The 57,671-nt window shown below is 58.9% G+C and carries 53 protein-coding genes and 1 riboswitch (1 of these 54 running past the window's edge); of the genes, 29 read left to right on the top strand and 24 right to left on the bottom strand.

Annotation, left to right across the window (positions count from 1 at the left end; translation table 11 throughout):
• Positions 1-350, top strand: partial view of a type II CAAX endopeptidase family protein gene (locus tag VEG30_10695; GenBank protein ID HXZ80388.1) — the final stretch only. 673 nt of this gene lie to the left of the window's left edge; only the last 350 of its 1,023 coding nucleotides appear in the window; the start codon falls outside the window, past its left edge; the stop codon is at positions 348-350.
• 8 nt (positions 351-358) lie between these two features.
• On the opposite strand, the gene VEG30_10690 is transcribed toward VEG30_10695, so the two are convergent.
• Positions 359-1,222: an amidohydrolase family protein gene (locus VEG30_10690; GenBank protein ID HXZ80387.1), complete on the bottom strand. Its 864-nt coding sequence runs from the start codon at positions 1,220-1,222 to the stop codon at positions 359-361.
• Positions 1,223-1,342: 120 nt separating this feature from the next.
• Positions 1,343-1,407: riboswitch (Fluoride riboswitch) on the top strand.
• An 18-nt stretch (positions 1,408-1,425) separates the two neighbouring features.
• Here VEG30_10690 and crcB point away from each other — a divergent pair.
• The 6 genes from crcB (at position 1,426) to VEG30_10660 (ending at position 10,440) form a co-directional block, all read left to right on the top strand.
• A complete protein-coding gene (gene crcB, locus VEG30_10685; protein ID HXZ80386.1) occupies positions 1,426-1,800 on the top strand; it encodes a fluoride efflux transporter CrcB in 375 nt (124 codons plus the stop codon).
• A 1-nt stretch (position 1,801) separates the two neighbouring features.
• Positions 1,802-2,128 carry a DUF190 domain-containing protein gene (locus VEG30_10680; GenBank protein HXZ80385.1) on the top strand — a complete coding sequence of 109 codons (327 nt, stop codon included), beginning with the start codon at positions 1,802-1,804 and terminating at the stop codon, positions 2,126-2,128.
• A gap of 5 nt (positions 2,129-2,133) precedes the next feature.
• Positions 2,134-3,942, top strand: a complete 1,809-nt coding sequence (locus VEG30_10675; protein HXZ80384.1) for a glycosyltransferase family 39 protein — start codon at positions 2,134-2,136, stop codon at positions 3,940-3,942.
• Between the two features lie 86 nt (positions 3,943-4,028).
• Positions 4,029-4,820, top strand: a complete 792-nt coding sequence (locus VEG30_10670) for a DUF1175 family protein (GenBank protein HXZ80383.1) — start codon at positions 4,029-4,031, stop codon at positions 4,818-4,820.
• A gap of 1 nt (position 4,821) precedes the next feature.
• Entirely contained in the window at positions 4,822-9,480 is a 4,659-nt protein-coding gene (locus tag VEG30_10665; protein HXZ80382.1) for an alpha-2-macroglobulin family protein, read from the top strand.
• 69 nt (positions 9,481-9,549) lie between these two features.
• Positions 9,550-10,440, top strand: coding sequence for a hypothetical protein (locus VEG30_10660; GenBank protein HXZ80381.1), 891 nt, complete (start codon positions 9,550-9,552; stop codon positions 10,438-10,440).
• A gap of 24 nt (positions 10,441-10,464) precedes the next feature.
• Here VEG30_10660 and VEG30_10655 read toward each other — a convergent pair whose 3' ends face one another.
• The 3 genes from VEG30_10655 to VEG30_10645 form a co-directional block, all read right to left on the bottom strand.
• The gene (locus VEG30_10655; GenBank protein HXZ80380.1) at positions 10,465-12,195 is read right to left on the bottom strand and encodes a SpoIID/LytB domain-containing protein; all 1,731 of its coding nucleotides are present in this window, start codon (positions 12,193-12,195) and stop codon (positions 10,465-10,467) included.
• Between the two features lie 16 nt (positions 12,196-12,211).
• Positions 12,212-13,168: a penicillin-binding transpeptidase domain-containing protein gene (locus VEG30_10650; GenBank protein ID HXZ80379.1), complete on the bottom strand. Its 957-nt coding sequence runs from the start codon at positions 13,166-13,168 to the stop codon at positions 12,212-12,214.
• A gap of 97 nt (positions 13,169-13,265) precedes the next feature.
• The gene (locus tag VEG30_10645; GenBank protein ID HXZ80378.1) at positions 13,266-14,429 is read right to left on the bottom strand and encodes an aminotransferase class I/II-fold pyridoxal phosphate-dependent enzyme; all 1,164 of its coding nucleotides are present in this window, start codon (positions 14,427-14,429) and stop codon (positions 13,266-13,268) included.
• A 244-nt stretch (positions 14,430-14,673) separates the two neighbouring features.
• Here VEG30_10645 and hisI point away from each other — a divergent pair, with 244 nt between their 5' ends.
• The 11 genes from hisI to VEG30_10590 all read left to right on the top strand — a co-directional run bounded on the left by hisI (position 14,674) and on the right by VEG30_10590 (position 26,126).
• Positions 14,674-15,024: a phosphoribosyl-AMP cyclohydrolase gene (hisI, locus tag VEG30_10640; GenBank protein HXZ80377.1), complete on the top strand. Its 351-nt coding sequence runs from the start codon at positions 14,674-14,676 to the stop codon at positions 15,022-15,024.
• The gene (gene hisG, locus VEG30_10635; protein HXZ80376.1) at positions 15,021-15,905 is read left to right on the top strand and encodes an ATP phosphoribosyltransferase; all 885 of its coding nucleotides are present in this window, start codon (positions 15,021-15,023) and stop codon (positions 15,903-15,905) included. The genes hisI and hisG overlap by 4 nt, the downstream gene beginning before the upstream one ends.
• A 34-nt stretch (positions 15,906-15,939) precedes the next feature.
• Positions 15,940-17,187, top strand: a complete 1,248-nt coding sequence (gene hisD, locus VEG30_10630; GenBank protein HXZ80375.1) for a histidinol dehydrogenase — start codon at positions 15,940-15,942, stop codon at positions 17,185-17,187.
• Complete coding sequence (gene hisC, locus VEG30_10625; GenBank protein ID HXZ80374.1) at positions 17,180-18,256, top strand: histidinol-phosphate transaminase; 1,077 nt, start codon at positions 17,180-17,182, stop codon at positions 18,254-18,256. Before hisD ends, hisC begins: the two co-directional genes overlap by 8 nt.
• Positions 18,253-18,840, top strand: a complete 588-nt coding sequence (gene hisB / locus VEG30_10620; GenBank protein HXZ80373.1) for an imidazoleglycerol-phosphate dehydratase HisB — start codon at positions 18,253-18,255, stop codon at positions 18,838-18,840. Before hisC ends, hisB begins: the two co-directional genes overlap by 4 nt.
• Positions 18,837-19,445, top strand: a complete 609-nt coding sequence (gene hisH / locus VEG30_10615; protein ID HXZ80372.1) for an imidazole glycerol phosphate synthase subunit HisH — start codon at positions 18,837-18,839, stop codon at positions 19,443-19,445. Before hisB ends, hisH begins: the two co-directional genes overlap by 4 nt.
• Before the next feature lie 46 nt (positions 19,446-19,491).
• Entirely contained in the window at positions 19,492-20,343 is an 852-nt protein-coding gene (gene hisF, locus VEG30_10610) for an imidazole glycerol phosphate synthase subunit HisF (protein HXZ80371.1), read from the top strand.
• 115 nt (positions 20,344-20,458) lie between these two features.
• Complete coding sequence (locus VEG30_10605) at positions 20,459-21,133, top strand: HisA/HisF-related TIM barrel protein (protein ID HXZ80370.1); 675 nt, start codon at positions 20,459-20,461, stop codon at positions 21,131-21,133.
• Positions 21,087-21,977, top strand: a complete 891-nt coding sequence (locus VEG30_10600) for a 2OG-Fe(II) oxygenase (GenBank protein ID HXZ80369.1) — start codon at positions 21,087-21,089, stop codon at positions 21,975-21,977. The genes VEG30_10605 and VEG30_10600 overlap by 47 nt, the downstream gene beginning before the upstream one ends.
• Positions 21,978-22,530: 553 nt before the next feature.
• A complete protein-coding gene (locus tag VEG30_10595) occupies positions 22,531-25,623 on the top strand; it encodes a vitamin B12-dependent ribonucleotide reductase (protein ID HXZ80368.1) in 3,093 nt (1,030 codons plus the stop codon).
• 206 nt (positions 25,624-25,829) lie between these two features.
• Complete coding sequence (locus VEG30_10590; GenBank protein HXZ80367.1) at positions 25,830-26,126, top strand: hypothetical protein; 297 nt, start codon at positions 25,830-25,832, stop codon at positions 26,124-26,126.
• Between the two features lie 128 nt (positions 26,127-26,254).
• On the opposite strand, the gene fabG is transcribed toward VEG30_10590, so the two are convergent.
• The 3 genes from fabG to VEG30_10575 form a co-directional block, all read right to left on the bottom strand.
• A complete protein-coding gene (fabG, locus tag VEG30_10585; GenBank protein HXZ80366.1) occupies positions 26,255-27,001 on the bottom strand; it encodes a 3-oxoacyl-[acyl-carrier-protein] reductase in 747 nt (248 codons plus the stop codon).
• Positions 27,002-27,245: 244 nt separating this feature from the next.
• Positions 27,246-27,989 (bottom strand): DUF2071 domain-containing protein, encoded by a 744-nt coding sequence (locus VEG30_10580; protein HXZ80365.1) that lies wholly within the window; start codon positions 27,987-27,989, stop codon positions 27,246-27,248.
• 118 nt (positions 27,990-28,107) lie between these two features.
• Positions 28,108-28,938, bottom strand: a complete 831-nt coding sequence (locus tag VEG30_10575; GenBank protein ID HXZ80364.1) for a hypothetical protein — start codon at positions 28,936-28,938, stop codon at positions 28,108-28,110.
• Between the two features lie 202 nt (positions 28,939-29,140).
• On the opposite strand from VEG30_10575, the gene VEG30_10570 reads away from it, so the two are divergent.
• Entirely contained in the window at positions 29,141-30,697 is a 1,557-nt protein-coding gene (locus tag VEG30_10570) for an FAD-dependent thymidylate synthase (protein ID HXZ80363.1), read from the top strand.
• A 257-nt stretch (positions 30,698-30,954) separates the two neighbouring features.
• Positions 30,955-32,028: a recombinase RecA gene (recA, locus tag VEG30_10565; protein ID HXZ80362.1), complete on the top strand. Its 1,074-nt coding sequence runs from the start codon at positions 30,955-30,957 to the stop codon at positions 32,026-32,028.
• Between the two features lie 181 nt (positions 32,029-32,209).
• Here the strand turns inward: recA and VEG30_10560 are convergent, their stop codons facing one another.
• Together VEG30_10560 and VEG30_10555 are read right to left on the bottom strand one after the other, a co-directional pair.
• Positions 32,210-33,769: an amidase gene (locus VEG30_10560; protein ID HXZ80361.1), complete on the bottom strand. Its 1,560-nt coding sequence runs from the start codon at positions 33,767-33,769 to the stop codon at positions 32,210-32,212.
• 75 nt (positions 33,770-33,844) lie between these two features.
• Entirely contained in the window at positions 33,845-35,683 is a 1,839-nt protein-coding gene (locus VEG30_10555) for an alpha-glucosidase (protein ID HXZ80360.1), read from the bottom strand.
• Between the two features lie 72 nt (positions 35,684-35,755).
• Between VEG30_10555 and coaD the strand changes: the two genes are divergently transcribed.
• Together coaD and VEG30_10545 are read left to right on the top strand one after the other, a co-directional pair.
• Positions 35,756-36,244: a pantetheine-phosphate adenylyltransferase gene (coaD, locus tag VEG30_10550; protein HXZ80359.1), complete on the top strand. Its 489-nt coding sequence runs from the start codon at positions 35,756-35,758 to the stop codon at positions 36,242-36,244.
• A gap of 25 nt (positions 36,245-36,269) precedes the next feature.
• Positions 36,270-37,460: a pyridoxal phosphate-dependent aminotransferase gene (locus VEG30_10545; GenBank protein ID HXZ80358.1), complete on the top strand. Its 1,191-nt coding sequence runs from the start codon at positions 36,270-36,272 to the stop codon at positions 37,458-37,460.
• Positions 37,461-37,463: 3 nt separating this feature from the next.
• On the opposite strand, the gene VEG30_10540 is transcribed toward VEG30_10545, so the two are convergent.
• Positions 37,464-38,792: an amidohydrolase family protein gene (locus VEG30_10540; protein ID HXZ80357.1), complete on the bottom strand. Its 1,329-nt coding sequence runs from the start codon at positions 38,790-38,792 to the stop codon at positions 37,464-37,466.
• Between the two features lie 174 nt (positions 38,793-38,966).
• Between VEG30_10540 and VEG30_10535 the strand changes: the two genes are divergently transcribed.
• The 6 genes from VEG30_10535 to VEG30_10510 all read left to right on the top strand — a co-directional run bounded on the left by VEG30_10535 (position 38,967) and on the right by VEG30_10510 (position 43,013).
• Positions 38,967-39,338 (top strand): cupin domain-containing protein, encoded by a 372-nt coding sequence (locus tag VEG30_10535; GenBank protein ID HXZ80356.1) that lies wholly within the window; start codon positions 38,967-38,969, stop codon positions 39,336-39,338.
• Between the two features lie 45 nt (positions 39,339-39,383).
• Entirely contained in the window at positions 39,384-40,205 is an 822-nt protein-coding gene (locus tag VEG30_10530) for a lysophospholipid acyltransferase family protein (GenBank protein ID HXZ80355.1), read from the top strand.
• A 9-nt stretch (positions 40,206-40,214) separates the two neighbouring features.
• Entirely contained in the window at positions 40,215-41,003 is a 789-nt protein-coding gene (locus tag VEG30_10525; GenBank protein HXZ80354.1) for a gamma-glutamyl-gamma-aminobutyrate hydrolase family protein, read from the top strand.
• A 47-nt stretch (positions 41,004-41,050) separates the two neighbouring features.
• Positions 41,051-41,233 (top strand): hypothetical protein, encoded by a 183-nt coding sequence (locus VEG30_10520; protein HXZ80353.1) that lies wholly within the window; start codon positions 41,051-41,053, stop codon positions 41,231-41,233.
• 136 nt (positions 41,234-41,369) lie between these two features.
• Positions 41,370-42,107: an SDR family oxidoreductase gene (locus tag VEG30_10515; protein ID HXZ80352.1), complete on the top strand. Its 738-nt coding sequence runs from the start codon at positions 41,370-41,372 to the stop codon at positions 42,105-42,107.
• Positions 42,108-42,182: 75 nt separating this feature from the next.
• Positions 42,183-43,013 carry a hypothetical protein gene (locus VEG30_10510; GenBank protein HXZ80351.1) on the top strand — a complete coding sequence of 277 codons (831 nt, stop codon included), beginning with the start codon at positions 42,183-42,185 and terminating at the stop codon, positions 43,011-43,013.
• Positions 43,014-43,063: 50 nt separating this feature from the next.
• Here the strand turns inward: VEG30_10510 and VEG30_10505 are convergent, their stop codons facing one another.
• The 6 genes from VEG30_10505 to VEG30_10480 form a co-directional block, all read right to left on the bottom strand.
• The gene (locus tag VEG30_10505; GenBank protein HXZ80350.1) at positions 43,064-43,384 is read right to left on the bottom strand and encodes a HigA family addiction module antitoxin; all 321 of its coding nucleotides are present in this window, start codon (positions 43,382-43,384) and stop codon (positions 43,064-43,066) included.
• An 11-nt stretch (positions 43,385-43,395) separates the two neighbouring features.
• Positions 43,396-43,674, bottom strand: a complete 279-nt coding sequence (locus tag VEG30_10500) for a type II toxin-antitoxin system RelE/ParE family toxin (GenBank protein ID HXZ80349.1) — start codon at positions 43,672-43,674, stop codon at positions 43,396-43,398.
• Between the two features lie 60 nt (positions 43,675-43,734).
• Positions 43,735-45,909, bottom strand: a complete 2,175-nt coding sequence (locus VEG30_10495) for a molybdopterin-dependent oxidoreductase (GenBank protein ID HXZ80348.1) — start codon at positions 45,907-45,909, stop codon at positions 43,735-43,737.
• Positions 45,910-46,112: 203 nt separating this feature from the next.
• Entirely contained in the window at positions 46,113-47,525 is a 1,413-nt protein-coding gene (locus VEG30_10490; GenBank protein ID HXZ80347.1) for a DUF4382 domain-containing protein, read from the bottom strand.
• A gap of 427 nt (positions 47,526-47,952) precedes the next feature.
• Positions 47,953-48,138 carry a hypothetical protein gene (locus VEG30_10485; protein ID HXZ80346.1) on the bottom strand — a complete coding sequence of 62 codons (186 nt, stop codon included), beginning with the start codon at positions 48,136-48,138 and terminating at the stop codon, positions 47,953-47,955.
• 152 nt (positions 48,139-48,290) lie between these two features.
• Positions 48,291-48,773: a hypothetical protein gene (locus tag VEG30_10480; GenBank protein HXZ80345.1), complete on the bottom strand. Its 483-nt coding sequence runs from the start codon at positions 48,771-48,773 to the stop codon at positions 48,291-48,293.
• A gap of 189 nt (positions 48,774-48,962) precedes the next feature.
• Here VEG30_10480 and VEG30_10475 point away from each other — a divergent pair, with 189 nt between their 5' ends.
• Positions 48,963-50,411 (top strand): pyridoxal-dependent decarboxylase, encoded by a 1,449-nt coding sequence (locus VEG30_10475; protein ID HXZ80344.1) that lies wholly within the window; start codon positions 48,963-48,965, stop codon positions 50,409-50,411.
• A gap of 25 nt (positions 50,412-50,436) precedes the next feature.
• On the opposite strand, the gene VEG30_10470 is transcribed toward VEG30_10475, so the two are convergent.
• From VEG30_10470 to rplM, 8 genes are all read right to left on the bottom strand, one after another.
• Complete coding sequence (locus tag VEG30_10470; protein HXZ80343.1) at positions 50,437-52,005, bottom strand: MFS transporter; 1,569 nt, start codon at positions 52,003-52,005, stop codon at positions 50,437-50,439.
• Between the two features lie 168 nt (positions 52,006-52,173).
• Positions 52,174-52,620 (bottom strand): ester cyclase, encoded by a 447-nt coding sequence (locus VEG30_10465; GenBank protein HXZ80342.1) that lies wholly within the window; start codon positions 52,618-52,620, stop codon positions 52,174-52,176.
• Positions 52,621-52,651: 31 nt separating this feature from the next.
• A complete protein-coding gene (gene frr, locus VEG30_10460) occupies positions 52,652-53,236 on the bottom strand; it encodes a ribosome recycling factor (protein ID HXZ80341.1) in 585 nt (194 codons plus the stop codon).
• Positions 53,237-53,352: 116 nt separating this feature from the next.
• Positions 53,353-54,069 carry a UMP kinase gene (pyrH, locus tag VEG30_10455; protein HXZ80340.1) on the bottom strand — a complete coding sequence of 239 codons (717 nt, stop codon included), beginning with the start codon at positions 54,067-54,069 and terminating at the stop codon, positions 53,353-53,355.
• A gap of 209 nt (positions 54,070-54,278) precedes the next feature.
• Complete coding sequence (locus tag VEG30_10450; GenBank protein HXZ80339.1) at positions 54,279-54,965, bottom strand: translation elongation factor Ts; 687 nt, start codon at positions 54,963-54,965, stop codon at positions 54,279-54,281.
• A 156-nt stretch (positions 54,966-55,121) separates the two neighbouring features.
• On the bottom strand, positions 55,122-56,042 hold the full coding sequence (gene rpsB, locus VEG30_10445; GenBank protein ID HXZ80338.1) for a 30S ribosomal protein S2: 921 nt from the start codon (positions 56,040-56,042) through the stop codon (positions 55,122-55,124).
• A 187-nt stretch (positions 56,043-56,229) separates the two neighbouring features.
• Positions 56,230-56,625, bottom strand: coding sequence for a 30S ribosomal protein S9 (rpsI, locus tag VEG30_10440; GenBank protein ID HXZ80337.1), 396 nt, complete (start codon positions 56,623-56,625; stop codon positions 56,230-56,232).
• 135 nt (positions 56,626-56,760) lie between these two features.
• Positions 56,761-57,195, bottom strand: a complete 435-nt coding sequence (gene rplM, locus VEG30_10435) for a 50S ribosomal protein L13 (GenBank protein HXZ80336.1) — start codon at positions 57,193-57,195, stop codon at positions 56,761-56,763.
• Between the last annotated feature and the right edge of the window lie 476 nt (positions 57,196-57,671).

Raw genomic sequence — 57,671 nt, 5'->3', positions numbered from 1 at the left:
CTCTCGGCTTCATCCGGTTTCATGCCGGCTGGCCGCCTCTCTCGAAGGCTTTGTCCGCCCTCCTGATCACATTCTTCTTTGTCGCCATCCCCGAGGAACTCTTCTTCCGCGGCTTGCTGCAAAATCTGCTGGAAGCGCGGATTGGACGCGCAAATGCCTGGGTGACCGCCTCGGTAATCTTCGGATTGTCACACTTCAACAAGCCCTTACCGTTCAACTGGCGCTATGTCCTGCTGGCGACGATTGCGGGGTTGTTCTACGGTCGAGCCTGGCGCGACCGCAGGCGCCTGCTGACGTCAGGCACCACCCATACCCTGGTCGATGTGGTTTGGTCTTTGTGGTTTCGTTAACGGCAAGATCAGCGTTCCGCCACAATCGGTTTGCCCGCTGCAGCAGGCTGCCAGGCGCGCGGCATCACAAACTCCAGCCTTTCCAGACCGAAGATCCGCCTGGCATTTTCACGTAGAAGCTTTTCCCGGACTTCGCTCGGGAACGGCATGGTCTGAACCACAGGCAAACAAACTTCCCACGGATAGCCGTTGCTGCCCCAGAGACAGCGCCCATCTAGCAGCGGCAAGCTGGCGAGCTCGCGAAGATCCTCTCTCCTCAGCGCGTGGGAATCAAACGCGAAGCACACATTCTCGCAGCGCTCTGCCAGCCGCTCCATATCCGCTGCCAGCCAGCCGCTCTGGGCCACTACGAACGTCGCCGTCTCGAAATCCCACAATACCCGCGCCATGGCCGCTGGCGTCAGCCCATCGCTGAAGTCGCGCAGGTGCCGCATATCGAGGATGACTGGAACATGCCACTCCGCCGCTTTGGCATATAACGGGTACATGCGGCGGTCATTAACCGAGAGTCCAAAGCTTCCCGGATGCACGTGCACTCCGCGGAACCCATACAGCTTCACTGCAGTCTCCGCTTCCTGCAGGCTCTGCGAAATGTTGTGCGGGCTGTAGCCGGCAATGCCGACAAATTTTTGAGGATAGGGCAGCGTATACCGCAGGACGTCGTCGAGAGCGGCATCTTCGCACATCCAGCGCCGCTCGCAGGACCAGCGCTTGCATTGGGAGATCAGGACTTTCTCCAGGCCAGCGCGGTTCAGCAATTCCAGTGCCCGCTCTACCGGTTCGTGACATCGCGGCTCCCCTGCACCGGCTTCCACCAGGCCTTGGCGGGCAGGCGGGAAGTACATCACGTCAATCGCTGAATTATTCGCCATGCGCCCACCTCCCGACCCTCTAACGCTAGCTCCGGCAGTCCGCACTCACTGTGCGGATCGTCACTGGCCCCAGTGACGCGACTCACGGGTTGGAAGACCGGGGTCCGGCTGTTACACTGGCTCGCGGACGGCGATGGAGTTCGCCATAACCGCTCCGCACACGAGCTGATAACTCCTACCAAACTCGTTTTGGAGAACTCCATTTGGCCGCGATCGTCTGGATTTCCTTAGGCGCAATTCTGGGCGCCAATGCCCGTTACTTTCTCAGCCGTTGGGTGGCACTTGTCTGGTCGCCGGCATTTGCCTGGGGCACGCTGATCATCAACATCAGCGGCAGCTTCGTCCTGGCATTTTTCCTGGTGTGGACCACGGAACGCGTTCTCGCCGATCCTCGGTGGCGGCTGATGATTGCCGTAGGCTTTTGCGGCGCGTACACGACCTTCTCCAGCTTTGCCTTCGAGACCATGGCCTATTTCGAGCAGGGCCAGTGGACGCTGTTCGCGCTGAACATTCTGGCCAGCAACCTTCTCTGCCTGGCGGCTGTCCTCGCCGGTGCGGCGCTGGCGCGGGTGCTATAAAATGCCGCTCCTCATGGGTGTGCAGGTTACCATGTATCTCAACGAAGCCGACAAGTGGCACCACAAGCCGTTGCATGTAGAGATCCTGAATTATCTGCGGCGGGAGAATGTAGCGGGCGCCACTGTCCTGCACGCAGTTGCAGGCTTTACTGGCAGGCAGCAGGTCCACACCAGCCACCTGGTGGATGCGGGTGGAAATCTTCCCATCCTGCTTACCTTCATTGATACCGAAGAGCACATACAACGCGTGCTGCCTACTCTTCGCGAAATGGCGCCCCACCGGCTCATCGTCCGGGAAAACGTGGAGATCGAACAGGGTCTGGGCTGACCAGCGTGCTCGCACAGACCCCTCAGCCGCGCCCCCGGACTTATCTCCTCGCCCTGGTTCTGCTCTGGCTGGTGATTTATGTACCTGGACTGTTTGCCCCCGCGCTCTTTGACGATGCGGATTCGGTGCACGCGGAAGCCGCGCGAGAGATCCTGGTCCGCCACGATTGGGTCACGCTGCACGCCGACGGCATTCGCTATCTCGAAAAAGCGCCGTTGCTCTACTGGACCATCGCAGCCAGCTTTCGGGGGTTCGGCGTTCACGAATGGTCGGCGCGTCTGCCGCTGGTTCTGGGCATGCTGGCAACTATGCTGGCCGTGTTCGCGCTCGGCCGCCGGGCTTATGGAGAGAAGGCCGGCTTTTACAGCTCGCTGGTGCTGGCTACCAGCCTCGGGGCCTACATCTTCACTCGCATCCTGATTCCAGATCTCCTGCTGGGCCTGTGGCTCACGCTGAGCTTCTACTTCTTCTTTCACATCCTCGAACAGGAATCGCCTTCTCGGGCGGCGTGCTGGGGATTGGCAGCAGCGACCGCGCTGAACGTTTTAACCAAGGGCCTGATTGGTCTGGTGTTTCCCGCAGCCATCATCTTCTTGTATTTGCTGCTGACGCATGATCTGCGGCGGCTGCTGCGCATGCGTCTGCTTTCGAGCCTTGTTGTGTTTCTGCTGATCGCCGCGCCCTGGCACATTCTGGCGGGAATTCGCAATCCTGCTGCCGGCGAGGCTCGCGGATTCTTCTGGTTCTATTTCGTCAATGAGCACTTCCTGCGCTATCTCAATAAACGCGTGCCGCGCGACTACGATACGGTTCCTCTTCTAGTTTTTTGGGGGTTGGTTTTGGTCTGGCTGCTGCCCTGGTGCGCATTTGTTCCCCAGTCGCTGGCGCAGGTGCCGCATCGCCTGCGAGATTTCGTCTCCAGGCTCGATCGCCCTCACAAAGCCAGTCTCTTGTTTGCCATCTGGGCGTTGGTAATTCTTGTCTTCTTCAGCTTTTCCACCCGGCAGGAGTACTACACGATCCCGGCGATTCCGGCGCTGGCGCTGTTGATTGGCGCCTGGCTGGCACGGGAGAGCGACGCATCCGATGTGTCCGCTTCTTCTGCGCTACGCGCCGGCCGCATTTCAGCACTCGGCCTGTTGATTCTGGGAATAGTAGTATTCATCGCCGCTACCAGCCTGCTTCTGTTCTCTCGCCGTCCTGCCGCCGGCGCTGAACTCGCAGATTTGCTGAAGAAGAATCCTGAACAGTACGCTCTTTCCCTGGGACACGTCTTCGATCTCACGCCTGAGGCCCTGGGAATGTTTCGCCCTGAATTGTTGCTGGTTGGAATCGCGTTCCTGTTGGGTACTGGTCTGGCCTGGTGGATGCGCCACCGCCGCCAGCCCGCGAAGAGCAATGCCGTACTCGCTCTGATGATGGTGGCAGTTCTGTTCGCCGTTTGGCTCGCTTTGCGGAAATTCGCCCCTATCCTGGGCTCGAAGGACCTCGCCATTGCCGTTGAGAAGGCTTACCGCCCGGGAGACATCATCGTCATCAACGGCGAATATGAATCCGCCTCAACGCTTAACTTCTATACCAGAATTCCCGTGCACATACTTCACGAGCGCAGCGCCAATCTGTGGTATGGCTCCTGCTTCCCGGATGCCCCTCATGTGTTTGAGACCGACGGATCGTTCCTTCAGCTTTGGAACAGCCCTGCTCGCGTTTTTCTCTGGACCGACGTGCGCGAAGCACCTCAGCTGGCCGGAAATCCGACATTTGAGCTGGCTCACAGCGGCGGCAAATACATTCTCAGCAATCGTCCCGACTAAATCTCTATTGAAGCGAACCTCCGGAAGATTCATCCGAGATCGAAGTCCCCGCGCTATAATCACCCGCTCCGCTCGGGAAGAGAATCTTGCGCAAGCTGATCTCCAGCCGTCGCCTGTTCGCGGCAACCGCTTTCCTCGCTTTAACTGCGGCTTTTGGCATCGCAGGCTCCCCAAGCGCGAAAATCCCCGATTTCACGGATACATTTTCCGACGGTACTCCCGACCAGCTTCGTCTCCGCCAGCCCTCGGACCGCGACGCGTTTGTTCGCTGGTTCACTTTCCTCGCCGAGGCGGAATATGTGGCGCCGCCGCAGAATCGCGTTCCGGAAATTACCGACTGTGCCGCTTTGCTGCGGTTCGCCTATCGCGAGGCTCTACGCAAGCACGATGGACCCTGGGCCACAGAATTAAGATTGCCCGTGGTGCCGGCGCTTCCTTCGATCACGGAATACAACTATCCGCACACTGCGCTGGGGGCAGCCATTTTCCGCGTCGTCCCCGGTCCATTTCGCCCGGAAGACTTGAATTCCGGCGCATTCCGCCAGTTCGCAGATGCCGACAAGCTGCAGAAATTCAACACGCACTTCATTTCGCGGGAAATTCGTCGCGCTCGTCCCGGTGATCTGCTCTTCTTTCACCAGCCCGATCAGCGCTCTCCCTGGCACGCCATGATCTACCTGGGCCAGAGCCAGTTCTCGAGCGGGCCGCAGGAGTGGGTGGTCTATCACACCGGCCCCAGCGGCCACACGAGCGGCGAACTCCGCCGTTTCAGCGTGCAGGAGTTACTGAATTTCCCTTTTACCCGCTGGCGCCCGTTGCCCAACAATCCCGCCTTCTTGGGTGTGTTTCGCTGGAACATTCTGCGGGAGGCGGACTGACATGAGGCCCATTGCGGCTCTCACTCTGCTCTTGAGCCTTTTGCTGCCGTTGCCGGCAACCCCGCAGGAAGACCAAAACCGCGAATCGTTTTTCTCGGTCAACAGCAACCGCACCTGGGCGCCAGGCCAGAACCCCACCATCGATGTTTGGGCCCAGAACCAGAAAATGCTGGAGTTTCGGATTTACAAGGTCAAAGATCCGGTGAAGTTTTTCACCGAACTGCGCGACACTCACAGCTTCGGGGGGCGCGCCCCCAAGGTCCCGCACACCCAGACCCTGATTGAGCGCTTTCACAACTGGAAATATCGAATCTTCGCTGCCATTCGCGACTTCTTCCGCTTTCAATTCACCGCCAATAACCGCGAAATCATTCGCAAGTGGCGCGCCGGAGGTAAAGCTCCTCCACCGCCCGTTGCTGGCCACCCTGGCGCCGACATCTTTGCTCAAATTCCGCTGATCAATCGCGACCAACTGGTTGCCACTTTTCGCCAGAATTTCGGCGAATCCAAATATCGTTGGCAGTCGCAGCAGGTTTCGTTGCCCATCTCGGAGAAGGGCACGTACCTGATCGAAGTCACGGACGGCAAGCTTCGCGCCTACACCATCGTGATGATCAGCAACCTGGCGATCATCACCAAGACTGCACCCGGACACATCCTGGTGTTTGCTGCCGACCGCGGCAGCGGCGCCCCGGTCGCCGGAGCCGCTGTGCGCTTCTGGTCTAACGGAGCGCAGGTCGCGCAGCAGCAAACCGATGCCAGTGGTCTCGCCGAGACCGTCATCCAGCAGGATCGTCCTGAGCAAGTGCTGGTGATGGCTCGTACGCCTGACGATTTCGCAGTGAATGCCCCGTATTCCTGGTACCTGGGCAGCGATCCGGCGCGAACTGTCACCAGCTACGTCTATACCGATCGCCCTGTATATCGGCCCGGCGATACGATGCACTTCAAAGCCATCCTGCGCGCGCGGCCCGGTGTTCTCTACACCATGCCGCCCAATACCGAGTACCGGGTAGAAATTCTCGATCCTGAGGGGAAATCTGTCTTCGCCAAGGCGATGACTCTATCGCCGATGGGTACCTTCCACGGCGAGTTTGCTGTGCCCGCCGGTGCGGCTCTCGGTAACTACTTTATTCAGTTGCACGCCGCCGATGCCTACCTGCAAGGGGGCAGCTTCTACGTCGAGGAATACAAAAAGCCCGAATACGAAGTACGCGTCACCCCTGAGAAACCTCGCGTCCTCCAAGGTGAAGCCATCCACGCCACCATCGACGCCCGCTACTACTTCGGCGAACCAGTGGCGAATGCGAAGGTCACCTGGGTGGTGCACCAGGCGCGCTACTGGTCGTGGGGTTTTGGCGGGGATGAGGAAGAACAGCAGTATTCCTCAGACGAAGAAGGGGAGGGCGAAGAAGGCGGCTATTACGCCGGCGAGCAGACTGAGGAAGTCACCGCCCGCCTGGATCAGAATGGACGCCTCGACATCACCATTCCCACCAAGGTCAATCCCCATAAATACGACATCAACTACCGCATTGAAGCCCGCGTCATGGACGAGGCCAATCGCGAGATCGCCGGTCACGGTTACGTGCTGGCGACCTATGGCCGCTTCCGCATCAATGTCGAACCCAACTCCTATGTCTACCAGGCAGGCGACACCGCCAAACTCAAGGTGCAGGCTCGCGATTACGACAATAACCCGGTGCAAACGGCATTTCATCTGGCCGCCTGTCCCTACGTCTGGAATCGCAAGACCTGCCCGCAGTTCTATTCCACCGATGGACAGACCGACGCTAACGGCAACGCTGAAATCAGTCTTCCGCTAGGTAATCGCAGCGGTGAGATTCGCGTGACCGTGACTGCGATTACGCCCGAGCTGCGTGAACTCGAAACGCAAACCATGCTTTGGTTGCCCGACTATCAGGCTTCCTGGATGGGACCGCGAACCGAGCAACTCCAGATCATTCCCGATAAGAAGTCGTACCAGCCCGGCGACGTGGCCCACCTGCTGATCATGACCGGAAAGGGCGCGGCTCACGTGCTGGTAACCACGGAAGGCGCTACTATCCTTAGCCGCCAGGTCGTGCACACCAATGGTGGAACCGCCGCCGTCGATGTTCCGATCAAAGCCGAATACGCACCCAATGTTTTTGTGGTGGCCGCGTTTCTGCACGACAACAAACTGCATCAAGGCTCAAAGAGCCTCAACGTTCCGCCTGACCAGTTCCGTCTCAATGTGAAGCTGCAGCCTTCGAAGCCCCAGTTCCAGCCGGGAGAAGCGGCAACCTATACCCTCACTGCCGCCGACTCCAGCGGGAAACTGGTTTCCGGCGCCGAATTCAGTCTCGGCGTGGTAGATGAAGCCATCTATGCCATTCGTCCTGATGCTACTCAGGACATCATGAAGTTCTTCTATGGGCGCACGTTCAACCGCGTGGGCACTGACAGCTCTCTCGCCTATTATTTCTATGGCCAAGCCGGCAAGAAGCAGATGCAGCTTGCCGCCGTGGCGACCACCCGCGCTCTGGCGCAGCTCAAACCCGAGCGCCTGGTGCAGCCGCGTATCCGCAAGGCATTTCCCGATACTGCTTTCTGGGTGGCGGACGCACGCACCGATGCCAGCGGACGCCTTCAGGTGCGCTTCAATTTCCCCGACTCGCTGACTACGTGGCGAACCACTGCTCGTGGGATTACGCAGGATTCCAAGGTCGGCAGCGCCACCGACAAGGTTGTGGTTCGCAAGAACATCATGTTGCAACTGGCGCTGCCCCGCTTCTTCCGCCAGGGAGACGAAGTCACCGTCTCCGCCATCGTTCACAATTACCTCAAAGACGCGAAGACCGCCCGCGTATCGCTCGATGTCAAAGGACTCGATATTTTGGAAGGCTCGACCCGCGATGTGGACGTCCCCAGCCGCGGTGACGCCAAGGTTGACTGGCGCGTACGCGCGGCGAATGTTCGCCAGGCCGATCTGCTCGGCAAGGCTCTCACCACCGAAGAATCCGATGCCATGGAAATCACTCTGCCGGTAATCCCCTACGGCGTGAAGCTCAGCCTCGCCCGGTCAGGTTCCATTGCCGAGAACAGTGCCGACACCCCGGTGGACGTTGTGTTCCCCGAAAAAGCCGAACCTACCTCGCGCGCACTCACCATTACAGCCTCTCCTTCCCTCGCCGGCGCCGTGTTTGGTGCACTCGAGTACCTGGTCACCTATCCCTACGGGTGTACCGAGCAAACCATGTCCAGTTTCCTGCCCAATATCATTGTGGCCCAGGCGACGCGGGAACTGGGAATCAACACCAACATCAATCCCCAGGATCTGGCCAAGAAAATCGCCGCCGGGCTCGATCGCCTCTACCAGTTCCAGCATGAAGATGGAGGATGGGGCTGGTGGCAGACCGATGACAGCGGCGTCTTCATGACTGCGTACGTACTCGCCGGACTCAGCCAGGCGCAACAGGCAGGCTATGCCATCAAGCCGGGCGTGATTGATCGCGCTCGCACCTGGATGAAAAGCGAGTTCGACAAGGATCCCAAAATCATCGCCGATCTGCGTGCCTACATGCTTTACGCTCTGGTCGAGAGCGGACTCAATGACCGCGGCGCTCTCGATTCCGTGTGGAACCAGCGCTCCAACCTCACGCCCCACGGCCTGGCTTTTCTGGGCCTGGCCATGAGCAAGCTGGGCGACGCACGTACAGGCGAGTTGGCGACCAACCTGGAAAACCAGGCTAAGAGTGATGATCAGCAGGCCTGGTGGGAGAGCGATCGCGACTATCTCATGGACTTCTACGAAGACACTAGTCCCGAGACCACAGCCTACGCTTTGAAATTCCTGACCACGGTGAAGCCCGATAGCCCGCTGGTACCCAAGGCTGCCGTGTGGCTGGTGACGCACCGCAACGATGGCTACTACTGGTATTCCACCAAGCAAACCGCGATGGTCATCTATGGCCTGACCGGTTTCCTCAAGCGCAGCGGTGAACTGAAGCCGGATTTCACTGTCGAAGTCGTGGCGAACGGCAAAACCGTTCTTACCAGGAAGTTCACCGAAGCGGACGCGCTCTTGCCTGCTCCCGCGAGCCTGAGCCTGCCGCCGGAAGATGTGGGAGCAACCAACCATGTCCGCATTCGCAAAACCGGAACCGGGCGGCTGTATTGGTCCGTCAATGGCGATTACTACTCTGCAGAAAAGAAACTGACCAATGTAGGCAGCTTCTCACTGACTCTGGCGCGCGAGTACTTCAAACTGACGCCGACCCGCCAGGGCGAGCGCATCGTTTATCAGGCCGATAGCCTTTCCGGACCAGTGCAACCGGGAGATACCCTCGCCGTTCGCCTGACCGCCAGCGGCAGCAACTGGCGCTACATGATGATCGAAGACCCGATTCCCGCAGGCACCGAATTTATCCAGCGCGATGACCTGTATGAGGTCAAGGACAAACCGTCCTGGTGGGATTTCTGGTTTACGCGCCGCGAATTTCACGACGATCGCGCTGCCTTCTTCCAGACTGGGTTCTCCGCCGGCCAGCACGATTTCTATTACTTGCTGAAGGTAGTGAATCCAGGGAAATTCCGCGTCAGCCCGGCAAAGATCGAGCCCATGTATCAACCCCAGTATTGGGCCACCAGTGATCCGGTGGAGGTAGAAGTGAAGTGAACCGCGGGGATGGAATTTTGAGTGCATTTGTGGAGAGCATTCGTACCCCAATGTGAAGCGAAGCAAATAATGGATCGCGTTCAGATGGAACATTTCGAAGTAGATTCCGCGACTGCACTTGGTAATTCCAAGCGGCTCTGGCTGCTGCATTTTTTCCTGAATGCAGCCTTGTTCGCCGCATTTTTTGCATGGCTGCGCATTCCGGATCAGCGCGCCAGCCAGATTCTGCTCACCGTGGTTGCCGGGCTGCTGATCCTTTTCCTGACGCTCTGGCTGCACGCCAGCACACTCACATATTTTCAGAGTTATCACGAGCTTTCCGAGGCATCGCTGGCTTCGGCCTGGCGACGCTCATTGCGCCATCTGCCCGCGTTTCTGTTCTGCTTGATCGTCTTCGCGGTGGCACTATGGCTGGTGACCGTTGCGCGAACCTATAACGACCAGCTTGCGGGCTACGTCCGTCATCTATTGCCGGAATTTGTGCGCTCGTCAGTAAGCCCGCGGCAAGCCGCCAGGTTCGGAAGATGGCTATTCTTTTTCATTTTCTGGTTCCTGATTCCACTTCTCTTGCTGCCGATCGGCACACAAGTGGCGGCCCGTGGATTCCGCGGCTTTGTAGGACACAGCCTCGCTCGCGCTCTTCGGGTTTTCTTTAGCCTGCGATTCTGGATCTTGTATGCCGTCTGTTATCTGGCTGGCATATGGGTGCCATGGAAGCTGGCGAAGAGGTTTCCCCGCTGGAACGATTCCGGAACACTGCGCGAGCAGGCAACCAGCGCGGGCTGGCGCTTCTTCGTAGGATATCTGCTGTTGCTCACGGCGTGGCTGCTGCTTGCTTCTGCGCTGGGCAGGCTCACAGCGGAGAGAGCGGAGCCGCCGGAGGAGGTTGCGGTCTCCGAGCCTGTTGCCGAGCCGCCTGAAGAAAAAGGTTCACGCATCACCGGTGAACCTTATCCTTAGTTCGCAGCAACACCTGCTCTAAGCTCAGCGCATCCCGATAATCTGGCTGTCAGCAATCGACGGCGGAAGCCCTGTCGTCACCCAGTTCAACACCGAATCTTTGCCATATTGGGTTGCCAGTGAGCCTACCGCTCTTTGCGCCTGGGGATATGCAGCCCGCAGCTTCTCCTGCTCACCTGATCTCAGATCTCGTTCCACTTGAATCAAGTCAATTTGGCGTCGGCGTGTATTGGTTTGATTTTGCTCGAGCCACAAGACCAGTCCTTCGCGAAACCACAGGGGCAGATCGGGACGGGCCCGGCTCTCGACCAGCAGATGCAGAAATTCGTGGTGCAGTGTTGCTTCCAACTTTTCGCCGAGAACCGACGGCGGCTCAATTCTAACCACCCGGCCGCGTGTGCTCGCCGCCACCCATCCCGGCTGTCCTGTCGTGTCACGATAGATACTGACAGTCGGAAAGACTCTCACCTGGGGCCTCGTGCCTGGCGTCCACCCCGTCGCTTGTCGTGCTTTCTTCAGCGCCCTCTCGGAAGCGATTACCACCTCGCGGTCCGCGTTTGGCTGCGTAGTCACCACCTCCACTTCCTCGCCGCCTAATGCCTGCCAGCGCAACCCCTGTGCATTGATCCCCAGAAGCGTTCCCGGATAGTAGTACGCCAGAATCTCCTGATAATTTTTACCGGCTGCTCCCATCAATTCCGCGCCCGACTGGCACAAACCCACCCCGTGCCCCTGACCCCGGCCGTGGAAGATAATGCGGTCACCGTCATCCTGAAGCTCATACAAATCGCTGCGCAATTGATCCCAGCCAAGTGCGCGCCCTATAGCGAACCGCAGGCTTGCAGCCGGAATGCTGACCCCGTCGATGTTTAACGTTTCCACTCGACCGGAGGGGAGGCGTGTTTCGACAGCAACAGTGCGCAGCCGAGGCGGCACCTTCAATCCAGCGGAAGCGAGCGCCTGTCCCAGTTCCGATTTGCTGATTTCGCCGTGCCACTCGCCGCGATCGCTGCGCAGGCAGAACTGGTCTTCATGCTCACGCAGATAGGGTGCTTCCAAGGCAGCGTCGAGAACGCTCCCGCGCTCGATCATCCCGCCACAGCTTCGACTGTAGTAGGTGGCCGCGGGCCGCCCGTCGTACCAGAGTAATTCACCTTCGGTCGCGGACACTGCCGCACGCACCCGCGCGGGCTCCACTCCTAGCCGCAGGTCCTGGCAATGCGTCGTGTCGCAGAAATCGAATCCGTCAGCTGCATGCCGAGGCAGGAATCTCACCGCGTAAGTGCGAGCCGCAACCGCCATGGCTTTTAACGCTTCATCGGACTTGAATCCTCCCGCCTCACCGGCCAGCACCGCGGCCACGTAATCCTCCAGCGGCATTCTCGCGGTTAATCGCAAATGGCCGTGATACCCGGAGATCGTTAGAGGCCCCGAAACCTCGAATGGCGCGAAGCCTTCTCCCTCCACGCGAATTTTGCCGAAAAATTCTCCCCGCCGCCAAAGCCGGCCCGAAGCCCGCAGGCGGTCGCCGTCCGCCGAAAACGCGATGGCCTCCTTCCAGGTGCAAGCCTGAGCAGCGCTTTCTGGATGAACAACTACGCCTGCCCTCGCCTCCATGGGTATGACCTTTATCGCTGTCGGCGGATGCAGCCAGAACAGACGCACGCGGACACAGCGCGGCTCGGCGCGGGCGCTGCCCATCAAAAGCAACAGCAGAAGCGGAAAAACCGGCCACGGATTGGGACGGATTCTCACCAATGTGTTTTCGTCTTCAGTTGCTGTTCCTACTTGAACTCATTTTTTGGTGCCCAGCAAAATAGGCTGAAAATATTTGCCCTGCGATCGCCGCTGCGTCCGTGGGTCCGCGGCCTCGCTCGAGGAAAACCACCAGCGCAATTTCGGGCCGATCAGCCGGAGCGTATCCCGCAAACCAGCCGTGCGTCCACGATCCCTCATCGGCCAGTGCGGTCCCCGTCTTTCCGGCTAGGTCCATTCCCGCAACCCTCGCCTTTTGTGCCATGCCGTAGCGAATGGAAGCTTCGAGTCCCGCGGCCACTGTCTTCAGCGAACTATCCCGGTCTCCAGACTTGCTGGCCTGCGCCACCCCACGATAAGCCCACAGCAATTCCAGAGGCGTGACCTCAATTCCATACTCCCCAACCGACTGCAGCTCGCGTTGCTCCAGCGTGCCCGCCTCGTTCACGTTGCCGGTTGTTTCGTCCGGTACCGCTCGGGTTCGGGAAGTGAGTCCTGCTTGCACGAGTGCGTCGCGCAACTCTGCACTTGTCAGCCGCGCCGCATTTTGAATGAACCAGGAGTTGCAGGAGTATGCCAGTGCCTCGATCGAATTCAGCGGCACTCCCGTCTCGGGATGTGTGCAGTCGAGGTGATGCCCGCCGACCTCAACCGTCCTCCGGCACATCAGGCGCGTATCAGCGCCGGTTTTGCCGTTCCGTAACAACGCCAACAAGACGAACGGTTTTATTGCTGAACCCGGCCGGGCCAGGCGGCGAGCAGCCGCAGCAGGATGGTGCGCGGCGATGATCTTTCCCGAATCTACATCCACAACCACCGCGCTCCCGCTACGGCCGGCCATCGCCCGGGTGAGAGCGGATTGCAATTCAGCTGCGGGCGCAGACTGGAAGTCGCTGGTTGCAGCTCCCGTAGTGGCTCGTGCGCGTGACGGACTCTGTGCCAACGCTGCACAGGAAAGGCACGAGAGAATCAAAATCCAGCTTGAAACGGAATCACTGCGCCATCTGCGCCTGGCGTCCGCTCTCTCTCCCCCGCTCCTCAGAAAGAAAGAGAGTTGTCCCACCCCGAGTCTAGCTGCGCACCAGGACCCGTTGCAGGCGGCGGCAAGCCTCTTCCAGGTCGGCATCGGTCTTGGCATAGCAGAAGCGCAGCAGGTTTTCACCGGCTTTGTCATGATAAAACGCGCCGCCCGGAACCGCCGCCACACCCGCGGTTTCCAGCAAGTGCATCGCTCGATCTTTGCTGTTTTTGCCCGGCAGCCGGGATGCATCCGCCAAAAGGTAATAAGACCCAGCAGGCATACCGCAGGTGAATCCCGCTTCGGCCAATGCCCGGCAGAGCAGGTCGCGCTTCCTCTTGTAGTCACGGCGCAAACCTGCGTAAAAGCTTTCTGGCAGTACTTTGATTCCGGCTGCTACCGCGTGCTGTAGCGGCGCCGGCGCGCAGATGTATGCCAGGTCGCTGTAGTAGCCGATCGCACCCGCCCAGCAAGTCGAGCAGACCGCATAACCGATACGCCAGCCCGTGATGCTGAAGGTCTTCGAATAGCCAGAAATCGTAATCGTTCGCTCACCCATCCCCGGCAGCGTGGCGATGCTGATGTGGCCAGCATCGTCGTACACGAAATATTCGTAAATCTCATCTGTGAAGACGAAAAGATCGTGCTCCTGCGCGACCTCCGCGATCCATTGCAGTTCGGTGCGAGTGAATACTTTGCCCGATGGATTCGCGGGGGTGTTGACTACGATGGCGCGTGTACGTGGGCTAATGGCACGCTGCAGGTCTTCGCGCTCAAATTTCCAGTCGGGGGACCGCAGCGTGATGTAACGGGGCACGCCGCCGACAGCCTCCACCGTGTGCACGTGATAGCCATAGTACGGCTCGAACAGCAGCACCTCATCGCCCGGATTCAACATCGAGAGAGACGCACAATAGAATGCGCCGGTGGATCCCACCGTGACCACGATCTCGCGCTCCGGATCGGCTTCGATTCCGTTAAACGCACGCATCTTCTCGGCAATCGCCTGGCGGAGTGCGCCAACGCCGTCCAGTCGCGTGTACTGGTTCTGTCCGCTTTCGATAGCCCGCTCGGCCGCTGCCCGAACTTCGGGCGGCACCGGCGTGTCGCAGATACCCTGCGCCAGATTCACTCCCCGTACGCGCTCGCACTCCACGGACATAGTGCGGATATCGGACTGGCTTATGTGCGCGGCTCTTTGGCTTAGCTGTGGCATGATCGTTCCTGGACTGAGCTCTATATTACCCAATGCCCAGCCCGTAATGGCCGCAACTTTCCTTTGACATCGGGGTCAATAAACACATATGCTTGCCTTTCTTATGATCTCGCTGACCCATCGCCATCATCACCATTCGGCGCCCAAGTCAGCGGAGGTCTGCGGATAACGCAATAGCAAATCAGGATTCCGAGGCCCGCTGGCTTAAAATCAGCGGGCCTTTTGTTTTTCGGGTGACCATGCAATGAACACCGTGACCATCGACTTTGACAAAATGCAGGGCCTGGCCCCGGCCGTGGTACAGGACGCCTCCGATGGCGAAGTGCTTATGGTGGGTTTTCAGAACCGTGACGCTTTTGAACTGACCATGCGCACAGGTTACGTGACCTTCTTCAGCCGCACCCGTAATCAGCTCTGGACCAAAGGCGAGACCTCGGGCAATCGCCTGCGGGTTCTCTCCGCCAGCACCGACTGCGATTACGACACAGTGCTCTACCGCGTGACCGTAGAAGGCGACGGACTCGTATGCCACGAGGGGACTCGCTCATGCTTTACGCGCGACCTGACCCTCCCCCCTGGGGAGACGAAGCGATGAGCCGAAAACTCACTCTCGGCATTCCCAAAGGCTCGCTGCAGGACGCCACCGTGCAACTGTTCGAACGCGCGGGTTGGAAAATCTATGTCAGCGGTCGATCGTATTTTCCTGTCGCCGATGATCCCGAGATCGACTGCATGCTGATTCGTGCGCAGGAAATGGCGCGCTACGTCGAACAGGGAGTAATTGACGTCGGTCTCACCGGAAAAGACTGGCTGATCGAAAGCGGCCTGGAAGTCGAGGCGGTCGCTGATCTGATTTATGCCAAGCAGAGCCGCGGCAAGGTTCGCTGGGTGCTTGCAGTTCCCGAGGACTCGCGCTTCCACCGCGCCGAGGACCTGGATGGGTGCGTGGTCGCCACCGAACTGGTGAATGTCACTAAGAAATATTTCGCCGGCAAGCTCATTAATGTCAGAGTCGATTTTTCCTGGGGCGCGACCGAAGTCAAGCCGCCGACGCTGGCGGACGCGATTGTGGAAGTCACCGAAACAGGCTCTTCGCTGCGCGCCAACCGCTTACGGATCATCGACACCATCATGGAGTCCTATACCCAGGTGATCGCCAACAGGAAGTCTTTCGCCGATCCCTGGAAACAGGAGAAGATCCAGAACCTGGCGCTGATGCTGACCGGAGCGATCGCCGCTCAGGGTCGGGTCGGGCTGATGCTCAATGTGCGCAAGGATGACCTGGCAGGGGTTCTCGCAGTGCTTCCCGCTCTGAAGCGACCCACCATTTCTGAACTCGCCGCCGATGACGGCGAACAATGGGTAGCGGTGAACACCATCATCGAAGAAACCACCGCGCGCGACATCATCCCGAGATTGAAGGCAGCGAAAGCGCAGGGGATCGTGGAGTACCCTCTAAATAAGGTTGTGATGTGATTTTGCCAAGCCGGCTCGAAATCGGAACAGCGCAATGCGCATAATCAAAGGACGGGCGATTGCCGCACAACTAAAGAATCTGGAATCTCGCCGTCTGCTGTTCGCCGCGCAAACCGAGCGCGTGGTGGCGCGAATTGTCCGCGATGTCAGAAGCCAGGGTGACGTCGCGCTTCGCCGCTATGCCGAACGGCTCGACGGCCTCTCGCGGCAGCAGCCGTTTCGGGTTACGCAGACAGAACTGCAGCGCGCGCTGACTTCGGTGAACCCCGAATTCCGCCGGGCTCTCGAAAGCGCCTCTCGCAATATCCGCCAATTCGCGGACTGGCAGAAGCCGCAGGAATTCCTGCGCGAGGTTCAGCCTGGCATCTCAGTAGGACAGGTCATTCGGCCACTGGAATCGGTAGGATGTTACGTCCCCGGTGGCCGTTATCCCTTGCCCTCGTCGCTGTTGATGACAGTCATCCCAGCCCAAGTGGCCGGTGTCGGGCGGATCGCGGTGGCATCTCCGCGACCTGCGCTCGAGACGCTCGCTGCGGCAGCCCTGCTCGGAGTGAACGAGTTCTATGCGATTGGCGGCGCTCAGGCCATTGCGGCTCTGGCCTATGGAACCCGGAGCATTCCTGCCGTGCGGAAGATCGTAGGTCCAGGAAATCGCTTCGTGACCACCGCCAAGAAACTCGTCGCATTCGATTGCGCCATCGATTTTCTCGCCGGACCTACGGAGACTGTCCTGGTAAGCGACACCGGAACCCCCGCATTTATTGCCGCTGATATGCTGGCGCAGTCGGAGCATGACCCCGATGCCCGCGCTGTCTTCATCACATCTCGGCCTGATCTCGCGAAAGCCCTGGCCGTCGAACTGAAGAAGGGAGCGCAGACCAATTCCGCGGCTGCGCAATCGCTCGCCAGGAACGGACTGATTTTTCTGACCGGGTCGCCGGCAGCATCGATGGAAGTTGCCAATGCGATCGCCTCCGAGCACCTCACCGTGGCCGAGGCGCAACTCGGAGATGTTCGCAATGCGGGATCGATATTTATCGGTGACTACACTGCGCAGGCCTTGGGCGACTACGCATCCGGCCCCAATCATGTTCTGCCCACCGCCGGGGCGGCGCGCTTTCGTGGCGGTCTGAGCGTGTTGGATTTTCTGAAGATCGTCACCGTGCAGCAGGCGACGAGCGATGGCATTCGCAGTCTCGCGCCTGTGGTCGAAACCCTGGCGCGGGCGGAGGGCCTGCAAGCGCACGCTGATTCCGTCCGTGTGAGGTGCAGCCGTGCTTAAACCCCGCGAGTCAATTCGCTGCCTGAGCGCATATCACGCCCCGGCTGCGGGCCGCTCGGGCCTGAATCTGGACCTGAACGAAAATACTGGCGGCTGCTCGCCCCGCGTCCTTCAACGCCTGAAGTCGCTTACTACCCTGGACATCGCCCGATATCCTGAGCGCGAGCAGGGAGAGCGCCTGGTTGCAGATTTCCTGGGATTGAGTCCTGAGCAGGTTCTACTGACCAACGGGGTGGACGAAGCTCTGCACCTGCTGGCTGAAACCTACCTCGGAGAAGGCGACGAGGCCATTCTGATCGCTCCCACCTTCACCATGTATCCCATCTACATTCAAGCCACCGGTGCGCGCATTGTTGAGATCCCTTGTGCCGAAGATTTTGCCTATCCGACTGATCGCGTGCTCCAGGCCATCAACTCGCGCACCCGCCTGATCGCCATCGCCAATCCCAATAACCCCACTGGAACCACAGTGCCGCGCACCGACCTGCTTCGAGTCTTGCAGGCAGCTCCCGATGCCGCAGTGATCGTGGACGAGGCCTATTTTGAGTTTTTCGGGCAAACCCTTCTCGACCAGCTTCCAGATTTCGACCATCTCTTCATCACCCGTACCTTGTCCAAGGCCTATGGGCTGGCGGGCCTTCGTTTGGGCGCTCTCCTCGGGGCTGCAACGCAGGTTGATCTGATTCGTCGGTTTGTCCCGCCCTTCAATGTGAATGGGGTGGCGCTCGCCTGTCTTGGGGAAGCGCTGGCGGATCAGGAGTTCGTGCACTCTTACGTCGAACAGGTCAGAGAGGGCCGAGCCCGCCTGCAACAGCTCTGCGACGATCTCGGATTGCATTACTGGCCAAGTCAGGCGAATTTCGTTCTGGTGCGTGTGGGCCCACGCAGCCAGCAATTAAGCGCAGCGCTTGAGCGCCGTGGCATTTTGGTGCGCGACCGCAGCTCGGAGCCGGGTTGCACCGGCTGCGTGCGCATCACCATCGGACTCCGCCAGCATACCGAGCAATTGCTCGCTGCTATGCGTCTGGCCCTGGCGGATATCGGGGTCACCAACCGGGTGAGCGCATGAGGAAGGCGAAACTGCACCGGCAAACCACGGAAACCGATATCCGTCTCGCACTGGTCATCGAGGGCTCAGGAAAATATTCCGTGTCCACCGGGATCCGTTTTCTCGATCACATGCTCGAGCTGTTCACTCGTCACGGCGGCTTCGATCTCAAGCTGACCTGCCGCGGTGATCTGGATGTAGACCAGCATCACACCGTGGAAGACGTCGGCATTGCATTGGGCGAAGCGTTTGATAGTTCTCTGGGCAGCAAGAAGGGCATTAACCGCGCCGGATACTTCCTCATGCCGATGGATGAAACTCTGGGCTTGGCCGCGGTTGATCTGAGCGGCCGTACCGCAGTGGTCGTCGAGAGCAAGGTTCGTACACGTCTGGTGGGGGACTTGCAGTCGGAGCTGGTGCACGATTTTTTTGACGGCTTTGCCCGCGGCGCGCGCGCCAACATCCACCTTAAAGTGCTCTATGGCCGTTCCAATCATCATAAGGTGGAAGCGCTGTTCAAAGCGTTTGCCCGCGCACTACGCGTGGCCTGCGCGCGCGACAAGCAACTGGCTAAAGCTCTGCCCAGTACGAAGGGGTTGCTGTGACCAAGCTTGCCATTGTCGACTACCATGCCGGGAATCTCGCCTCGGTGCGCAAGGCATTCGAGCATCTCGGCCACGAAACTGTAATTACCGAGGATCCCGGGCTGGTGCGCAGAACTCGCCGTCTGGTGGTTCCCGGTGTCGGCCACTTCACTGCCACACAGCGGCTCACTGAGGTCGGATTACGCGAGGCCATCCGGGAGGCGCTCGCACAAGGCGCCTCTTTCCTCGGCATCTGCGTGGGCATGCAGTGGATGTTCGAATCCAGTACGGAGGCGCCGGGAGTGCCCGGGCTGGGCCTGTTTCGCGGCGAGGTGGAAAAGTTTTCCAGCCGCGTGAAGTCGCCTCACGTGGGCTGGAACCAGATTGAAATGCTTGCCCCATCGCGGCTGCTCGCAGGCGTACCTTCCGGCGCCTTTGTTTATTACACGCATTCCTACCGCGTACCGGTGATGGAAGCAACCGTTGCCAAGACCGACTATGGGACGCCGTTCACCGGTGTGGTGGAGAGAGCAAATCTGTTTGGTGTGCAGTTTCATCCTGAAAAATCTGGCCAGGCGGGACTGCGAATCCTGGACAATTTCGCCATGCTCGAGGATGCCGCCTGATTCGCAGGTCCTCGGCAAGGTCTCTGAACAAACGAGTCTCGATCCGGTGTTGACCAAACGCATCATCGCTTGCCTCGACTGCTCGCGCGGACGTGTGGTCAAAGGTGTTCAGTTCATGAATCTCCGTGACGCTGGAGATCCGGCGGAACTGGCTGCTGCACACGCGGAAGCCGGCGCCGATGAAATCGTGCTGCTCGATATCAGCGCCACCCACGAAGGACGTGGAACCCTGGTGAGCACCGTTCGCCACACCGCGCGCGTGCTCTTTGTGCCTTTTACCGTAGGCGGAGGCATTCGCACCCTGAGAGACGCGGCCGCGATCTTCGACGCGGGAGCAGACAAGATCACCATCAACTCTGGAGCCGTTGCCGACCCGTCTTTGATTACCCAGATCGCCGAACGCTTCGGCTCGCAGGCGGTAGTGGTCGCTATCGATGCCAAGCGTTTGGCCACTGACGTCAACCGTCCGCCCACCCGGCAAGGCTCTTCTGAAACCCATCAGGGACACGATGCCGACCTCGCTTCGAGCCACAATTTGTTGGGCGATGCCGAAGTCTATGTGTCCGGAGGCCGCAAGCCGACAGGCCGGCTTCTTTTCCCTTGGGCCAAAGAAGCCGAAAGCCGCGGTGCGGGGGAAATTCTCTTTACCTCCATGGATCGCGATGGCACGCGTGAGGGCTTCGACTGCGAGCTGACGGCCGCGGTGGAACGCGTGGTCTCAATTCCGGTAATTGCCTCCGGTGGCGCTGGTTCGATCGAGCACTTCATCGAGGTCTTCCGAGATGGCCATGCCGACGCCGCATTAGCGGCCTCGATTTTTCATTTCGGCATTCATTCCATCGGCGACCTCAAGCGCGAAATCCAGGCTGCTGGCATTGCCATGCGCTGGCCGGTCTAGGAATGTCATCTTGAGCAAGGACGGGTACACAAATCCCGTCCCAATCGAAAGAAGTTGTGCCTGAATTTGCGGACCAGGTTGCTGCCTGTCCTGGCGAAAGGTCGCTTTACTCCGCATGCTGATTCCTTCAATCGATTTGATGGGCGGCAAGATCGTCCAGCTGGTGCAAGGCGATAAGAAGGCGCTCGCCTTCGATGACTTTGAATACTGGATCGAGCGATTCGCGCGTTATCCACTGGTGCAGCTCATCGATCTCGATGCTGCCATCGGCACAGGAAATAACGCGGACCTGATCGCCCGCTTTTTGTCGCGCCTCCCCTGCCAGGTTGGGGGCGGGCTCCGCTCTCTTGAGGGTGCGCGGAGGGCGATTGATTTGGGTGCTCGCCGGGTCATTATCGGCTCGGCGCTGTTCCGCGATGGCGCCATTCAACATCAATTTGCCGCCGAACTCGCCACCGCCCTCGGTCTCGACAAGCTTACCTTTGGAGTGGATAGCAAGCAGAGCCGCGTCGCCATCCATGGCTGGCGCACGCTCACCGATTTTTCTCCCGCGATTGCCATGCGCGCCCTGAACGATTACTGTGGCGCCTTCCTCTATACCCACGTGGACACCGAAGGACTGATGCAGGGCTTTCCCCTGGAGGTGATTCCCGAGTTGGCCGCGGCTGCCAAACGAAGACTCATGGTGGCTGGCGGCATCAGCACTCAGGCGGAAATCGAGCAACTGCATCAGCAGGGAATTGATGCGATTGTCGGAATGGCCATTTACACGGGGCGAATTCTGGTCTGAGCCGCTGAATGCCATCGCAAGAAATGGATATTGCTGCGGTTGGGATCGCGGTACGCTGTCTTATACACCACTTATGGCTGCAACGCGATCAGGAAGCATTTCTCAAAGCACAGGTATTTCAGAAAGAGCCGAGGCCCCTTCGATCCAGGCACGTCTGGCGCAGCTCGATTGGGATCGCATCCTTCAAGATCTGTGGAATGACGGCTGCGCCCTCACTCCGGCAGTCCTCACGCCAAAAGAATGCGGCGAACTCACAGGTCTTTATGGCGACGACTCGCAATTCCGCAGTCACATCGTCATGAAGCGTTATCGCTTCGGCTCGGGCGACTATAAGTACTTCGCTTACCCGCTTCCGCCCATCATTCAACAGCTTCGCGAGTCCGCCTATCCACCGCTGGCCCCGATCGCCAATGCCTGGCATGAAGCGCTCGGAATCGCAACCCGCTTTCCTGCTGCTCTGCCGGAGTTTCTCGAGGTGTGCGCGGAACATGCACAGACACGGCCCACGCCTCTCCTCCTCCACTACCAAGCCGGCGACTACAACTGCCTGCATCAGGACGTCTACGGCGAGATTGCATTTCCTCTGCAGCTGACTTGCTTTCTCAGTCGCAAAGACGTGGATTACACCGGCGGCGAGTTCGTCTTGGTCGAACAGCAGCCACGAGCGCAATCGCGTCCCGAAGTCATTGTGCCCCAGCAGGGACAAATTCTGATCTTTACCACGCGTTACCGCCCTGCCAAAGGAAGCCGCGGTTTTTATCGCCTCAATCTGCGTCACGGTGTCAGCCGCGTGCGTTCCGGAACCCGCTTCACTCTGGGCCTGATCTTCCACGATGCGGCGTAGGACGAACTTCTGCACAGCGCCACTTCTTTCCGCACAGGAGTTCCACAGAAATCATAGTGAGCACTGCATTTCTTGAATTGACCTTCCTGCTGCCCGTTCGTAGATTGCGAAGCAGATGAGTTTTGGATCGCACCGAGGTTAGCGCCAAACTACAGGCGCGACCCCGGGGGATTCGCCTCCAGCCTGGCGGCATCACCCGAGAAGCCGGACAGCTTCCGGGTCAGTTGCCGCAAAATTTGTTTCGGTCTTCCAGTTGTGGAAATTAATCCGGGATTTACCATTGAGTAAATAGCTGAATTCAGAGAATGTGCGGATTTCAGCGGCCAAATCTGTCAAGTCCCATTACGGGTAAGAATCGCCCAGGTTAAGTAACAGATGTACAATATATAGTATGAGGTACTTGACAGGCCCAACATACGGGCGTACTTTCAGCATCCCATAGCGAGTTTTGAGCTTCCATCTGGCTTGAACTCCTTCCCGGTATGGATGCTGTGCCCCCGCAGCGATTGCCGGTGAGCTGGGCAGAATTGCCATCGGATTCAGGAGACCAAAGATGTCCGAACTCAAAGAAAAATCCGCCATCACCTCTGAAACCAACTCCTCTCCCGCTGTTGGCATCCAGGACCGCATCCCGGAGAAAGAGAAATCCGACCGCAAGCGTGCTCCCGGCCTGCAGTTCCGCCGCCTGTTCACCACTGCCGGAGTCTCGCCCTACGACACGGTGGAGTGGGAATTGCGCACTGCTCAGATCTCCGATGCCAATGGCAAGACCATCTTCGAGCAGAAGAACGTAGAAGTCCCCAAAGACTGGTCGATGACGGCGACCAACATCGTAGCCAGCAAATACCTGCACGGACCTTTGGATACCCCGGAGCGCGAAACCGGAGTGCGCCAGCTCATTACGCGCGTGGCTGAAACTATTCGCGATTGGGGCCTTCAGGGCGGATACTTCCGCAGCCCCGACGATGCCAGTGTCTTCCACGACGAACTGGCTCACATCCTGCTTTATCAGATGGCGGCTTTTAACTCGCCGGTCTGGTTCAACGTGGGCTGCGATCGCATCGAACCCAACTCCGACGCCTGCAACTGGCACTGGAATCGCGAGACCGCGCGCGTCGAGTTCACTCGCACCGGATATCGCAATCCCCAGTGCTCTGCCTGCTTCATCAACTCGGTTCGCGATTCTCTTGATTCCATCCTCACCCTGGCGAAAACCGAAGGCATGCTCTTCAAGTGGGGATCGGGAACAGGCACCAACCTTTCGCCACTGCGTGGGTCGATGGAGAACCTGTCTGGCGGCGGCCAGGCTTCGGGTCCCCTGAGTTTCATGAAAGGCTTTGACGCTTTCGCCGGCGTGATCAAGTCCGGCGGCAAGACCCGCCGTGCTGCCAAGATGGTGATCCTCAACATCGATCACCCCGACATCGTGGACTTCATCGACTGCAAGGCCAAGGAGGAAGCCAAGGCGTGGGCACTGGTGCAGTCTGGCTACGATGGCTCGTCGCCCGATTCGGAAGCCTACAGCTCCATCTTCTTCCAGAATGCCAACAACTCGATTCGCGTTACCGACGACTTCATGCTGGCCGTCGAGCGCGATGCCGACTTTTCGACTCTGACCGTCAAAGACCGCAAGACCGTCTCGACCTACAAGGCTCGCGCCCTGCTGACCAAGATCGCCGAAGCCACCTGGCAATGCGGCGATCCCGGCATGCAGTTCGATACAACTGTCAATCGCTGGCACACGTCGAAGAATACGGCGCGGATCAACGCTTCCAACCCCTGCTCTGAGTACATGTTCCTTGACGATTCCGCGTGCAATCTGGCATCGCTGAACCTGATGAAGTTTGCCCCCAACGGCACCTTCGACATCGCGGCCTTCCGTCACGCGGTGGACGTGCTCATCACCGCGCAGGAAATCCTGGTGGATTTTGCCGGCTATCCCACGGAAGCCATCACCAGGAACTCGCACGATTATCGCCCGCTAGGCCTTGGCTATGCCAACCTGGGCGCGCTGCTCATGGCCGCAGGTCTGCCCTACGACTCCGATGGCGGCCGCGATTATGCTGCCTGCGTTACCGCCATCATGTGCGGCGAGGCCTACAAGCAATCATCGATCATTGCCGAGCAATGCCCGCAACTGGAACCGGCCACCGATCTGCTCACGCAAAACGCGGGCTTGATCTCCGGCGGAGCCTGTCCGGGCTTTTACCTCAACCGCGAGCCCTTCCTTGACGTGATCCGCATGCACCGCGCTTCCGTGAACAGCGTGGGCAGTTCGCTGTCCTCGACCACGTCGCTGGTGAAAAGCTCGCAGCTTCCGGAGTTGATCGCCGCTTCCAAGTCCACCTGGGACGAAGCCCTGGCTCACGGAGAGAAGTTCGGCTATCGCAATTCGCAGGTCACGGTACTGGCGCCGACCGGCACCATCGGCTTCATGATGGATTGCGACACCACCGGCATCGAGCCCGACCTCGCTCTGGTGAAGTACAAGAAGCTGGTCGGCGGCGGCATGATCAAGATCGTCAACAACACCGTTCCGGCTGCGCTCTTCAAGCTCGGTTATACCACTGAACAGGCTGCGGCCATCGTCGGCTACATCGACGCCACTGGAACCATCGAGGGAGCTCCGCACATCAAGGAAGACCACCTGCCGGTGTTCGACTGTTCCTTCAAGCCCGCGAAGGGCACGCGCTCCATCCATTACATGGGACACCTGCGCATGATGGCTGCCACACAGCCATTTATCTCGGGCGCCATCTCGAAGACCGTGAACCTTCCCGAGTCGGCCACCATCGAAGAGATCGAGCAGGCCTACATGCAGGCCTGGCGCCTGGGTCTGAAGGCGGTGGCTATCTACCGCGACGGCTGCAAGAAGTCGCAGCCGCTTTCAGCCGCGGGCACCGCCACAGCGATGTCGAAGAAAGAAGACGCAGGACAAGCCGCCCAGCCGGAGCGCAGCTCCGGGCCAATCGACGAGCGTGATGCGCAGTCGCCACCGCGCGCGGTGCGTCATCATCTGCCGGTGGAGCGCGCCTCGCTCACCCACAAGTTCAACATTGCCGGTCACGAGGGCTACATCACGGTGGGCCTCTATCCCGACGGCCAACCGGGGGAAATCTTCATCACCATGGCCAAGGAAGGATCGACCATCTCCGGCCTTATGGATTCCTTCGCCCTGGCCATTTCCATCGCCCTGCAACATGGCGTGCCGCTCAAGCTCTTGTGCGAGAAGTTCTCGCATACCCGTTTCGAGCCCAGCGGCTGGACCACCAACGCTGACATCGGTTACGCCAAGTCGATTATGGATTATATCTTCCGCTGGCTGCAGTTGCGCTTCATCGAAGGCCAGCAGGGAATCTTGTTCGAGGGATTGCGCCCCAAGTCGCCGATTGCCGCTTTGCCGGAGGAAAACGGCAGCTCGGTCGGAGGTGATGTGCACGCGGCGTCTTCCATGAAGACGGCGGGACCGCGTGCCGGCGCAGGCGCTCATACAGGCGGCGCGGCTCACATCCACGCCGCCGATGCGCTCAAGAATTTCGTGGACCTGGGCGACGCACCCACCTGCCACGTCTGCGGCGCCATCATGACGCGCAACGGTTCCTGCTACCGCTGCATGAGCTGCGGCTCGACCAGTGGGTGTAGCTAAGACAGCCATGGCGCTGTCATTTTGAGCGAGGACGCGGCGAGCCAAGCCGCGTCCGAGTCGAAGGATTTCGCGGTTGAAGCAGGACCATCGGATCGAAGCTGATCACCAGCTGGATTGCTTGACGCCAATCGCTAATTGCTAAGTGCCAACTGCTAACTCCCGTTCGCATGCGACAATCTCCTTGATCTTCTATTCGAGGAGTCAGCATGCAAAAGAACCTTCTGTGGCCGATTCTCCTGATCACCCTTTTGATCGCAATGTGGACCGCTAGTCAGCGGGCCGCTGCTTCCGCAAGCCAGGCATCATCTTCGAGTCAGGCCCCGCCTCCGCCCGCCGCCAGCAGCCAGTCGCAAGTCACCACGCGGGCCTATTCCTTTAACAACGATGTCGGGCTGAGCGAGTTGAACGATTTTCTGACAAAGTATCCCGGCGCGAAGGCAGTGGCCGTTACCGTGGATCCCAAGATGAACCGCATCATCCTGGTGGTGGAGATCCGGCAGTAGGTGGAGTTGCGATCCCGGTTTTGTCATCACGAGGAGAACGAAGTCCGACGAGGGATCCGCAGTTGCATACTTCGCACGTGACCGCCGCTCAGGGGGACATTGCGCGGTGGCCGTGCACAAGAACGCCCTCACCCCATCAGCATCCCGCCGTTCACGTTGAGCACGTGGCCGGTGATGTAGCCGGCTTCCTCCGAGGCGAGAAACGCTACGGCATTGGCTACATCTTCGTCGGTCCCGACTCGTCCCAGCGGGATGAGTTTCAGTGCGTTCTCTTTGAAATCGGCAGGGAGCTCCGCGGTCATCGCCGTCTCGATGAATCCGGGCGCTACTGCATTGACCGTAATATTGCGCGAAGCTACCTCGCGCGCGATGGCCATCGTCAGCCCGATCAGCCCGGCTTTTGACGACGCATAATTCGCCTGTCCCACCTGCCCCATTCGCCCGAAGACGCTGGTGATGTTGATGATCCGTCCCCAACGCTGTTTGAGCATCGAACTGAGCACCTGCTGAATAGTCAGGTAAGCGCTGGTGAGATTGGTATTGAGCACCGCATCCCAATCGGCGCGCTTCAGGCGCAGAATGAGCTGGTCGCGGGTGATCCCGGCATTATTGACCAGGATGTCGATCTTCCCGAGTTGGCTGAGCGCCGCCTTGATTGCCGATTTGATTTCATCTTCATTGGCCACGTCCATCTTGAAGACTGCAGCCTGTCCGCCGGCACTGGTGATTTCGCCGCAGACCTCCGCCAGTTTCTGCTGGTTACGTGCAGCCAGGGCTAGCGTCGCTCCTGCTTTTGCTAATCGCAGCGCGCAGGCGCGTCCGATGCCTTGTGATGCGCCCGTAACCAGCGCCACATGTCCCTTCAGATCGCCCATCCATCGCTCCCGACAGGAAGCCGAGATTATACGGGTTCGCAGAGCCCTGGCCACGGATTTCACAGATTCATATGGATCTCTTTTGAAATCTGGATTCACAAGGTCGTTTGCAGATCCGGTTGAAGTCTCTCGCTGCGGACGTCTTCTCGGCTGGGGCGGGCTGTATATGAAGTCCAGATTTGCTGGTTTTTGATTTCCTGATGCTGATCCGTGTGAATCCGTGAAATCCTTGGCCAAACTTCCTTCACAGGATCCTTCTCAGCGGCCAAACCAGAACCTTTAACTCTCGGGCAAACTGCAGCACGGGCTGGGAATCGGGCAACTCGATGCCGTCGGCCTGAGCCACTTTGTTCAACTCAAGCTCGAGCTCCGCATCCTGCAGCGGCCACGGCAGGTGATGAATCTCCGCGCGATAAACCCGTCCCTGCCGCACGGTATAAAGGCAATATCTCTCCGTAAGCCAGTGCTCAAGACTCCCGGCGCAACTGTGCCAAACCTCTCCCACTGACCGGTATCGTCCGCGGAAGTCAGCCTCTCCCAGAGGGCAATTCCTTCGCCGGCTCTGATACGAAATCCAGCCTCCTTGGCGCCGCAGTGACATCCGCGCGTGGAAGTAGGGCAGCTTGTACAACCAGCGGGCAGCCCTGACCGCGGACAAGTTGGCCGCGTCCAGGCTGAAGAAGTAAACCCCAGGCTTGCCTCCAACCGTCACGTAAGTTCGTACATTGAGCTCGTGGAAATTCGAAATCCCCGGAATCGCGGGCAGAAATGGCCGCCGCAGGCCAACGATGGTGAATGGAATTAATCCCACCCACGCCAGACCTTCGCGAACGTCTAAGGTCAATTCTCGTGGTACAAGAGCCCGAAGTTTCTCCGGCGCCAGCGGCCAGTGCGCGAATAGCAGATCACGCCAGGTCTGCACCATGACATGTGCCCCGCTAGGTAGCGGCCAGGGTCGGTGGTCGACCCTGTCGAGAATTGTGTTCATTGGTTCCGATAATAATCAAATTTGTTGTGAGAGAAGCAAGATGGGCCGATCAGGCGAAAGATCAGCGCGGTGCTGCAAACATCGCTATCGGTAAAATCCTAAGTCGAAACTGGACTGATTATTTGCCTGCGGCAACCTGCGTGCTAGAAGAAGACTGGATCGGCGAGGCCTGGTAATCCTGATGCACCACATCTACGATCGCGCGCCCTACCAGGCGGGTCTGGGCTACCGAGTGCATCCGCACCGGCAAGCTGAATCCGGTGACATCCGCGTAGTCCTGGGTAAAGCTGATCCTCTTCACGAAAAATGACGGAGACTTTGCCAGCGTGCCCTCGGAACGACGCAGGCTCCCGCTGTAGGCGTCGAGGTAAATCTTGCCTTTAAAAAGCCCCACACGCTTCTTACGGGGCTTCACCTGGAAAACGTGAACCGTCTGCCCGTTCAGCGTGTCGGTCCCTTTGTAGCTGAAGTGGTAATTGTCGGCAGTAATCGCCGATTGCGCCCCGTTACCTTTCTCGACGTGTTCAACTTCCGATTGCAGGAATCGATTGATGATGTTGGTCTTCACGAACGTGTCGCCGACAAAGGAAACCGAGGTAAAGGCCAAAGATCGCGGCGCTGAAAATACCCGGTGCAACTCGAACCGGCCACGCTGGGAACTATCGGGAAGAACGGCTTCGACAATGGTGAGATCGCTGGTGGCGCCCAACTCGGCCATCTGGTGTCTCGCGTGCTCCAGGTATGTGCGCAGGGCTACATCAGACGGCATAACAGCGCGAGGGTCAGGTATCTCAGACGCGATCGGTCTCGATACGGAGATGCTGTCGTCAGCGAAGAACTCGGCGACGCCGGGGCTGTGATCCGGGGAGAAAAAGTTTTGCGCGGGCGAGGGCGCGACCAGCGCAAGAGACAGCAAAATCCCCACTGCTATGTATGAGAACTTACTCATTCAGAGTATGAGAGCCCAGGCTATCCAAGGAATAATCCGCTATTATCATCGACAAGAACTTCATTCGCCAACACCTTTCTTATTAGAGTCACCAATCCTGTAAAGGATTCATAGGAAAAGCCGCTGCTGCCCTGCCAACTGGAAGGATTGCAGCGCCGCTGATGGCCGATTACTATGCCATCGCATGTTCATGGAAACTCTCATGACTCCGCAACAGCAATCCACAGAGGCTTCAACCATCGAAGTGTTTGCGGTTCATGGCGTCGATCCCGAAGTGCAAGCCTACGCCATGGCGAAGTACTCGCGTTCCGCGCTGTCGATGAAGGAGTCGCTGCGCGAGATCAACGAGCAGAAGGCGGAAAAATTTCTCAACACCTTCTACTTTCAGTACGGCCATCGCTCCATCGCGGACTTGGCCCACATCGCCATGGCCATCGAGAAGCTTTCGATTCTGGCGGCGATCACCCTGGTCGACGAGCAGCGTTGGGATGGCCAGGAGCGCTCCACCCGCTATCAGGATTTTCGCAAGGGAAAATATTACGTCCCGGATTTTGGCGGCGACCGCGACGCGCAGCAGCTTTTTCAGGAGACCGTTGATTCGCTCTTCCGCGACTACGAAATCCTTTCTGAGCAGTTATTCGAGTATTTGCGGAATCTCACGCCGCGACCCGAAGACATGAAGCCCGACGCTTATGAACGTACGCTCCGGGCCCGCGCTTTCGACATCACACGCTATTTGCTGCCGTTGGCGACCAACACGTCGCTGGGGCAGATCGTCAACGCGCGCACCCTGGAAGGGCAGATTTCGCGTCTGCTTTCCGACCCGCATCCCGAGATTCAGCACCTCGGCGAACTACTGAAGCAGGCATCGCGCGCGCCGGCCTGGAATGTGAATCAGGCGAAGTTTAGCGACTTGATTGCGAAGCTGTGCCAAATCGATGAAGACCTGGCGCGCCAGGCAAGCGAACTGTTGCTGAGAGAAGTTCGTGTGGCGCCTACATTAGTGAAATATGCAGAAAAGAGCGCATACCTCACGGACACGCACAACGAACTGCGGCAAGCCGCCGCGGAGTTGATGCGGAACGCTGAAATTCAACCAGCACGTCCGGTGGAACTTCTCGACCCTGATCCGCTGGAAATTGAACTCGCGACCACACTGCTGTACGAGCACTGCCAGTATCCCTACCGGCAATTGCGAGAGCGCGTTGAGGCCCTGAGCTCCGCCCGGCGCGAAGAAGTCATCAGCATGGGCACGAAGCACCGTGGGCGTCACGATGAGTTGCTGCGCGCGTTCGCCGCTGGGCAGGCGCTTCGTTTCGACATCCTGATGGACATCGGCGGTTTCCGCGATATGCACCGGCACCGCCGCTGCACCCAGATCGGGCAGGAGTTCACCACGGCACACGGCTACGACACTCCCGAGGAGATCGTCGCCGCTGGTAAGCGCGACATATATGACGCGGCAATGAAGCGTGCCGCGGCAGCTTATGACTGGCTGGCAAAACGCCCGGGCCAGCCGTCAGCGACTGAGAGTGCGCAGTACGTGATTCCGCTCGCCTTCCGGCGGCGAACTCTGTTTAAGATGGACTTCGCCGAAGCCGTGTACATCGCGGAGCTGCGCTCCAAGCCCGAAGGGCACATCTCGTACCGCCGTGTGGCCTATGCCATGTACGAAGAGGTGGCGCGCAAGCATCCCACGTTGGCTGCGGTCTTTCGCGTCAAAGATGTGACGGAGCCTGTGGATTTGCTGAAGCGATAGCGCCTTCCCATGTCGCCCCAAGCTTGGGGAATGGTGCCAGGAATGCTAACCTCCCGAATCGGCTTTGCTTCGCTTTTTATTCGCTTCTGGTTTCCACAGGAGATATAATCTGGCGTCCAGTACAATCGGGGTGGAGTCATACAAAAGGCCGCACTGATTCGATTCCTTGATGGATATTCGCAGACTGGTGCCCTCCCCCATCCCGGCGGACGGCCAATGCCCATGCCAATCAGCGGCAACATATCAGGAGTGTGTTCATGGCTGAAGCCACAGTAGAACGGAACCGGGCCATCGATCTGGCCCTCTCGCAAATCGAAAAGCAGTTTGGCAAGGGCTCCATCATGCGCCTGGGGAGCAAGGAAGCTATTGTTCCCATCGCGGTCATCCCTACCGGCTGCATATCCTTCGACGCCGCCCTCGGCGTGGGCGGGTTCCCCCGCGGTCGAGTAGTCGAGATCTTCGGACCCGAATCTTCCGGCAAGACCACCATAGCTCTGCAGGTAATCGCCGAGGCGCAAAAGACCGGCGGCATGGCTGCCTTCGTCGATGCCGAACACGCTCTCGATCCGCAATATGCCCGCAAGCTGGGCGTGGATGTGGACAACCTGCTCGTCTCTCAGCCCGACTACGGCGAGCAGGCCTTGGAGATCGCCGAGGCTCTGGTTCGCTCGGGGGCGATTGACGTATTGGTCATTGACTCCGTCGCCGCCTTGGTACCGAAAGCCGAACTCGATGGCGAGATGGGCGACAGCCACGTCGGCCTTCAGGCGCGCTTGATGTCGCAGGCCCTGCGCAAGCTCACCGGCATTGTTTCCAAGTCGCGCACCTGCCTGGTATTCATCAACCAGATCCGTGAAAAGATCGGCGTGATGTTCGGCAATCCCGAGACCACCACCGGTGGTCGTGCGCTGAAGTTCTATGCCTCGGTGCGGGTGGACATCCGCCGCATCGCCGCCATCAAGGAAGGCGATCAGGTGGTGGGATCGCGAACTAAAGTAAAAGTAGTGAAGAACAAGGTCGCGGCTCCATTTCGTGAATCGGAATTCGACATCATGTACGGCGAAGGCATCTCGCGCGAAGGCGATCTGCTGGACATCGCCGTGAACAATAACCTCGTCGAGAAATCTGGCGCCTGGTTCAGCTACAAGGGCGAGCGCATCGGCCAGGGGCGCGAGAATGCGCGCGCCTTTTTGAAAGAGAACAAGGACATCACCGCCAAGATCGAGGCCGAAGTCAAGAAAGCCATCGGTCTGGTCGTAAAGGAAGAAAAGCCAGCACCGGCGAGCCCACCGCAAATCGAACACGCCAAGGCGGTGTCGATAAGACGCTAGGTATTCCAGGTGTGTCCTCGGCGTCAGAGTCTGTGTGAGAACTGACGTAATTCCAGGCTGTCATCTTGCGCGAGGGCCGAATGCCCGGGGTCCCCAGCAAACCCGCTGTTGGTTTGCTGGGGTGGCTGGAGGCCCGAGTCGAAGGACCGGCTGTTTCCAAACCTGGGATGATCTGGTCAATTTAGGCGTACCCCTTCGGCGGTTTGTACCCGCCAATCACTTTCGACAGCTGAGCCGCGAACTCGATCGGCGTGGCGTCTTCCAGCCAGGGACCCAGTATCTGCACCCCCAACGGCAATCCTCCGGACGTAAACCCGACTGGAGCGGCAGTAGCAGGAAATCCCGTCATGGTCGCAAAACCAGCCCAAAAGAGCGTGTCGGTGTAAGGGCGCGGGCCTTCAGGAGTGTTCAGCGTGCGCGCCGGCATCGGCTGGCTGTGATCATGGGGAAACGCGGGAACTGTGGCCACCGGCATTAGAAACACATCATGCGTCTTGAAGTATTCGCGCCAGGCGGCGCCAGCGTTCTCGCGCGCCGCCATGACCCGGAAATAATAGATATGGGGCGCATAGGGTGCGAAGGCAAATGCCTCGCCGATATTCTTGGGCGGCGGCAACGGAGCCTTCTGAAATAAATCTGGCGGAGGCCCGCCAGAGATGATCGGCGCTAACAGCTCGACATACGTCAGATACTCTTCTGTGAGGTTGACTCCTTGCGGCCAGCCCTCCTCCGTTTTAACGCCTGCCTTTTGCAGCGCGCGCACCGTTTCCTCGAGCCCACTGCGTACCTCTGACGAAACCGGCGCATTCTTGTCATCCAGGACGTAACCCACCCGAAATTCCGAAAGTCGCAAATGGCGCGCGGCCGGCAGCGACCAGCGATATGCCACCTGATCCGCCTCCACCGGGCCACCCAGCACCTCAAGCAGCGCCCGCAAGTCTTCAGCGTTGCGCGCCAGTGGCCCAGCAACCGGGAGGTGCAGAGGAATATCGGTCACCCCCGGCGGTGGTGGGATATGTCCTTTCATGGGCACGACATCAACCGACGACTTGTGCGCATAGATGCCGCAGAAATCTGCGGGAACGCGCAGTGAGCCCCCAATGTCGCTGCCCACCCCAAAGTAGCTCAGTCCACTGGCGATGGCGGCAGCTTCGCCTCCGCTGGATCCACCCGGAGTGCGCGTCACGTCCCAGGGATTGTTCGTGGTACCGAAGATATCGTTATAGCTCTGCCAATCGGCGGCATACGTGGGCACGTTGGTCTTGCCCAGGATGACCGCGCCCGCTTTCCGATAGCGGGCAACGCACACCGCATCCTGCTTGGGGACATAGTTCGCCAGTTCTTTGGCGCCGCAGGTGGTGCGAACTCCCTCCACCTCGAAGCTGTCTTTGATGGTGCAAGGAACACCATGAAACGCTCCCCACACCTGGCCTTTGGCCAGCGCCCCATCAGCGGCACGGGCGCGCTCGAGCGCCTGGTCGGCAGTGAGCGTGACGATGGCATTGAGCTTGGGATTAAAGCGGTCGATGCGCGCCAGGACTGCTTTGGTCAATTCAACCGAACTGATCTTTTTCTTGCGAATCGCAGCAGCGGCCTCGAATGCAGAGGCAAATTCCAATTCGGCCGCAGCGCTGGCCGCCGCTGATGATGTTACGGGAATCGTAGAAACCGCAGCCGCTGCAACTACCGCTGCGCTTCCCTTAAGAAATGTGCGTCTGCTAACAGCATCGTTTTCTGGCATGGAGTTCCTTGGCAAGTTTTCTGTTGGCGAAAAATCATATCCGAGAGAGATGTCTTTCCCAGGCATGCGACGGTCCTAATTCACTGCAGCTATGAATACCCCGAACGCGGGAATGACTAGGGACTTGAGCGACACCGAATTCTCCTTACTCAACGGGGCCGTGAGCAGCGTGCGGGCGATGGGATTCCTGATCCCCTCCGCCGAAAGATCAAGGCTGATTGTCCGCGGCTCAGCACTCATATTCAGCGCCACGAGCACCGAATTTCCCTGTCGAGGCTTGCGCAGAAAAGCCAAAACGTTGGGATCGTCACGGTCCACCGAAATATAAGCGCCCTCCCGCAGCCCTGGCTGGTTTCGCCGCAACGCCAGCAGGCGCTTGTAAAAACTTAAAATCGAATCGGGATCCTTTGCTTCCACCGCAACGTTGTATTGCTGATAGCTGGGCGGCACCGGCAGCCAGGGTTTAGTCGAAGTCGTGAAGCCCGCATTTCTCGACGCATCCCACTGCATCGGCGTCCGCTCGCCATCGCGGCCCTTGTCCTTCGGCCATCCTGTTCTGCCCACCGGATCCTGGACATCTTCTTTGCGGACCGGTGACGTAGTGCGCATGCCGATTTCTTCGCCGTAGTACATCTGCGGAGTCGCCCGAGTCGTCAGTAGAAGCGCCGCCATCAGCTTCGCGATCTGATCATTGTGGACACCATCGCCGTAGCGATCCCATTGCCGCGGTTGGTCGTGATTGCTGAAGAAGTATTCCGGCTGGCCGCCAGCCGGATTGTGCTCTATCTCCTCCAGCAGTCGCCGGAATTCCGGCGCTGCGAGCCGGTTCACATCCGCAATCTGAAAATCCATGGGCAGTTGGATCTCATCGTTGCTCTTGCCATACATCTTGGAAAGCTCGCTGATGTTCGGCTCATCGGCTTCCGATATCAGCACCGCATTCCCGGGATAGCCATCCACGATTTGCCGCAACTGCCGCAAAACATCGTGCACTTCCGGAAGATTGTCTGTGTACCTGTGCTCAATATTCGGATCGCCGTAGGCGTTGAAGCCGGGCAGTATTGGATCGTCGTGCAGGTCGGGGTCTTCAAACAACCGTGACACGGCATCAACGCGAAAGCCGGCGGCGCCGCGATCCAGCCAGAATCGCAGCACGTCGTACATGGCTTTCCGCACTTCGGGATTGCGCCAATTCAAGTCCGGTTGCTGGACGTAAAAATAGTGGTAGTAGTGCTGGCTGGTTTTGGGGTCTAACGTCCAGGCGGAATGGCCGAACCAGGAAAGCCAGTTGTTCGGCGGTCCGCCATTCTTGCCGTCACGCCAGATGTACCAGTCGCGCTTGGAATTGGTGCGCGAGGAGCGCGATTCCTTAAACCAGGAATGCTGGTCGGAGGTGTGGTTGAGCACCAGGTCGAGGATCACGCGGATATTGCGTTTCTTGGCTTCCTGCATCAGACGATCAAAATCCGCCATGGTGCCAAATTGCTGGTCTATGGCCTCATAGTCAGCAATGTCATAACCGAAATCGACCTGCGGCGAAGGATAGAAGGGCGTGATCCAGATGGCATCAATGCCAAGGTCGCGCAAATAGTCGAGACGCGAGGTGATGCCCTTCAGATCGCCGACACCATCTCCGTCGCTGTCCTGAAAACTCCGCGGATAGATTTCGTAAATGACCGCATGCTTCCACCAGGGATCGGACGAGGCAGGAGCAGAAGCCGGCGCTTTCGCCGCGCCGGAAGGAGCGCCTTGGGCTCGAAGCGTCCCGGGACTGGCGGTGACGACTAGAGTGGTAAGGATGCAGCAGAGGACAAGCCTTCGAAGCAACGAAATTGTCGGTAGCTGGAGTCCCATGCGGCGCTCCAGCATAACAAAGGCAAGCGTGTCCTGCAGCCCGATCGCTCGGCTTCCCATGCTGCTCAATCTTCAGGTTGCCCCGCACCTTCGCCAGCCCTTAGAATCGCTTCCAGCAGGCCGCTGAGAACATTGAAGAACGTCGTCGCCATCTATCCCGGGTCTTTTGATCCGGTCACCAACGGGCACCTCGACTTGATTGCGCGCGGGGCAGAGATTTTTGACCAACTCATAGTCGCCATCCTGCGCAACCCCGAGAAGCACCCGCTGTTCACGCTGACTGAGCGTATGGCGATGATGAAGGAGCTGACGGCACGCTGGGGCAACGTGCGTATCGACACCTTCGAAGGGCTGCTCGTGGACTACGCCCGCAAGGTTCACGCGCAGGTCCTGTTGCGTGGTATCCGGGCGATCAGCGATTATGAATATGAGCTGCAGATGGCGCTTATGAATCGCAAGCTATATCCGCAAATGGAAACGGTATTCATGATGCCGGCGGAGGCTTACAGCTACGTCAGTTCGCGGCTGGTGAAAGAGATCGCCGAGCTGGGCGGATCAGTGCGGGGACTGGTACCCGAGATGGTCGAAGAACGCCTGCACAGCAAAGTCAACGGAACTTGATAATCACAGGAAAGGAACAGAAGCAATGGCAGTAGCAACCCAAGCCGTATTCACCCAGCGCATTGATCGCATCGAAGTGTCGGCCACCATGGCGGTGGTGGCTGAGGCTGAAAAACTCCGGGCTGGCGGCGCCGATCTGGTCGATTTTGGCGCAGGCGAGCCACACTTCCAGGTACCGCAGCACATCCGCGACGCTGCCATTGCCGCTGTCCAGGCCGGTTTCAATAAGTACACCGCGGTAGCAGGAATCGCTGAGCTTCGCGATGCCATCGTCAGCCGCCACGCGCAGGACTTTGGTTCCGATTACAAGCGCGAAGAAGCCATCGCCTCAACCGGCGGCAAGCACGCGCTGTTCAATGCCGTTCAGGTGCTCGTGGATCATGGCGATGAGGTGATCATTCCCGTGCCCTACTGGGTGTCGTTCAAGGACATCGTCCGTTATGCCGGAGGCGTGCCGGTGTTCGTCGAGACCGATGAGCGCCGCGCGTTTCAGATTACAGCGGAAATGGTGGAGCGCGTCATCAGCCCGCGGACCAAAGCCATCATCCTCAATTCGCCAAACAATCCTTCCGGCGCCGTGATGAGCCCGCAGGATATTACCGCCATTGTCCGGCTGGCTCACGCTCGCGGCATCTACGTGATCGACGACGAGTGTTACGTCTACCTCGACCACACCGGCCGCCGCTTTTCCGCCGGCTCAATCCATGATGCCAAAGAGCATTTGGTCATCATTGGCTCACTCTCCAAGACTTACGCCATGACCGGATGGCGCATGGGATACGCGCTGGGTCCGGCGAAGATTGTGGCTGCGATGCAAAAGCTGCAAAGCCAGTCCACCTCGAATCCCACCTCCATCGTGCAGAAGGCGGCTGTAGCTGCGCTCAACGGACCACAAGACTGCGTTCGCGAGATGGCGGAAGATTACATCAAGCTCCGCGAGCGCATGGTGCATGGCTTGCGCGAGATTCCCCACATCCACTGCACGCTGCCGCAAGGCGCATTCTATGCGTATCCCAACGTATCGGCCTATATCCGCAAGGACGGTATGAAGTCCGCCTCCGAGGTTGCTTCGCGTCTGTTGCGCGAGGCCCACGTGGTGACGGTACCGGGCGAGGCCTTCGGCACCGGCGAGCATATTCGCATGTCGTATGCCACCTCGATGAAGGAGATCGATCGCGGCCTGGAGAGGATGAAAAAGTTCTTCGCCAGCGCCTAGAGCTCAACGTGGAATGCTGGGCGGCCTTTCCGGCCGGCGATAGATTTGCCCGCCCTTCATCACGAAGTTCACTTTCTGCAGGGCAGTAATGTCAGCCAGCGGGTCGCCTGGAAGAGCGACTAGGTCTGCAAATTTGCCCGGTTCCACAGTTCCGATCTGATCCTGCCAATCGAGCAACTCGGACGCGACCAGTGTCGCCGACTTGATCGCTTGCATCGGCGTCATCCCATACTTCACCATCAGCGGAAACTCCACCGCGGGGTTCATCTTCCAGTCAAAACCGCCGGCATCGGTGCCGAAGGCGATCTTCACGCCCGATTGCACCGCCCGGCGGAACGTTTCCCCGTGAATTCTGGGAATCTCCCGCCATACCGGGGCGCCGGTTGTGGCTCGTCCTTCCGCCACGTACTCACCGACATAGAGCGTAGGCACGTAGTAGATGCCCTTGGCGATCATCGCCTTCATATCTTCCGGCGCGATGTATGCTCCGTGCTCGATCGTGTCGACGCCCGCCTCCACTGAATTGTGCACCCCGTTGAGAGCCATCGCATGAGAAGCCACACGATGCCGCTGGCGGTGGGCCTCGTCCACGATGGCTCGCAGTTCCTCCATCGTGAAGGTTGGAATGCCGTCGACGGTATTGTCCGGCCGCACCCGGTAGCTGCGGTCGCTGTATACCTTGATCCAGTCCGCGCCATAGCTGATCTGCTCGCGCACCGCCTTGCGCGCCTCATCGGGGCCATCCACCATCTGCAATCCATGCGGCACCTCAACCTCCGGGGAATAGCCCAGCAGCGGATAGGCGCCGGTAACATCCAGTGCGCGCGTCGCTACCTGCATGCGCGGTCCGGGAATGATTCCGTTATTGATGGCCCGCTTGATGTCCACATCGGCGTACATGGCGCCTTCCGTCTCTAGGTCGCGGATCGTGGTGAAGCCCGCTTCCAATGCCCGACGTGCGGCCTGTGTGCCCAGAATCGTCCGGTACTCCCGGGATTGCTTCAGCAGCTGCTCGTCGTAATCTGCCGGAGTGATGTCCCCTTGCAGCAACACATGAGTGTGGGTGTCGATCAGGCCTGGGAGACACGTCTCGGTACTAAGGTCGACAACCTCCGCTCCCGAAGGCAGCGATGCCCCTCCTTTTACTTCGCTGATTTTTTCTCCCGTAACCGTAATAACTACACTCCGCCGCGGCTGATCGGATCGGCCGTCGATCAACGTGCCGCACTTGAGATAAACCACACGCGCCGGGGCAGCTTCACTCGGTTTTGTCGCCTGGGACCAACCGCCCGCGGAGCTCGCCGCCAGCATGCATAGAACTCGGACCAGCATCGCGCCCGCTCCTTGGTATTGAACGATGACAAAGGAAAAGTCGCGAGTGTATCACCAGTTCTTCCCGCTACCTATCAGGAACCAATTCGTCCCATGCCTTGCGCTTCATTCCACCCGTCATAAGACTGAGTCTGAAACCCGCGTCTGCACATCTGATCCAGCAGGAGCAGAGCCATGCAAAAAGTTAATCTTGCTGAGAAGTTCTCCCGTTTTCAGGACTACTACGATCCCAAGATTGCCGGTGAATTGAACGACTCCTACGTGAAGCTGGTCAAGGTGAAAGGCGAATTTGTCTGGCACCACCATGATGAGGAAGACGAGCTGTTTCTCATCGTCAAGGGAAACTTGCGCATGAAGTACCGCGAAAAGGGCGTGGAGAGCGAGCTGATGCTTCACCCCGGTGAGTTCGTCATCGTGCCGAAGAAAATGGAGCATCTTCCGATCGCAGACGAAGAGGTTCACCTGGTGCTGCTCGAGCCTAAGACGACGCTTAACACCGGAAACGTTCGCAACGAGAGAACGCGGGAACAGCTGCAGCACGTCTGAGCCGCTGCCGCTCACGGCAGACGTGGTACCCTGTTCACTTCGTAGGTGAGCCGATCCTCCAAATTCCAGAATGCGCTCAGCTGGGTCCGGTCGATCTTTGTGCTGGACCCGCTGATTTATTTCTACACCGTCGTCCTGGGGACGTTGTCCCTGGGGTCTTCGTTATTTGACCGCCGCGGTCGCGTTCAGCACTGGTTCGCACGCCTGTGGTCGTGGCTTATTCTCAAAACCACACTCTCCCCGGTCCGTATTACCGGGCTTGAAAATCTTCAACCTCACCAGCCCGCCGTGTATGCGGCCAACCACGTCTCGGCGCTCGACATTCCTGTCCTCTACGCCAACCTGCCCATGCCGTTCCGGATCATCGCCAAAGAGCATCTCTTCCGCTACCCCTTCATGGGATGGCACCTGCGGCGCTCCGGCCAGATTGCAGTCGACCAGGAAGACGCGCGCTCCAGCCTGCGTGCGCTGAATCGCGCTTCCCAAACTGTGCATGATGGAATGCCCCTGGTCGTCTTTCCGGAAGGCGGACGTTCTGCCGCCGGCCAGGTCAGGCCGTTCTTGAGCGGCGCGTTCTACGTGGCAATCAAGGCCGGGGTTCCAGTAGTCCCGCTGGCGATTGTCGGAACCTATGAATGCCTGCCGATGAACGCGTTTCACATCCGCCCGCACCCGATTGAGCTGGTGATCGGCAAACCTGTCTCCACCGGGGAATACACCACCCGCGACATGGACGCCCTTGCCCAGCGCGTCCAGGCCGTCATCGCAGATATGTACTACGCTCGCGCCTCGGTACCTGACCCCAGGCACACCGCGTCGTCTGCGAACCCAGAAATCGAAACTGCACGCCGCCAGGAGCCGGGTTAAACTGACTTCATGCGTCCTCGCATTGCCGTGCCCCAGCCGCACTCGCAAAAACCGGAATACAACGAGCGCTCGCTGCCGCAGTACACTCAGGCAGTGGAAGCCGCCGGGGGCGAAGCGGTTGTGATTCCGCTCGACCAGCCCAATGCCGAGATCGCGCGGCTGGTCACCACCTGCGACGCCGTCCTTCTGCCCGGCAGCCCGGCGGATTTGTCCCCTGAAAAATATGGCGCTCCCAAGCGTCCCGAAACCAGCCCATCCGATCCCGGCCGCGACAACGTAGATGAGCTGCTGCTCCAGGACGCCCACAACATGTACAAGCCCATTCTCGGCATTTGCTACGGCATACAGTCGCTCAACGTTTGGCGCACGGGAACGCTGTTTCAGGACATTCCCTCTGAGGTCCACACCCAGATCAACCACGAAGCCGGCAAAAAAGTTCCACGTGCGCATACCGTCCAGGTCGAGCCCGGCTCGACGCTCGCGCAAATTCTCGCTCCGGTCTGGCCGGCTGAGCACGGCCAAACTTCCGGATGGGTAAACTCCAGCCATCATCAGTCGGTGGCCGCGGTGGGCGACGGCCTGCGCGTGGTGGCGCGCTGCCCCGATGACGGCGTCGTCGAAGCGGTGGAAGGAACTTCTCCCGATCACTTTGTGCTTGGCGTGCAATGGCACCCGGAGCGCGGCTTTGAACACGATCCTGCATCCCGGGCTATCTTCCGTGCTTTTGTGGAGGCAGCCCGGCGCCGCCATGCGCATCCCCGAACCCCGGCTCCCGATTTTGAGACGCTGCCCCGCTAACCCGCATCTATTCAACTTGGGATCGCTTGATACTTCCTGGAGGAATCATGGCAAAGAAGAAAAAAGACGACCTTCCCAAGAACATACACGGCCAGGGATTTCCTGACCGGCCCGCTGGAGATAAGAGCCGCTACGATCCCGAATTCGAAATACCTGATCCCGAAGCGGTAGAAGAAGACATCGCGGAAGTCGAAACAGTCTACAGGCCTGAGAAAAAGAAGCCTGCATAAAACGTCCTGCGCCTTTCGCCGGTCGCGGCTTCGGAGTCGAAGGATCTTGCGTTTCCTGTCCGGGCTGACTGCCGCCGCCCGCTTCTGCTAACTTCGTCTTATGACGGACGGAGTCTGTTGGTCTCTGGCGGGCCGCGTGGCCCTCATCACCGGTGGATCGCGCGGCATCGGCGCGGCGGCCGTGCGTATGTTCACCACAGCCGGCGCCAAGGTCGCTTTCAACTACCAGAAAGCCAGGATAGAAGCCGAAGCCCTGGTTTCACATTGCGGTGCAGCCAACTGCGCCACGTTTCAAAGCGATCTTGACGGTCCCAACGCTGCGCGCCAGTTGGTGGAATCGACCATCAAGCGCTTCGGGCGCCTCGATATCCTGGTCGCCAATCATGGCATCTGGCCTCCCGATGACTCACCCATCGACCAGATGGCCGACGAGCAGTGGAATCGCACCCTGGCCATCAACCTGGACAGTGTCTTCGGCCTCATCAAATACTCCGTCGCGCAAATGAAGAAGCAGGACGGCGGACACATCGTCGTCATCAGCTCCACCGCAGGCCAGCGAGGGGAGGCTTTTCACTGCGACTACGCCGCCAGCAAAGGAGCGGTGATCAGCATGGTCAAAGGGCTCTCCGCGGAATTGGCGCGGGATAAGATCTATGTGAACTGCGTCGCTCCGGGATGGGTCGTCACCGACATGGCAGCCCCCGCCCTGAACGATCCTGCTACCAGGCAGCGCGTCCTCAGCACCATCCCGCTGGGCCGCCCCGGCACCCCCGAGGAAATTGCTGCTCCAATCCTGTTTCTCTGTTCCGAACACGCGGGCTTTATCACCGGAGAAATCTTTAACGTAAATGGTGGGGCGGTCTTGATAGGATGATTTACTGGATCTCCATTTGAAGAGAAAACCCCACCCAAGCTCTGCTTGAGTGTGGCACCCTCAGGTTTCTTCGCAATGCGATATTTTTCGCTAGTTGTGTTTCTTGCATTTGTGGCTGCGAGCGCCCAGACTCCGTCGTCGAATCCTCCGGCGGCTGCCGTTCCGTCGTCGTTCATCGCCACCCAGACTACAGACCCCAACGCAGTCAAAGCTCGCGCTTTGCTCGACCAGATGATCCAGGCCATGGGCGGACAGGCTTACATGTCTGTGCAGGACATGCAACAGGAAGGACGCACCTACAGCTTTTTCCAGGGGAAACCGAACAGTGTGGGCGCACCGTTTTGGCGTTTCTGGAAATTTCCCGACAAGGACCGGGTTGAGCTCACCAAGCAGCGCGACATCGTCTACATCAACGTGGGCGACCGCGGCTACGAAGTCACCTATAAGGGCACGGCTCCGCAGGAAAGAGAGCAACTGGAGGAATATGTCCGCCGGCGCGAGCACTCCCTCGAGACTGTGTTGCGCATTTGGCTGCAGCAGAAAGATACCGCCCTGTTCTATGACGGACCTGCTGTCGCCGAGCAGAAGCCGTGCGACTCAGTCACCATCCTCGACAGCAAGAACGATTCGGTCACCATATTCATCGACCGTAATTCTCACCTGCCGGTCAAGAAGACCTGGACCTGGCGCGATCCGCTCGACAATCTGAAGAACGAAGAAGGGGAGATCTACGACAACTTCAAGTCCATCGGAGGGGTATTGATCCCACACAGTATCCTGCGCACGCGCAACGGCGACATTACCAATCAGCGCTTTCTAACCGTCACTCGCGTCAACGCCGGAGTTCCGGATTCGCTGTTTCAGACCAACGTGACCTACGACCCGTATAAAAAATCCAGCAAGTAGCGCGCAGGGCAGTCTGGGAAAAAACGGGGAACGGGCAGGGGGCAGAGCAATCACGCAGAAGAGCCATTGCTCAACGCTAAGGGTTGCACATGTCGAGCGATCTCCTCTGCCAGCCTGTCTTCTGCAACTTCGAGATCGTACGCAGCCTGGAGGTTGAGCCAAAATCGGGCGCTGGTATTGAAATAGCGTGCCAGCCGCAAAGCCGTGTCAGGGGTGATTGAACGACGTTCGTGCACTATTTCCGCAACGCGGGGCACAGGCACGTGAAGTGCCAGGGCCAACCTGTTCATGCTCAAGCCCAGGGGAAGCATGAACTCCTCGCGCAAGATCTCGCCGGGGTGAATGGGAGGAAGCCTTCGAGATTTCGGCATCGCTATGTCACCTAGTGATAATCCACAATCTCCACGTCGTAGGCCTCACCGCTTCGCCAAACGAAGCAGATGCGCCATTGATCGTTGATTCTGATACTGTGTTGGCCCTGGCGATCGCCGCGTAGAGACTCGAGCCGGTTTCCAGGTGGCGCAGCCAAATCTCGCAATTGTGTGGCACTATCCAACTGCCGTAACTTGCGACGCCCCACAAATTCGATCGAACGAAAGCGTTTCCCGCTTTCGCGATTGTAAAGCCGCTCCGTATCCCTGCAACGAAACGTCTTGATCAACGGTAAGAATGGTATAACGTTCGGCGTATAACGTCAATCGTTATACTTGAGTTACTAACCCTAGGCCTCACGCCCAGAAATCGGCTCAACCTCCACCAGCGTCGAATAGAACGTGGCGCCGCGGCCGATGTCTGTGAGGCGGTCCGAAGTCAGCACGTTGATGTTGATGCCGTCAGCACGCTGCTTGGCGGAGTCAAGGCGTGCCGCCACCACGCGCGGCTGCACGCCATCAGTAATGCGCGCAGTCAGGCGGATCTCCCCGCGATCGTTGAACACTCGAACCTGCTGGCCATCCCGGATGTTGCGGTCGCGAGCGTCATCGCCATGGATCTCCAGCAGCCCCGGCTCTTCCAGAGCGCGAATCGCCGGCAGATTGGTGAAGCTGGAATTCAAGAAGTTGTCAGCCTTGCGAGCCAGCAGCTCCAACGGAAATTTCCCGTCACCGTTGCCCGAACCCTCTCGGCGATGCCGCGATTCAGTCGGCGGAACAAAAGACGCCACCGGATCCAGGCCCTGCGCAGCGAGTTGCGGACTCGAAAGCTCGGCCTTGCCGCTGGCCGTGAAGAAGCCACCCTTGGCGAATGGCAGAAAAGGATGATCTCCATCGGCGCCGCTACTACCTGAGTCCCCGGCCGCAGCATCCTTCCCGGAGCGCGATCCGTTGAACTCCAGGCGCACGAAGTTCTCTCGCTCCAATCGATCCCGGCCGACGCCCCTGAGCCACGTATGCGATGTGGAGAGTGCGGCGTCGATCATCTCATCCACCGATTCACGAAAGCACTCATCCTCAAAGCCCATGCGTAAAGCCAGTTCGCGGAACAACTCGACATTCGAGCGGCATTCCCCCAGCGGCTCGATCGCCTGCTTCGATATCTGCAGGTAGTAGTGTCCGTAAGAATTTTGCAGGTCTTTGTGTTCGAAGAAAGTCGTGGCAGGCAGAACCAGGTCAGCGTAGTCGGTAGTGTCGGTAAGAAACTGCTCATGCACTACCGTGAACAGATCGGGTCGCTTGAGCTGTTCGACAACCAGATTGTGGTTAGGCGCGACCGCCGCGGGATTTGAGTTATAAACGAACAGCGCCTTGACCGGCGGATCGCTGAGAGTCGCCAGCGCCTTGCCCAATTCCGTCATGTTCACCACCCGGGCGGGCCGGCCCAGCGGCGATTTCTCCATCAGATCGAGGCGCTCCAGCGCGCTTTTATTAAGCGGGAACGCCCCGCTGGTCGAAAGCTGCAGACCGCCCCCAATCTCCTTCCACGATCCCGTGACGCAGGGCAGCATCGCGATCGCACGCACCGCCATGCCCCCGTTCTCCGAGCGCGAGACCCCGTAGTTCACGCGAATCACCGCCGGGCGAACCGTGGCGTAATCCCGCGCCAGCTTGCGAATGTCTTCGCCTGAAATTCCCGTCCACTTCGCAACCCGCTCTGGTGGGTACTCCTCAACGCGCTGGCGAAGCTCATCAAACCCTACTGTGTAGCGCGAGACATAGTCGGCGTCATAAAGCTCCTCTTTAATGATGACGTGCATCATCGCCAGCGCCAGGGCAACGTCGGTTCCCGGAGCAATCGGCAGATACCAGTCCGCGCAGTCCGCGGTTCGCGTGCGGTAGGGGTCGATGACCACCAGCTTTGCTCCCGCGCGCCGGGCCTGGTGGATGAACGGCCACAGATGAACATTGTTGCCGTGGATGTTTGCGCCCCAGGCAATGATGTAGCGGGACTGCGCGAACTGTTCGGGCTCGGTGCCCAGCTTCTTGCCCAACACGGATACCAGCGCATCTCCGCCCGCGGTCGAGCAGATAGTCCTGTCCAATTGCGAAGCTCCCAGACGATGGAAGAAGCGCCGGTCCATGGAGCCGCCATTCAGCGCGCCCAGATTGCCGCCGTAGGAGTAAGGCAGGATGGCCTCGGGTCCGTATTCATCCGAAATCGCAGCCAAGCGAGTAGTGATCTGCGCCAGCGCTTCCTCCCAGGAGATGCGCTCGAAATCAGCGAAGTCTTTGTGGCCCGATCCTTTGGCAACGTCCTTGCGGCGGCGCAGCGGAAAGAGAACGCGATCGGGCGAATAAACGCGGTCGAGATACCTGGCAACTTTCGCACACAGAAAACCGCGCGTCACAGGATGCGCCGCATCGCCGCGGATCCGGGTCGCTCGCCCATCTTCGACGGTGATCTGGACACTGCAGGCATCGGGACAGTCGTGGGGACAGGCGGCGTGAACCACGGACTTCATGAATCGATTATACGGGCAGGGAAACTGCATCAACCACAGAGGACACAGAGGAACACACAGGCGCGACCAGGAATTAGTGGGGGAAATCGGGAATTATCGTAGTGAACGGTTCTCACCTTGGTGCTCCTTTGTGATTTTTGCGGTTTGACATAAAAACAGGCGGCCCCGCGGCCGCCTGCGATTGTTTAACCTTGTGCTTAGCCTTACGGCAGCACGGTGACCCAATGCGAGTACATCCGTGGATTGCCGGTGGAATTGTCTTTCAGCACCAGGCCGTAGGTTCCGACCTTTGCGCTTCCCGCCGCGGCCAGGCCGCTCAGTCCGTTGATGTTGCGGAAGCGGGTGAAGTTACTGGTCGACACGTCCAGAGGCGCGCCCAGGATGTAGCCGAATAGCCGGCTGTTCTGGATCTGGAAGCTGCCCTGGTTACCGCTGACGATATTCACGCTGCCCGCCACCAGGTCGCCTTCAACTCCCTGCCGGCGCAGCACCACTCGCTGCGGCACAAGAACGGCAGGGTTCTGCGTGGTATCCAGCGTGCCGCCGATCGCGATTCGTTGCCCAACCACCAATTCGGAATTGTTGAACAGGAAGTTGGTAAACCAGTTGTCGACATGACAGATGTCGTAGTCCTGCACCTGGCTGACGTCGAGCGTAACCGGGAAGCCAACCTGAATGTTGGCGATATCCGGCCACTCTTCTCCTACCAGCAGCGTGACGGTTTGTGCCGGGCCGCTCGTGGGATTCACGGCCACGATGCGGCCGCTGATGAAGTTCGCATGATGCGTCACCACTTCCACCGAACTCGCCAGCACGCTGCCATCGTTCTGCACCGTGCCGTCCACTTCGATCACCGCCGGAGTGGTGAGCGTGCTGAGGTTGTTGGTGCCGCTGTAAGTGGTGGAGCTGTTCACATCGATCGTGATCTGGTGCCCATGCAGCCGCTGGATCACGAACGAGTTGCCCGCCACGTTGACCGACACCAGCCCTCCGCGAAGGTCCGTGATTTGCGCGTCATCGTCTTTCGGAGCCACCGGGCGAAGATCGATTTGCGGATTGACAACGCCGGTCACCTGCCCTGTGCCGTCGACCTGCAGTGACTGGCGTAAATCAAATTCCACATGCAGCCCCGAGAGCCCATTCGCAGTTACTACCATCGGCTTCGAAAACGAAACCGTCACCGTGGTCGTGGAAGAAGTTGTGTTGTTGGGTGCCGTGAATGATCCGTTGATCGTGCCCACGCCCGGCGGATTCTGGCTCAAATCGAGGTACGAGACTACGGGATTCGACATGCTGAATGTGGCGCTGGTGTAGGTTCCTGCGGGCACCGCATTAAACGCCAGCAGCGTCCGCAGCCCTAGCAGGCGGGCGAAATCCACCGTGGTGGCTTCCGACAGCGCGTTCACGCTGCTGGAAGAATTGTTCAGAGTGATGCTGTTAATAGTTACATTGAACGCCAGCACGGAGGGCAGTGGGGCATCTTCCGCCGTGACGAACGTAGCCCCAGTGTCGCCTTGGGTGTTGTTCGTGCTGCCGGAACCAGCTCCCCCTCCGCATGCCGTGAAAGTGAACGTCAGGATTGCGGCCAATGCCGCAAGCGAAAACACACGTCGCATGACACACTCCAGAGATTTGGATTCTGGGGGAGCTGTTTCTACTGACGCAGACTTGAAACCCGCACGACCGGCGATAGTTGCTGGTTACTGTAGGACAGGGGCAAGCGGTGAACTAGGATTGTCTCTTGCGTTCCAGGTGCTCATCGAGCGCGCGATTCAATTCCTGTACCAGCTCGCTAAGACGCTCAGGATTTCTTTCTTCTGAAATTTGTTGCGCAATACTCTGCCAGGTGGACGCCGTTCTGTTTTTATGGGGCAGCCGGGGTGAGGTCTTTCCGGCTGAATTGTGGGGAGAGGGGTACTGCTGGTGCATTTTGGAAATCTGCCCTGGTGGAATGTAACAAATATGCTAACAGCTGGACGGTAAACCATCAACCCGCACCCATAACTTTTGCCGCGCCGCAGCTTTGGCCCGTCTCAGCCGAGGTTAGCCTACGTTCGCGCCGCATTCCGGGCAGCGCTGCGGCCATTCATCGCCACTGAGATCGTAGAGGAGTTCCCCGCATTCCGGGCAGACCGGCTCTTGCTCTTCCGTAAGATTGTCTTCCAGGTCGAGGTTGGAATTCGTACCCGAGTAAGCGAGGACAGCGAGAGGAGCGTCGAGGAATGGCATAAGAACCTCCGGAGCGGGCCTCGATGCCAGTATTGTGCGCCCTGGGAAGGGCGGGAATTGTGATCCCTGACAGGCTTGCGGTCGTTGGTGCCGATTTGGGAAAGAGGAGTCGGCGGCGGTTTCCCATTTTCGGTCCGCCCCCAGCAATTGGCTTACTGGGTCGCGCCCTTCCAGTGCTTCCAGAGGAAGACAAAGGTGATGTAGTGGGTCACGAGCAGCGCCGGAACCCAGAAAGCGGGAATCCAGTAGGCCGGACCCATGTAGCGTTGCGCGTCATGGATGTTAGCCAGTGCTATAGCGTTGAACAGGTCCAGTGTTCCTTCGATGTTGAAAATCCATACCAGAACTTGACTGGCTGACGCGTTTCTCACAAGGGCGAGAATCGCGACCAGAGCCAGCAAGGCAGCGAGCAGGTCCCCGAGTGCCGCCGGATAAGCGAATTGCCGCGGAATTCCGGCATAGGTGGCTCCGGGCGCCAGAAACATGAGTCCGAGATGGCGCATTGCATGCAGTAGGAGAATCGGGAGCAGCAGGGTTTGAGGTTTCAGCCCTGCGAGTTTTGGGAAGAGGTAGATCCGGGCGGCGACCCAGAACACAAATGTACTGAACAGAAAATTCACAGTCAGAATATTCATCGGACCCTCCGGTTGCTCCGTTCACTGGATTCGATCTCCAGAAGTCAGGCGGCGATGCAGAGCAAATCCGCACCTTGTCTCCCAAAAGGCGTGCGCATAAAACTACGGCAGCAAGATTCGGATGGACTTGGGGCAGCCGACTCCAGTCGAATGCTTGCCATCGGATACACTCAGAGCTGAGGTGCACTCATGGACGCAGGTGAATTTCGGCAAATCGGGCACCGCGTGGTTGACCTGCTGGCGGAGTACCTGGAGCACATCGAAGAGAAGCCGGTCTTTCCTGACGTCGAGCCCAGCCTGCTCACCGAGCTTTTTGCCGAGCCCTTGCCCCAGGAGCCCAAACCGGCTACGCAAGTCCTGGACGAGCTGGAAGAGAAGCTTCTGCCTTATTGCACGCACGTCGGACACCCAGGTTATATGGGCCTGATTACTCCTTCGCCGAATCCCGTAGGCGTGATTGCCGACTTCATCTGCTCGGCACTGAACCAGAACATCGGCGCTTACACCATTGGCCCATCGGCGGTAGCGATGGAACGCAGAGTGGTTCGCTGGCTTACGGATCTGGCCGGTTACGGCCCTCGAGCCGGAGGCAATCTCACCAGCGGCGGCATGATGGCCAACTTCATTGGCATCAAGCTGGCCCGGGATTGGGCTTCGCGCGACCGTGCCCAGCACGACGGGGTTCACGAAAAATGGGCTGTGTATGCGTCCGAAGAACGCCACGTTTCCGTGGATAAGGCGGTCGATGCGGTGGGCCTGGGCCGCGCGGGGCTTCGTGCCTTGCCCACCGATGCCGAATTTCGCGTGCGCCTGGATGCCCTCGAATCGGCTATCGCAGACGACCACAAGCGCGGCGTGCGCCCGATGTGCATCGTCGGGATTTTTGGCACCACCAATACCGGTGCCATCGATCCTCTGCATGAGCTGAGAAAGATCGCCGATCGCGAGGGCATGTGGCTTCATGCCGACGCCGCCTATGGCGGCGGGATGCTGCTCTCGCACGAATTCGCCATGCTGGATCACGGCCTGGAGCTGGCCGATTCGATCACCATCGACCCTCACAAATGGTTCTATGCGCCGCTCGATGCGGGGGCGATCCTGGCCAAAGACGAGCGGCGGCTGACGGCTTCCTTCGGCATGAAGCCGGCATATCTGACCGACGAACTCGATCGCGAGAGCGAGCGCTACCAGTATTACGTCCACGGCTTCGAGCAGTCACGGCGTTTTCGCAGTCTCAAGGTCTGGATGAGCTTCAAGCGCTACGGCGCGCGCCAGATCGCCGAGTGGATCGACAACAACGTGCGCCAGGCGAAATATCTGTATTCGTTGGCAGGGAAGCATCGTGAGTTCGAGGCGGCGAGCGATCCGCCCATGTCGGCAATCTGCATTCGCTACTGCGCCGCCGATCTCGACTCAGCGCAAGCCAAGGAATTGCACGCCGAGGTGGCGCGGCGAGTTGAGCAGAGCGGCAAATTCTGGATCTCGACTACGGAGCTCAAGGGTAAATCGTGGTTCCGCATTAATCCGGTAAATTTCCGCACTCGCAACGAGCACATGAAGCAATTATTAGAGCTGCTGGAAGAGGAATGCCACGCCGTGCTTCGCGGCTGGGCACGCGAAAGCAAGGCCAGTGATTGAAGGTCCCCTGACTTAGGACTTGCGCCTAAGCCGTCTCCTCGATTCTCTTGGAGATCAGTCGCCACGCAACCACGCTGCTGGCTACCGACAGAGTCGCGCATATCAGCATGATCGCTCGGAAGCCGGAGACGAAAGCCCGCGAGATCTGCATCTTTACTTCCTTGGCCGTGTTTGCGTCGAGCCCGGCGGGCAGAGTCAACGCCGCGAGTCGGACTTCTTGCGACTGAATCTCGTGGGAAATAGGCTCCGGGATCGACACCTTCGCCAGCGACTCATTCAACCGTGAGCTGAATACGCCGATCATTACCAGTCCGAAGACGGCGATGGCGAGCACACCTGCCAGCCGCGCGACTGCATTGTTAACGCCCGAAGCTGTGCCAGATCGACCCTGACCGACCGAACTCATCACCGCCGTAGTGAGTGGAGCAACGCTGACCGCCATCCCAAAACCGAGAATCAAAAATCCGGGAAAAAACGTTCTCCAGTAAGACCCGCCTATCGAGGGAACGGCAAAGAGCGCAAATCCTGCCGCCGCAATCAGCGGGCCGATAATCAGGGGAGTCCGCGGGCCGTAGCGTGATACCAGCCCCCCCGACCAGCGGGAGAGAGAAAACATCAGCAAAATTACGGGCAAAGCGGCAGCGCCGGTGGCGGTCGCGGAATATCCCTGCACCTGAATCAGGTTCATGGGAAAGAGAAAGAAGAATATCCCCAAAGCGGAATACAGAAATAATGTGAGCAGGTTGGCGCCACTGAAATTCCGCGACTTGAAGAGACCCAGCGGAACCATTGGTGATCGCTCTCTGGCCTCGAGCAGTACAAAAAGTATTAGGCCTCCGGCACCGACAATCAGGCTTCCCCATACCAAGGGATGGCCCCAACCTCGGCTGCTGGAATCGATCAATCCGTACACCAGGCCTGCCAGAGCCACCGTGGCCGTCACCGCGCCGAGCCAATCCACATCGTGGGCCTCGGGGTTGCGGCTTTCCGGAACATGCCACAACGAAATGACAATCACTGCAGCCGCAAGCGGAATATTGATCCAGAACACCCAGCGCCAGGAGACGTGCTCGATCAGCCAGCCGCCAAGAATCGGCCCAATCGCAGTGGTAATGGCGGTGAAGCCAGACCAGGTGCCAATCGCTTTCCCCCGGGTCTCGCCGTCAAAGGACGCGCTGATGATCGACAAGCTGCCTGGCACCATCAGCGCTGCCCCTACGCCTTGAACACTGCGAGCGATCACCAGTTGATTAATGGTCGCGGCAACAGCACAGGCAATGGAAGCCGCGGCAAATATACTTACGCCCAGCAGGAACATCAGACGCCGTCCAAACATGTCCCCGAGAACCCCGCCGGCCAGGATCAACGCGGCGAGAAACAGTCCGTAGGACTCAACCACCCATTGCACATCGACGACGCTCGCATGCAGGCTGGATTGCAAAGCTGGCAGGGCGACATTCACCACCGTGCCGTCTATGAAGGCCATGCTGGAACCCAGAATGGTTGCTGCCAGAATCCACGGTCGGGATTCCTTGCGGCAGGGAGTCTCGGCGCCTGTAGATTGAATCGCTGCTTCATCGCACGGCGATCGCATGGATTATGGATGCCGAATGCGAGCAGCTTGTCGAAGAAAAGAAACGCGAGGTGGACTACCCTTGCGCCTTCTTGTTGGGACAGGTGGAAATCGTGAATAAGCCCTGACAGAATTCTAAGGTCGTCATGCTGAGCGCGCGGAGGTTCATTAGGAGACAGCTGAGAGCTTCTAGGCTACTACCGAGTTCTGCCCGCGTTGCATCTGCTCCATCACGCTGGCCTGGTCGTAGTAGATCTTTTCTGAGACGAGCTTTCGAGAGTCGGAGTCAAACGTATAGAACGCGGCCATCTGAATGCGAATCGCATTTCCCAGGGGCTTGATGCCTGCAAATTCACCGCGGTGAGTGCCGCTGGTGACCACTTCGCGGATGGAGCACCCAGGCACATCGAACTCAGAGACGACTTCGACGCGCAAGTCCGGCAACGCCGCGGCTATCGACTGATAGAAACCACGGACTCCTTCAATGCCCCGGAAGCTAGCGCCCAGAGGCACAACGTCATAGTGCGCCCGTTTGTCTTGTACAAAGGTGTCGTAAACCGCATCCCAGTCATGCTCGTTTTCGCCGCGTATGTGCCGGGCCACGATCTCCCGCTGACGCTCAATAATGTCGCTCATAGTCGATACCCACAATCGCCAGAATCTGCCGCTACACTTCCAGTACTTCTTTCTCCTTCGCCTTGCTCATCTCTTCCATCTTCTTGATTTCGTCATCGGTGAGTTTCTGGATGTCTTCCAGCGCGCGGCGCTCTTCGTCTTCGGTTATCTTCTTATCCTTCAGCGCTTTCTTGATGGTCTCATTGCCATCCCGGCGGACATTGCGAATCGCTGTGCGGTGATCCTCCAGCACCTTGTGAAGATGTTTCACCATCTCCTTGCGGCGCTCCTGCGTGAGCGGCGGCACTGGAACGCGGATAATCTTCCCGTCATTCATCGGATTCAACCCCAGGTCAGCGCTGCGGATCGCCTTCTCAATACCCGGGAGCGAGCTGGGATCGAATGGTTGCACCGTAATCAACTGGGCTTCCGGAGCGTGCACCTGGGCCACCTGGTTGAGCGGCATCATGGAACCGTAGTATTCAATCTGCACACTGTCGAGCATGTGTACCGAAGCGCGCCCGGTGCGCACCGCCGCCATCTCGCGGCGGAAATCTTCCACCGCTTTATCCATGCGCCCCCTCAGCTGGCCGAAACTTTCCTTCAGTGCGGGGATCCCCGCCATTGTCTGCGCCATAGTGAAAATGTCTCCCAGAGTGCTAAGAGCGAAAATTATACCTGAGACGTTGCAGGGATTCGTCGAGGCTGCGGCCTCGACCTGAACGGACCGGACGTCCGTTCCCACATCAGCACCTACGCGCTGACCAGCGATCCTACCCTCTCCCCAAGCACCACCCGGCGGATGTTGCCCTGATGATTCAGGTTGAAGACCACGATCGGCAGATTGTTGTCGCGGCAGAGGCTGATAGCGGTGGCGTCCATGACTTTCAGTCCACGCTGCAGAATATCGAGATACGAGATATTGGGGAACATCTTGGCGTCTTTCACGATGATAGGGTCGGCATCATAGATGCCGTCCACCTTGGTGGCTTTGAGGATGGCGTCGGCCTTAATCTCCATGGCACGCAGCGAAGCCGCCGTGTCCGTCGAAAAATACGGATTCCCGGTGCCGCCGGCGAAAATCACAATGCGCCCTTTTTCCAGGTGGCGGATGGCACGCCGGCGAATAAAAGGCTCGGCTACCTGGTTCATCTCGATCGCCGATTGCACGCGCGTGTAGATGCCCTGCTTCTCGAGCGCGTCCTGTAGCGCCAGGGCATTGATCACCGTGGCCAGCATGCCCATGTGGTCGGCGGAGACACGGTCCATGTTCTTGGCCTGCACTGCCACACCACGGAAGAAATTTCCGCCCCCGACCACGATGGCAATCTGCACTCCGAGAGAATGCACGTCGGCCAGCTCAGCAGCAATTTCGTGGATGCGGGAAGGATCCACTCCAAATCCTTGATTGGCAGCCAGGGCCTCACCGGAAAGTTTCAGCAGGATTCGTTTAAAGATAGCTTGCACCACGCGTGATGTCCGTTTCCTTTTCGCGTTCAGTCTAGCGGGAGGAGGGGCGGGTGCGCAAACTAGAAAGCGCGGCCACAGATTGCAAGCATGTTCACGGATCGCGGTAAGCCGCTCAGCATCCTGTCGAACTCGAAAAATAAAGCCCGGCCAAAAAGGGCCGGGCGGGACGCTTTCTGTTTGCTCGGACAGGCAGGATTGCCTGTCCTATGTTATTTCGCGACCGGGGCCGCTGCTTCGCCGTCGCTCCCATCCTGCGTTTTGGGAGTGCTGATGGCGATGGTCGCGCCCGCCTCGCCCACCTTGAAGCGGGCGAAGCGGCGCACCGCAATGTTCTCGCCCAGCTTGCCGATCTTCTGACCGATAAGCTGGGAGACGCTGATGGTCTGGTCCTTGATGAAGGGCTGCTCGTACAGGCAGACCTCCTCGTAGAACTTTGCCATCTTGCCTTCCACGATCTTCTCCACCACGTTGGCGGGCTTACCCGTTGCCGCAGCCTGTGCGCGGTAGATGTCCTTCTCCTTCTCATAAGCCTCGGGAGTGACATCTTCCTTGCGGATGAATTTCGGATCGCTGGCCGCGATGTGCATGGCCAGATCGTGCACCAGTTCTTTGAAATCATCTGTGCGGGCCACAAAATCACTCTCGCAGTTGACTTCGACCAGCACCCCGATCTTGCCGCCGGCATGAATGTAGCTGGCGACCGAACCTTCACTAGTCGCCCGCGCCGCTTTTTTCTGCATGATCGCAGCTCCGCGCTTCCGCAGAAGCACGATCGCCTCATCCATGTTGCCCTTGGCTTCGGTCAGGGCGTTCTTGCAGTCCATCATCGGAGCTCCGGTTTTGTCGCGCAGCTCACGAACCTGATTGGCAGAGATGTTCACTGTAGTCGTTCCCATAATAGCTATGAATCCTGTGGATTAGATGGGCGGGGAAGCAATTCGATTCCGCGCCTCGCAACTGCTGGTTCCTCTTGCCCAGGAACCATCGGCAGAACAGGAGAGGTCGACGCAACCCAATCTTCCAAGGCAGAGTCGCAGACCCACGCGCTATCGTTAGAGCGTCTGCGGCTCTGCGTGGCGGACTTCCGGTTCCGACTCGGCCTCCGCCGTGGCCGGCTGTTTCTTCCCACCTCCGCGCAGCACGTCTTCCATGGAGATGTCTTCGCCCGCCTCTTCTTCGGCGGCAAACTCGGAAAGCACAGCTCCCTCGGGAAGTTCACCTTCGGCAGCCACAGCCACCGCCGCAACCGCAGCCTGGGCCGCATGCACGTCTTCTACTTGCTTATCGGTCGCGGCCTGCGAACCTTCAATCACGGAATCGGCAATCTTCGAAGCAAACAGCCGAATCGCGCGCAGAGCGTCATCGTTACCCGGGATCACGTAATCCACTTCCGTGGGATCGCAGTTGGTATCCACCACGGCGACCACAGGTATGCCCAATTTGCGTGCTTCGCGTACCGCAATCTGCTCCTTATTGGAGTCGATAACAAAAATCGCGTCCGGCAGACGGGTCATCTCCTTGATGCCGGCCAGGTTGGCCTGCAGATGCTTGCGCTCGCGCTCCAGCCGGATCACTTCCTTCTTCGGTAGCAATTCGTAACGGCCATCGGTGGCCATCTCGTCGAGCTCTTTGAGCCGCTTGACCGATTTCTGCACCGTCACCCAGTTGGTGAGCAGTCCGCCCAGCCAGCGCTGGTTGATATAGAACATGCTGCAACGCTGGGCCTCCTCGGCGATGGCATCCTGCGCCTGGCGCTTGGTGCCCACGAACATCACGCTCTTGCGCTCCCCTGCCAGGTCGCGAATGAAGTTCGAGGCCTCTTTGAACATCTTCAGCGTCTTCTGCAGATCGATGATGTAAATCCCATTGCGCTCCCCGAAGATGTATTCCTTCATCTTGGGATTCCAGCGCTTGGTCTGATGCCCGAAGTGGACGCCCGCTTCGAGCAGCTCCTTCATGCTGATGTTAGCCAAACAACCTCCTTTTTGAATTGCATCCCAGCGGACTTCGAGGTGCCGGGATTACATTCCCATCACCCGCCCCTGACTGCTTGGGAGGGACGGGAAAATTCGATTCCTGTTTACTTCTCCTGCCGCGGCCCGGAATCTGGAACCGTAGCTTCAACTCAAAACACCAGAACATACTGCCTGGCGAAACCCGTTAGCGCTTGCTGAACTGGAATCTCTTGCGCGCGCCCTTCTGACCGTATTTCTTTCGCTCTTTGGCGCGTGAATCGCGGGTCAGGAATCCCTCACCCTTCAGCTTGCTCCGCAGCTCGGGATTGAATTGCAACAGCGCACGGGCGATCCCCATCTTCACCGCGCCGGCTTGCCCGTTCACGCCGCCGCCTGCAACCGTGATAACCGCGTTGAAATTCGCAGCCGTGTCGGTGGCCACCAAAGGCTGACGCGCTTCCACCCGCTGCGACACCGTCACAAAGTACTGATCGAAGGGATGATCATTCACCTTGATCTCGCCGCTGCCGGGACGAAGAAACACCCGCGCCACACTCGACTTGCGACGTCCCGTGCCGTAATACTCAACTTGTTCTGCCATGCTCCAACTTTCTTGGGGACTTCCAGCTTGCGCAGACGCCCCAAACTATCTCTTCATTATAACGGTGCTTCAGAGAGCCTTTACCGTTTCCACCTGACTTCGAGGTTCTCAAATCTTTCCGCCCTCTCGCCGTGATCAGCCGGCGATCGCCACCGCCTCCGGCTTCTGTGCCTGATGCGGATGCTTTTCGCCACGATAGACTTTCAGCTTGCGGCCCATCGCCCGCCCCAACTTCGTCTTGGGCAACATGCCGAGAATCGCGTCCTCGACCACCTGTTCTGGCTTCCGCGCAAAACGCTTGCGAAAATCCTCTTCCTTCAGCCCGCCCGGATACCCGCTATAACGCCGGTAAACCTTTTCGTCCGCCTTCAGACCCGTTAGCTTGATCTTCTCGGCGTTGATCACCACCACGTGATCACCGGTATCGATAAACGGCGTGAATCGCGGATTGTCCTTGCCGCTCAAGAGGCGGGCGACACGCGTGGAAAGCCGGCCCAGGGTTTGCCCCGCCGCATCCACCACAAGCCACTTCCGAACAATTTCCCCCTCTTTGGGGAAATAAGTAGACATCTCAATCTCCCAAGATGATTAACGCTAGAAGAACCGCTGACTTAGCCCCTTCGCTGAGAGAGACACACTCGGGGCGGACGACTGCGGAACCGCAAAGGTTTTAGACTAGCCTAACGAGCCTGAGAAGTCAACGAACTCCCGCCAAAGCCGCCCTGCCTGGACTGCAAACTTTCACCAGCACAACTGTCATCCGAGCGACGCGCCCGGTTTTGCCTTTTCGACCCGCGTTCGCTGCGGGTCGCGGGCGCAGAGGGAAGGATCTTGCGTTTCAGCGACCTTAAAGAGCGATCCGATGCCCACTCGAGAGCTCTCTTGGCCAGACTGAGAATAGCAGATCTTGCGTTTCACCCGTCACTGACCGCTGCACTCCCAATCTGCCAGACTACGCCCCCATGCTCTTATTCCTCTTCCTCGCTCTCACCCTCGCCCCGGAAAAGGTCGAACCAGTTGCAGCCTTGTCCGATCCCGCTGCCTCC

The sequence above is a fragment of the Terriglobales bacterium genome (assembly GCA_035624455.1).
Lineage (GTDB): Bacteria > Acidobacteriota > Terriglobia > Terriglobales > Acidobacteriaceae > DASPRM01.
Note: the sequence above shows the minus strand (reverse complement) of the source record. Positions and strands in the feature narration are given on the sequence as shown.

What these genes read in the sequence shown, in the direction of transcription:
- VEG30_10470 (HXZ80343.1), bottom strand. Translation starts at nt 52,005, where the DNA reads ATGCGATCGCCGTGCGATGAAGCAGCGATTCAATCTACAGGCGCCGAG.
- hisG (HXZ80376.1), top strand. Translation starts at nt 15,021, where the DNA reads ATGAGCCGAAAACTCACTCTCGGCATTCCCAAAGGCTCGCTGCAGGAC.
- hisB (HXZ80373.1), top strand. Translation starts at nt 18,253, where the DNA reads ATGAGGAAGGCGAAACTGCACCGGCAAACCACGGAAACCGATATCCGT.
- VEG30_10545 (HXZ80358.1), top strand. Translation starts at nt 36,270, where the DNA reads ATGGCAGTAGCAACCCAAGCCGTATTCACCCAGCGCATTGATCGCATC.
- VEG30_10570 (HXZ80363.1), top strand. Translation starts at nt 29,141, where the DNA reads ATGACTCCGCAACAGCAATCCACAGAGGCTTCAACCATCGAAGTGTTT.
- VEG30_10575 (HXZ80364.1), bottom strand. Translation starts at nt 28,938, where the DNA reads ATGAGTAAGTTCTCATACATAGCAGTGGGGATTTTGCTGTCTCTTGCG.
- VEG30_10505 (HXZ80350.1), bottom strand. Translation starts at nt 43,384, where the DNA reads ATGCCGAAATCTCGAAGGCTTCCTCCCATTCACCCCGGCGAGATCTTG.
- VEG30_10680 (HXZ80385.1), top strand. Translation starts at nt 1,802, where the DNA reads ATGCCGCTCCTCATGGGTGTGCAGGTTACCATGTATCTCAACGAAGCC.
- rpsI (HXZ80337.1), bottom strand. Translation starts at nt 56,625, where the DNA reads ATGGCAGAACAAGTTGAGTATTACGGCACGGGACGTCGCAAGTCGAGT.
- VEG30_10645 (HXZ80378.1), bottom strand. Translation starts at nt 14,429, where the DNA reads ATGCCACAGCTAAGCCAAAGAGCCGCGCACATAAGCCAGTCCGATATC.
- VEG30_10450 (HXZ80339.1), bottom strand. Translation starts at nt 54,965, where the DNA reads ATGGGAACGACTACAGTGAACATCTCTGCCAATCAGGTTCGTGAGCTG.
- VEG30_10495 (HXZ80348.1), bottom strand. Translation starts at nt 45,909, where the DNA reads ATGAAGTCCGTGGTTCACGCCGCCTGTCCCCACGACTGTCCCGATGCC.
- recA (HXZ80362.1), top strand. Translation starts at nt 30,955, where the DNA reads ATGGCTGAAGCCACAGTAGAACGGAACCGGGCCATCGATCTGGCCCTC.
- VEG30_10525 (HXZ80354.1), top strand. Translation starts at nt 40,215, where the DNA reads ATGCGTCCTCGCATTGCCGTGCCCCAGCCGCACTCGCAAAAACCGGAA.
- hisD (HXZ80375.1), top strand. Translation starts at nt 15,940, where the DNA reads ATGCGCATAATCAAAGGACGGGCGATTGCCGCACAACTAAAGAATCTG.
- VEG30_10600 (HXZ80369.1), top strand. Translation starts at nt 21,087, where the DNA reads ATGCGATTGTCGGAATGGCCATTTACACGGGGCGAATTCTGGTCTGAG.
- VEG30_10475 (HXZ80344.1), top strand. Translation starts at nt 48,963, where the DNA reads ATGGACGCAGGTGAATTTCGGCAAATCGGGCACCGCGTGGTTGACCTG.
- VEG30_10520 (HXZ80353.1), top strand. Translation starts at nt 41,051, where the DNA reads ATGGCAAAGAAGAAAAAAGACGACCTTCCCAAGAACATACACGGCCAG.
- VEG30_10660 (HXZ80381.1), top strand. Translation starts at nt 9,550, where the DNA reads ATGGATCGCGTTCAGATGGAACATTTCGAAGTAGATTCCGCGACTGCA.
- frr (HXZ80341.1), bottom strand. Translation starts at nt 53,236, where the DNA reads ATGGCGCAGACAATGGCGGGGATCCCCGCACTGAAGGAAAGTTTCGGC.
- VEG30_10580 (HXZ80365.1), bottom strand. Translation starts at nt 27,989, where the DNA reads ATGAACACAATTCTCGACAGGGTCGACCACCGACCCTGGCCGCTACCT.
- VEG30_10465 (HXZ80342.1), bottom strand. Translation starts at nt 52,620, where the DNA reads ATGAGCGACATTATTGAGCGTCAGCGGGAGATCGTGGCCCGGCACATA.
- VEG30_10535 (HXZ80356.1), top strand. Translation starts at nt 38,967, where the DNA reads ATGCAAAAAGTTAATCTTGCTGAGAAGTTCTCCCGTTTTCAGGACTAC.
- VEG30_10590 (HXZ80367.1), top strand. Translation starts at nt 25,830, where the DNA reads ATGCAAAAGAACCTTCTGTGGCCGATTCTCCTGATCACCCTTTTGATC.
- rplM (HXZ80336.1), bottom strand. Translation starts at nt 57,195, where the DNA reads ATGTCTACTTATTTCCCCAAAGAGGGGGAAATTGTTCGGAAGTGGCTT.
- VEG30_10480 (HXZ80345.1), bottom strand. Translation starts at nt 48,773, where the DNA reads ATGAATATTCTGACTGTGAATTTTCTGTTCAGTACATTTGTGTTCTGG.
- VEG30_10605 (HXZ80370.1), top strand. Translation starts at nt 20,459, where the DNA reads ATGCTGATTCCTTCAATCGATTTGATGGGCGGCAAGATCGTCCAGCTG.
- VEG30_10490 (HXZ80347.1), bottom strand. Translation starts at nt 47,525, where the DNA reads ATGCGACGTGTGTTTTCGCTTGCGGCATTGGCCGCAATCCTGACGTTC.
- hisI (HXZ80377.1), top strand. Translation starts at nt 14,674, where the DNA reads ATGAACACCGTGACCATCGACTTTGACAAAATGCAGGGCCTGGCCCCG.
- fabG (HXZ80366.1), bottom strand. Translation starts at nt 27,001, where the DNA reads ATGGGCGATCTGAAGGGACATGTGGCGCTGGTTACGGGCGCATCACAA.
- VEG30_10510 (HXZ80351.1), top strand. Translation starts at nt 42,183, where the DNA reads ATGCGATATTTTTCGCTAGTTGTGTTTCTTGCATTTGTGGCTGCGAGC.
- VEG30_10560 (HXZ80361.1), bottom strand. Translation starts at nt 33,769, where the DNA reads ATGCCAGAAAACGATGCTGTTAGCAGACGCACATTTCTTAAGGGAAGC.
- VEG30_10485 (HXZ80346.1), bottom strand. Translation starts at nt 48,138, where the DNA reads ATGCCATTCCTCGACGCTCCTCTCGCTGTCCTCGCTTACTCGGGTACG.
- VEG30_10690 (HXZ80387.1), bottom strand. Translation starts at nt 1,222, where the DNA reads ATGGCGAATAATTCAGCGATTGACGTGATGTACTTCCCGCCTGCCCGC.
- VEG30_10665 (HXZ80382.1), top strand. Translation starts at nt 4,822, where the DNA reads ATGAGGCCCATTGCGGCTCTCACTCTGCTCTTGAGCCTTTTGCTGCCG.
- VEG30_10555 (HXZ80360.1), bottom strand. Translation starts at nt 35,683, where the DNA reads ATGGGAAGCCGAGCGATCGGGCTGCAGGACACGCTTGCCTTTGTTATG.
- VEG30_10540 (HXZ80357.1), bottom strand. Translation starts at nt 38,792, where the DNA reads ATGCTGGTCCGAGTTCTATGCATGCTGGCGGCGAGCTCCGCGGGCGGT.
- VEG30_10595 (HXZ80368.1), top strand. Translation starts at nt 22,531, where the DNA reads ATGTCCGAACTCAAAGAAAAATCCGCCATCACCTCTGAAACCAACTCC.